The sequence below is a fragment of the Streptomyces sp. NPDC047072 genome, assembly GCF_040643855.1.
In the GTDB taxonomy this organism is placed as follows: Bacteria; Actinomycetota; Actinomycetes; order Streptomycetales; family Streptomycetaceae; genus Streptomyces.
In genome coordinates this window covers 1-57,671 of sequence record NZ_JBEYVC010000024.1, presented here as the reverse complement: position 1 = coordinate 57,671, position 57,671 = coordinate 1, and the positions used below count along the sequence as shown (strand labels likewise).

The window sequence follows — 57,671 nt, the reverse complement described above, 5'->3', positions numbered from 1 at the left end:
GCCAGCTCCTCGACCTTCTGCTGGCTGTCGCCGCGGTACTGGATCCCGTCGTACATACGGCCGAGCACGCGCGCGGTGTCCTTCACGGACTCCTTGTGCCCTATCTGCGAGCCCGACGGGTCGAGGTAGGTCGTCGAGGCGCCCTGGTCGGCGGCGGCGACCTCGAACGCGCACCGGGTGCGCGTCGAGGTCTTCTCGAAGATCAGCGCGATGTTCTTCCCGCTCAGGTACCGCGTCTCCGTCCCGGACTTCTTCGCGGCCTTGAGCTCGGCGGCCAGCTCGACGAGACCGAGGAACTCGGACCCGGTGAAGTCGAGCTCCTTGAGGAAGTGACGCCCGGCGAGGGCGGTCGGGACTGTCGCCATGGGGGCGCTCCAGGAGTGCGGGGACAACTACCCTTGGAAGTCTATACGAAGTTTTGCATTTCTATACGACATCACGTTCGACCGGACAGCTCATACAGCGCGGCCCTCCCCTCCCCCGCCCCAGCTCGCTGCCCGGGATCTCGATGACCTCGATGCCCCGCTTGCGCAGATGGGTGTTGGTGGTGGCGTTGCGCTCGTAGGCGACGACGACGCCCGGCTCGACGGCGAGGACGTTGCAGCCGTCGTCCCACTGCTCGCGCTCGGCCGCGTGCACGTCCTGGGTCGCGGTCAGCACCCGGATCGCGTCGAGGCCGAGGGCGGCGGCGATCGCGCGGTGCATGTGCTCCGGAGGGTGGTCGGTGACCTTCAGCTCCTTGTCGCCGACGCCCGGCTCGATGGTGTACGACCGCAGCATGCCGAGCCCGGCGTACTGGGTGAAGGTGTCGCCGTCGACCATCGTCATCACCGTGTCCAGGTGCATGAAGGCCCGCCGCTTCGGCATGTCCAGGGCCACGATGGTCTGCGCGGAACCCGCGGCGAACAGCTTGTGCGCGAGCATCTCGACGGCCTGGGGCGTGGTGCGCTCGCTCATGCCGATGAGGACGGCGCCGTTGCCGATGACCAGGACGTCCCCGCCCTCGATGGTCGAGGGGTAGTCGGCCTGCCCCTCGGACCAGACGCGGAACGTTTCGTCACGGAAGAGGGGGTGGTGCCGGTAGATCGCCTCGAAGTGGACCGTCTCGCGCTGCCGGGCCGGCCATCTCATCGCGTTGACGGCGACACCGTCGTAGATCCAGGCGGAGGTGTCGCGGGTGAAGAGGTGGTTGGGGAGCGGGGCGAGGAGGAAGTCGTCGAGGTCCATGACGTGGAAGCGCACGGAGGTCGGTTCCTCGTGCGCTTCGAGGAACTCGCGCTTGGTCATCCCGCCGACGAGGGCCTCGGCCAGCTCGGGGGCGGGCAGCGTCTCGAAGGCGGCCCTGAGGTGGTCGGTGGCGAGCGGGCCGTACTCCTTCTCGTCGAAGACGCGGTCCAGGACGAGGGAGCGGGCCGCCGGGATCGCCAGGGCCTCGGTGAGCAGGTCGCCGAAGAGGTGGACGGCGACCCCGCGGTCGCGCAGCACGTCGGCGAACCCGTCGTGCTCGGCGCGCGCCCGGCGCACCCAGAGCACGTCATCGAAGAGCAGCGCGTCCTTGTTGCTGGGGGTGAGCCTTTTGAGCTCGAGATCCGGCCGGTGCAGGATGACGCGGCGCAGCCGCCCGGCCTCGGAGTCGACATGGAATCCCATGCCTCCATCCTGACCATCGAAGGCCGTCTTGACCCGCCGGTCGCCGGTTTCTTTTTCTCGTCCTCTTGACGATAAGAAGACGCGCCGCTTATCGTCTCAGAGACGAAAAGAGGGGGTCTCGTGGCCGACATCAACCGGCGCCTGGGCTGGCGCCATCTGCGCGGCGCACCGACGGCGCACATCCGGCACCACCGGGGCGGCAGGCTGCTGCACGACGGGCCGGGGCTCAGCTTCTGGTACCGGGCGCTGACCGCCGCGCTCTCCGAAGTGCCGGTCGACGACCGGGAGTTGGCGATGACCTTCCATGCCCGTACGTCCGACTTCCAGGACGTGGCGGTGCAGGCGACGGTGACCTACCGGATCGGCGACCCGGCGCTCGCCGCGGCCCGACTCGACTTCTCCATCGACCCGGACACCGGCGTGTGGCGGGGCACCCCGCTGGAGCAGCTGGGGACCCTGCTGACGGAGACGGCCCAGCAGCACGCGCTCGACGTACTGGCCCGAACTCCGTTGTCCGCGGCGCTCGTCGACGGGGTGGCGGCGGTACGGGAACGGGTCGCGGCGGGCCTCACGGCGGAGCCGCGGCTCCCGGCGACCGGCATCGAGCTGGTGGCCATCCGGGTGATGGCGCTGCGTCCGGAGCCCGAGGTGGAGCGGGCGCTGCGCACTCCCGCGCGGGAGCAGATCCAGCAGGAGGCCGACCGGGCGACGTACGAGCGCCGGGCCGTCGCCGTCGAGCGGGAGCGCGCGATCGCCGAGAACGAACTCGCCAGCCAGATCGAACTCGCCCGCCGCGAGGAGCAGCTGGTCGAACAGCGCGGTACGAACACGCGGCGCGAGGCGGAGGAGCAGGCGGCGGCGGACGCGGTACGGGCGGACGCGGAGGCGGCGCGGACCGTCAAGGTGGCCGAGGCCGAGGCGACCCGCACGGTCAAGGCGGCCGAGGCGGAGGCCCAGCGGTCGGTCCGGCTCACGGAGGCGGAGGCGGCCCGGTCGGTGAAGCTCGCGGAGGCGGAGGCCGCGCGGGCGGTGCGGCTCGCCGACGCCGAGGCCCAGCGGACCGAGCGGCTCGCGGAGGCGGAGGCCGCGAAGGCCGTACGACTGGCCCGGGCGGAGGCCGAAGGGGCGCGCGAGCTGGGTGAGGCGCGGGCCGCGGCGCAGGCGGCCTGGCTGCGGGTGCACGGCGAGGTCGACGTGGCGACGCTGCACGCGCTCACCGGGACACGGCTCGCGGAGAACCTGCCGCAGATCGACAGCGTGACGATCTCGCCGGACGTCCTGACGGGTCTGCTCGCGAAGCTGGGCGCGCGGGAGCCGGAGTGAGCCTCGCGCCCCGGGTCGTCCTCGTCCACCGCACCACGGAGTACGAGGAGTTGGTGGCCCACCACGGCACGCACGGGCAGGCGGCGTACTTCCTGCGGTCGCGGGACCGGGACATCGAGGAGGTCGCCGAGCGGCACCACCGCGTACGCGGGGCGCTGGCCGAGGTGGCTGCGGCCATCCCCCTGACGTGGCGTCAGGCCCGGGTGGAGCGCGCCGACTTGGACCGCTTCCTGTTCGCGCCGGAGGACGTCGTGGTCGTTGTCGGCCAGGACGGGCTGGTGGCGAACGTCGCCAAGTACCTGTCCGGACAACCGGTGTTGGGCATCGACGCGGACCCCGGCCGCAACCCGGGCGTGCTGGTACGGCACCGGCCGCGGGACACCGCGAAGCTGCTGGCGGCGGCCGGTCGGGCGGCCGCGACCGGGGTCGACGAACTGACGATGGTCGAGGCGGTCGCCGACGACACGCAACGGCTGGTCGCGCTGAACGAGATCTACCTGGGCGCGGCCGGCCACCAGACCGCCCGATACCGCCTGGGCCTGGAGGACGACGGGGGTGTCGTCGAGGCCCAGGCTTCGTCCGGGGTGCTGGTGGGGACGGGCACGGGCGCCACGGGCTGGCTCCGCTCGGTCTGGCAGGAGCGAGGCGCCCAGCTGCCGCTGCCCGCCCCCACCGCCCCCCGCCTCCTCTGGTTCGTCCGCGAGGCCTGGCCCTCCCCCACCACCGGCACGACCCACGTCTCCGGCCTCCTCACGACCACGACCCGCCTCCGCCTCACGGTCGAGTGCGAACGGCTGATCGCGTTCGGGGACGGGATGGAGGGGGACGCGGTGGAGCTGACGTGGGGGCAGTCGGTGGAGGTGGGGGTTTGTGGGGAGCGGTTGCGGCTGGTGGGGTGACGACGCCACCCGACTCTGCCGCCACCGGCCCGACATCACAGCCTCGGGTCCACCGGCTCCGACTCCAGTGCCAGTACCCCGAACACCGCCTCGTGGACCCGCCACAGCGGCTCGCCCTCCGCCAGGCGGTCCAGGGCCTCCAGGCCGAGTGCGTACTCGCGGATGGCGAGGGAGCGCTTGTGGTTGAGGAACCTCCTGCGGAGGCGGTCGAGGTTCTCCGGGCGGGTGTACTCGGGGCCGTAGATGATCCGCAGGTACTCCCGGCCACGGCACTTGATGCCGGGCTGCACCAGACGGCCCTCCCCGCTCCGCGCCAGCGCGCCGAGCGGCTTGACGACCATGCCCTCGCCGCCGCGCCCGGTCATCTCCAGCCACCAGTCGACGCCCGCCCGCACCGACTCCGGGTCGCCGGTGTCGACGTACAGGCGCCGGGTGGTCTGCAGCAGTCCGGTGCCGTCGTGCTCCACCAGCCGGTCCAGCAGGGCCAGTTGCTCGTCGTGTCCGATCCCGGCGAGGCTGCGGCCCTGGACCGCGAGGATCTGGAACGGCGCCAGCCGGACGCCGTCGAGGCCGTCGGTGGTCCAGCAGTAGCGCCGGTACGCGGCGGTGAACGCCGTTGCCGCGTCGGCGCGTTCACGCTGGCGGGCCAGCAGGTCCGACACGTCCACGCCCCGGGCCGTCGCGCCCTCCAGCGCGGCCAGCGCACCCGGGAACACCGCCCCGGAGGCGGCGCCGACAGCGGCGTACTGCGAGCGCAGCAGCCCGCCCGCCTTCAGCGACCACGGCATCAGCTCGGCGTCCAACAGCAGCCAGTCTGTGTCCAGTTCGGTCCACAGCCCGGCCTCGCCGACCGCCGTGCGCAGGCGGTCGAGGATCGCCTCCGTCACCTGGGGGTCGTCGAAGAACGGCCGGCCGGTACGGGTGTAGAGCGAGCCCGTCGGTCCGTCCACGCCGAAGCGCCTGCGAGCCGTCTCCGCGTCCCGGCACACCAGGGCGACCGCCCGCGAGCCCATGTGCTTCTCCTCGCACACGACCCGCGCGACCCCGTCCTCGGCGTACTGCGCGAAGGCCTCCCGCGGGTGCTCCAGGTAGCCGTCCACCCGGCTGGTCGCCGTCGGTGCCATGGTCGGGGGCAGGTACGGCAGCAGCCTCGGGTCGACCGCGAAGCGGCTCATGACCTCCAGGGCCGCCGCCGCGTTCTCCTCGCGCACCGCGACCCGGCCCGCGTGCCGGGTCTCGACCGCGCGGCGGCCGTGCACGTCGGCGAGGTCGAGCGGCCGTCCGTCGTGCCCGCCGGGTGCCTCCGACCGCAGCGGCCGGGTCGGCTCGTACCAGACCTGCTGCGCCGGTACGTCGACCAGCTGCCGCTCCGGCCAGCGCAGCGCGGTCAGCTTGCCGCCGAAGACGGCGCCGGTGTCCAAGCAGATGGTGTTGTTGAGCCAGGTCGCCTCCGGGACGGGGGTGTGGCCGTAGACGACCGCGGCCCGGCCCCGGTAGTCCTCCGCCCACGGGTAGCGCACCGGCAGCCCGAACTCGTCGGTCTCACCGGTCGTTTCGCCGTAGAGGGCGTGCGAGCGGACCCGGCCGGAGGTGCGGCCGTGGTACTTCTCGGGCAGCCCGGCGTGACAGACGACCAGACGGCCGCCGTCGAGGACGTAGTGGCTGACGAGTCCGTCGATGAACTCCCTCACCTCGGCCCGGAACGCGTCGGAGACCTGCTCCATCTGCTCGATGGTCTCGGCGAGGCCGTGGGTGTGCTGGACCTTGCGGCCCTTGAGGTAACGGCCGTACTTGTTCTCGTGGTTGCCCGGCACGCACAGCGCGTTGCCCGACTTCACCATCGCCATCACCCGGCGCAGCACGCCCGGGCTGTCGGGCCCGCGGTCGACGAGGTCGCCGACGAAGACCGCGGTACGACCCTCGGGGTGCACGCCGTCGACATAGCCCAACTTGCCCAGCAGCGACTCCAGTTCGGCGGCGCAGCCGTGGATGTCGCCGACGATGTCGAAGGGCCCGGTGAGGTGGGTCAGGTCGTTGAACCGCTTCTCGGTGACGACACTCGCCCGGTCCACCTCCTCGGCCCCGCGCAGGATGTGCACCTTGCGGAAGCCCTCGCGCTCCAACTGCCTTATTGAACGGCGGAGTTCACGGATGTGCCGCTTGATGACACGGATCGGCATGTCGGCCCGGTCGGTGCGGCCCGCGTTGCGCTCGGCGCACACCTCCTCCGGGACGTCCAGGACGATGGCGATGGGCAGTACGTCGTACTGCTTGGCCAGGTCGATCAGTTGGCGCCGGGAGTCCGACTGGACGCTGGTCGCGTCGACGACCGTACGACGGCCGGCGGCGAGCCGCTTGCCCGCGATGTAGTGCAGGACGTCGAAGGCGTCCTTGGTCGCGCCCTGGTCGTTCTCGTCGTCCGAGACGAGCCCACGGCAGAAGTCGGAGGAGATGACCTCGGTCGGCTTGAAGTGCCGGTGCGCAAAGGTGGACTTGCCGGAGCCGGAAGCGCCGACGAGGACGACCAGGGAGAGGTCGGTGACGGGGAGGACCCGTCCCTGCTGCTGCGTCTCGGTCATGCTGCCTTCGCCTCCTTCTCGTTCAGGTTCCTCTGCTCGAACACGGCCATCTGCGTGGGCGGCCCCACCTCGGGGTCGTCGGGTCCGACGGCCACAAACTCCACGGCGTACCCGTGCCGTTCGGCCACGGCCCCGGCCCACGCCCTGAATTCCTCACGGGTCCACTCGAACCGGTGGTCGCCGTGCCGGACATGACCGGCGGGCAGCGACTCCCACCGGACGTTGTACTCCACATTGGGGGTCGTCACGAGCACGGTCCGCGGCCGCGCGGCACCGAACACGGCGTACTCCAGGGCGGGCAGCCGGGGCAGGTCGAGGTGCTCGATGACCTCGCTCAGCACGGCGGCGTCGTACCCCTTGAGCCGGTTGTCGGTGTAGGCCAGCGAGCCCTGGAAGAGCTTGACCCGGGAGGCCTGCCGCTCCCCCATGCGGTCCAGCTTGAGCCGCCGCGAGGCGATGGTGAGCGCCCGCACCGACACGTCGACCCCGACGATCTCGGTGAACCGGACGTCCTTCAGCAGCGCCTGCACCAACTGCCCCTGCCCGCACCCGAGATCGAGCACGCGGGCGGCCCCGGAGACCCGCAGCGCGTCCAGGATGGCGTCCCGGCGCTGCACGGCGAGCGGGGTGGGCCGCTCCTCGGTCTCGGTCTCCGCCTCGACGGCGTTGTCGATCTCCTCGACCTCACTGTCGTCGGCCTCGGCGAGCCGCACCAGCTCCAGCCGCTCCATCGCCTCGCGGGTCAGCGACCAACGACGGGACAGGTAACGGTTGGTGATCAGCTTCACCTCGGGGTGGTGGTACAGCCAGGCGCCACCGGCCCGCATCAGCTTGTCGACCTCGTCCGCGGAGACCCAGTAGTGCTTGGCGTCATCGAGGACGGGCAGCAGCACATACAGATGACGCAACGCGTCGGAGACGGTCAGCTGCGTGGACTCCAGTTCGAGCCGCACGTACCGCGAATCACCCCACTCGGGGAACTCCACGTCCAGCGGCACGGCCTCGACCCGTACCTCCCACCCGAGCGGCTCGAAAAGCCGCCGTACGAGATCGGGACCACCACGCGCCGGCAGCACAGGCACCTCGATGCGCAACGGCCGTGCCTGACCCGGCAGTTCGGGACGCGCCGTGCAGACCCCGCGCATGGCACTGGAGAACACGGCGCTCAACGCCACCGCCAGCAGCGAAGAGGCCGCGTACGGACGGTCGTTGACGTACTGCGCGAGCGCCGCGTCCGGCGCACCGCCACGCCCCTTCCCCTTCCCCCGCCGCACCAGCGCCACCGCGTCGACCTCCAGCAACAGCGCGGCCGTGCACCGCTGATCCTCCGCCTCGGGGTACAGGACATGAGCCTTCCCGTACGACGTGGAGAAGACCTGCGCCTTCCCGGGATGCTTGTGCAGCAGGTAGCCGAGGTCGGTGGCGGGGCGGTCGGGTGTGCCGGTGGTGGTGATGGTCAGGAACATGCGGAGGGCCTCTCCGGCCGGTGGAAGGGTCAGGGCGCCGTGCGTGCGAAAGCCCCCAGGAAGGGTGATCCTGGGGGCTCGGCAGGACGACGTCCTCAGCTTCGCACAGGGGCTCCGACCAGTGCCTTCGATTTACGACAGCTGCGACTGGACCCGTGCCGAGATCAGCTCCAGGTGGTCCAGGTCGGAGAGGTCGAGGACCTGGAGGTACAGGCGCCGGGAGCCGATCCCGGCGTAGCGGCCGATCTTCTCGACGACCTCGTCCGGAGTACCCGCGAGCCCGTTTGCCCTCAACTCGTCGACGTCACGCCCGATGGCGGCGGCACGGCGGGCCACCTCCTGGTCGTCCTTGCCGACGCACACGACGAGGGCGTTGGAGAAGGTGATCGCGTCGGCCCCGCGCCCGGCCTCCTCGGCGGCCGCCCGGACCCGCCCGAACTGCGCCTCGCTGTCCTCGACCGAGGCGAAGGGCATGTTGAACTCGTCGGCGTACCGGGCGGCGAGCCGCGGGGTGCGCTGGGCGCCGTGCCCGCCGATCAGCACCGGGATCTTCTCCTGCGCCGGCTTCGGCAGCGCGGGCGACTTGGTCAGGTCGTAGTACGTGCCGTGGAAGTCGAAGGTCCCGCCCGCCTCGGTGGCCCACAGCCCCGTGACGATCTCCAGCTGCTCCTCCAGCCGCGGGAACTTCTCCTTCGGGAACGGAATGCCGTACGCCGCGTGCTCCTCCTCGAACCAGCCCGCACCCAGGCCCAGTTCGACGCGCCCACCGGACATCTGGTCGACCTGCGCGACCTGAATGGCGAGCACACCGGGCAGCCGGAACGTCCCGGCGGTCATCAACGTGCCCAGCCGTATCCGCTTCGTCTCACGGGCCAGCCCCGCGAGGGTTATCCAGGCGTCGGTGGGACCGGGGAGCCCGTCGCCGTCCCCCATTTTCAGATAGTGGTCGGACCGGAAAAAGGCATCAAAGCCAAGATCCTCAGTGGCCTTGGCGACGGTGAGAAGGGTGTCGTACGTGGCCCCCTGCTGGGGCTCGGTGAAGATACGGAGATCCATACCTCCATCCTGCTGTGCCCGGTCGAGTGAAAAATCACCGGCCCCACGGCTACGGGGTGACCATCCCAGTGACCAGCCCCTTCGGTGATCGTTGGCTCGGGCGGAACGGGTCCCTGCCGGGGGCCCTGGGCTGAGGAGGCCGTCGTGAGCGAAGAGACCGTACCGCCGCTTGTTGGGCAGCCGAAGGGGTTGCTGCAGCAGATGGAGGAGTTGATGGCGGCGCTCAATGCGGACCTGTCGGCGTTGGACGCGGATCTGCAGTCCTCGGGCCGAGCCACGGAGGACCGCCGGGAGGACTGACGCGGATGGGGGGGATGCCGGGTCAGGTCGTAGGGCGGGTGCGGGTAAGTGGGGGCTGGTCGCGCAGTTCCCCGCGCCCCTAAAAAAGCTCACCTGGACGCCCTTGTTTTGTGTGGCCGCGTACGGCGGTGAGGGGACGGGGGCGGGGGGTGTCCGCCCGCAGCGGCCGGCGTCCATTACCCAGCACATCTCAATCAACAGCACCGCCGGACCGAGGACGGATACCCCCCGCCCCCGGCCCCGACCCACCACCGAACCGTAGGCGCATCTTTCAGGGGCGCGGGGAACTGCGCAAAACGCCCGCCCCCACCAAGCCGCACACAACTACCCGGCCTCCCGCTCCGGCACCCCTTCCCCCCGATCCGCCAGTCTTCGCAACATCTGCACCACCCGATCCCGAGACTCATCCGCCGCATCGATCGCCTCCATACACTGCCAGTACGTCGTCTCGTCATCCGCCGCACAGGCAAGCCCGACCAACGCGATCCCCACCTCCCCCAGTAACCCACCCAGACACAGCAACGCCTGACGCGCATCCCCCAACTCCGTCAACTGCGCCGCCCGCAACTGCTCCACGGAGATGTCCGGACGCGACAGCACCCCACACCCCCGCCCCGCCAGCTCCGTCAACCCCAGCGCCTCCCCCCGCAGTTCCGGCGGCCCGGCCACCGCGAGCCGGCTCCCTATCGCCTGCGCCAGCGCCTGCGCCTGCCACACCTCGGCCATGACCTGAGGCGCCCCACCGCTCCCCGCCAGGGCCCGCCTGCTCGTCACGATGAGCCGCACCGCGTCCATCGGCTGCCCCCGTCCGTAACCAACTCCCTTGTCCACTACCCAGAGTGAGTTCACTCGGAACGAAAAGCCAGAGGTAGACGGAAATCTGTGGACAACGAATCGGTTTCAGACCAGATTTTCGTCACAGAGAGTAAAGGCGGATCGAACGGCTCCTTACGGCGCCGGAAACCGGAGCTCGTTCCGGTCGATCTTCGCGTCCAGCGCCGCCAACGGATCGACCCCGAGCACCGCACACAGCTGCAGCAGATACGCGAGCACATCCGCGATCTCGTCCGTGACGCGGTGCGCGGTGTCGGGGTCGTCCATCACCCGCGCGGACTCCTCGGGCGTCAACCACTGGAAGATCTCGACCAGTTCGGACGCCTCGACGCTGAGCGCGGCGACGAGGTTCTTGGGCGTGTGGTACGGCTGCCAGTTGCGGGCCGCGGCGAACTCCACCAGCCGCCGCTGGAGTTTCACCACGTCGAGAGGTTCAGTCACGGCTCAAGGTGTACCACCGTAACTCCGCCGCCCCCGGCATCACCGTCACCCCCACCCACCGCACCGACGACCCACGACACGTCACGCACCGTCCCCACCAGCCGAATATGCCCACGCTCACACATCCGCCCGGCCAGCCGCAGCAACTCCCCCCGCTGCCGTACGTCAAGGCACCGGTCGAGATCGTCGGCCAGCACGGTCAGCGTCTGCATCGCCGCCGGCACCTCCCCCACGGGATCGACGGCCAGCACCCCGGGCCCGGTGAGCAGCACAAGGGCGAGCGCCAGATACCTCAACTCCCCGTCGCCCAGCCGCCCCAGCTCCGTACGGAACCCGTCCCCCCGGTCGAGCAGCGCCCGCACCGCGCCACCCGCGACCGGCTCGGCGAGCAGGTCGGCGACCGGCCCGGCGCATCCCGCACGCACCGCCTCGACGAGCAGCCCGTGCCGTCGCCCGCACTCCGCACGCGTACGGAACAGGACGTCGGCGAGGTTGTCGCAGCCGCCGAGGAGCCGTCCGGAGCCGGTCGGGACGGGCAGCCGCATCCGGCCGGGCCGCGGGTCGCAGGCGAAGACGGAGCGCAGGGCCACCACCATCTGCTCGGCGGCGGCGAGGACCCGCCGCTGTCCGTCGGTCTTGCCGGCGACACGGAGCGGCAGCAGCGCGGTGCCGAGCCGGTCGTCGGGGAGCGGGGCGCGGGTGACCGGGGTGGCTCCGGCGGTGTGCCAGGCGGCCTGTACGGCACGGCGGGAGGGGTCGCGCAGGGCGGTCTCCAGCAGCACGAGTCCGTCGACGGTCAACCGCTCGCCCACGATGCGCAGTTCGGGTTCGGCCTGGACGGCGACGTCGAGCCGGACCGCGCCTTCGGGTCCGTCGGCCGTACAGCCGATGCGGAAGCCACGGCGGTGCTGGGCGTCGGGCCGGGCCCGGTCGGGGACGCAGGCGACGGGGTCGGGGAACACCTCGGCGAGGTCCGCGCCGCCACCGAGCCGCGCGAGCGCCTCGTAGGCCCGAAGCGCACTGGTCTTGCCGCTGCCGCTGGGCCCGGCGAGGAGGGTGAGCGGCCCGAGCGGGAACCGGGCGCGCCGGTGGGAGGCGTAGGCGGAGAGCCGTAACTCGGTGAGACAGGGCTTCTCCAGGCGCCGCTCGCCGTCCGGCGGAGGGGCCTGCGGAGGAACCAACGGCTCGGCGGACGCGGAAGCTTCAAGAGGCGTGGTGGAGACACGGAACGTGGGGGGAGCGGCCATATCCGGACCGTAGGACTCCGCCGACAGAAGAACCGTTCCGCCCTCAGCACCTTCCTACGTTCGGGCGAACGCCCCGCCTCACGAACCGGCGCCCGCGGCCCCCGCCGCCCCCTCCATCAACCCCGTCACCTCGGTCCCCGCCGGCGTCAGCAGAAAGACATTCCGGTCCACCCGGTGCATCGAGCTCGCCAGGCCGAAAACCACCCCCGTGCTGAAGTCGAGGACCCGTTTCGCGACCTCCGTCTCCGCCCCGGTGAGGTCGAGCAGTACGGGTATCCCGGCCATCAGCGTCTCCGCGACCTCGCGCGCGTCCGCGAAGACGTTGACCCGAAGGACGACGAAGCGCCGCCGGGTCTCGGTGACCGCGTCCGGCAGGGCCCGATGGCCCACCGCGGACGGCCAGGCGTCCCGGCCGCGCAACGGAACGACCTGGGCGAGTCCCTCCCACTGTTCGTCGGTGACGTCGTACCTGCTCACCGGTTCCCCCCGTTTCGACTCGCCTTCAATGCCTGCACCAGCCAATTCTTACGCCAAGTCACCTGTTCGGCCCAACAGCGACACGGTGCGCGACCGCCCCGGCGCACGCTTCCCGCCACACCGCACCCCGACGAAAGGGTCTTACTGCCCTCACACCGGACTCTTGGCCTCCGTCGCCTCGCCGCTCACCGCGTCCGTTTAGCGTCCGATGTCGTGCTCCTGGCAGATACCCAGCTGTCGGCTCCCGTCCGGCGGACCCAGCCGGCGGTGTCCGCCGCTCCCGAACCGCCCGCGCAGTGGCACCGTGTGCTCACCGTGCTCGCGGACGTCAGTCTCCTCATCGGCACGAGAAACGTGTGGACCCAGGCGGCCACGCACCGGATCTCGCTCGCCCTGGTCATCTCCGTCTGCTACGCGTCGGTCCTGGGCTGCGGGGTGCTCGCGCTGACGGTGCGCTCGCGCCGATCACTCGCGCGCGTCGACCTGTGCGTGCTGGTGACCGGGCTGATCCTCGCCGCGTGCACCGCCGTCCTGTTCCACCGCGGCTCCGACGAGGCCGCCCTCACCACCCAGGCGGCCCGCGAACTGGTCGCCGGGCACGGGATCTACGGCCATGCCTGGCCCTGGCTGTTCGGCCGCGACGGCGTCGCGGTGACGCCGACCGTGACGGGCGGCTACGACTACACGTACGGCTATCCCCCGCTCGCCCCGCTGCTCACCGCGCCCCTGCTGTGGCTCGGGCACGGCGCCGTGCCGGCGATCGCGGTGAGTATGGGCGCTCTGCTGGCCGGCACGGTCGTCCTGTGGTGGTTGCTGCCCACGCCGTGGCGGTCGGCGGCGACGATGGTGTGCCTCGGCTTCTCGTTCCTGCCGATGTACGGCAGGCTCGGCTACCCTGCGGTCCTCGCGCTGGCCCTGCTGGTGCCGGTGGTGGTGCGCTGGCCCCGGATCGGCCGGGGCGGGCGGCTCGGTCCGGCCGGTCTGGCGCAGGGGGCCTGTCTGGGCGCGGCCTGCGCGGCACAGCAACTGCCGTGGTTCGTAGCGCCGTTCCTGCTCGCGGGCCTGTACTCGCTGCGGCGCGGGGAGCTGGGCGCGCGGGCGGCGGCGGGGCTGCTGCTGCGGTTCGCCGGCGCGGCGGCCGTCGTATGGCTGCTGATCAACACGTACTTCCTGGTGAGCCGGCCCGGCGCCTGGCTGGAGGGGATCGCGCTGCCGATCATCCAGGGCGCGGTGCTGCACGGCCAGGGGCTGGTGGACGTGTCGCTGTACCTCACGAACGGCAGCGACCGGATCGACTGGTACTCGCACGCGAGCATCCTGCTGCTCGCCGGGCTGCTGGGGCTGTTCGTGCTGTTCATCCGGCGGCTCGGCCCGGCGGCGACCGTCCTGCCGTGGTGCGCCTTCTGGCTGGCGACCCGTTCGCAGGACGGTTACTACCTGATGATGACCCCGCTGTGGCTGGCGGGGGCGGTGACCGCGCCGCACTCGGAGTTCGTCCGGGCCTGGCAGCCGCGGCCGCGCCTCCTGTCCGGCCCGCGCCGGCGCCCGGCGCGGGCCGCGGCGGCCGGTCTGCTGCTGGTCCCGGCGCTGGCGAGCGCGGTGCTGGCGGCGACCGGATCGCCGCCGCTGGACCTCAGGGTCACCGCGCTGAAGGCCGGGGAGCGCACCCTGACGCGGCTGACCCTGCGGGTCACCAACCACGACGACGAGGCGCTGACCCCGCACTTCACCCTCACCAAGGGCCAGGGCATGTACCCGTACTTCTCGGTGCTGCGGGGCCCGGCGACGCTGCCCGCGCACACCACGGCCGTCTACGAACTACGGCCGCCCGGCGGGTCGTACGCCCTGCCGCACCGGCATCAGCGGGTCCGGCTGCGGGTGTTCACGGCCTCGCCGCAGACACTGTCGAGCGCCTACGTCACGCTGCCGACCGCTTGAAGCGCAGGGCGGCGGTGACCGTGGTGAGGCCGCGGATCATGCCCATCTGGTTCCAGCCCAGGCCGAACTGCGCACGGTCCACGGAGAATTCGGCGTTCACGGTGAGCGCGTCGGCGCTCGCGTCGGTGAGCTGCGCGGTGAAGGACTGGGGGCGGCTGATCCCGCGTACGGTCAGCTGACCGATCACGTGCACCTGGTCACCGTCGCGCAGCTCCGCGCTGCGCACCGCGAAGGTGATCTCGGGGTGGTTGGCGACATCGAAGAAGTCGGCTCCGCGCAGGTGCTCGTCGCGCTTGGCGTTCTTGGTGTCGAGGGAGGCGGCGTCGAGGGTGATCGTGCCGACCGCGGAGCCGTCGGCGCGCACCTCGCCCTGGCCGTCGACGGTGGCGAAGGCGCCCTTCACGGTGACCAGGCCCCACATCGTCTTGTGCTTCAGGGCGACGGTGGTGGCGGTCCGGTCGAGCTGCCAGGTTCCGGTTTCGACGGCGACGGTCATGGTTCCTCACTCACATAGTCCAAATTTGGATGACGCCACGCTAGCCGATACTCCAAATTTGAACAACAGCTACACTGGAATCCATGGCCGACCAGTCCGAATGTCCCTCCCTGTCCGACGGGATCCTGCCGCCGGAGCTGCACGCCTGGATGCTGCTGCTGGCCGCCACCGGCGCCGTCGAGCAGGAGCTGCGCTCCGTCGTCAAGGAGCGGCTGGACGTCTCGCACGACGAGTTCCTGGTCCTGTGCCTGCTGGGCACCCGGCCCATGGACGGTCTGCGCATGACGAAGATCGCCGAGCACCTCGGCCGCCCCAAGACCCGCCTCACCTACCAGATCGCCTGCCTCCAGCACGCGAACCTCGTCACCCGCAAGTCCGTCTGCGGCGACAAGCGGGGCGTGGAGGTGGCGCTCACGGAGAAGGGCCGGCGGCTGCTGTCGGAGGCCTCCGACAGCCTCGCCCACACGGTCCGGGAGGCCCTCGCCCGCTTCATGGGCCCGGACCAGCGCGGGGCGCTGTGCGCGCTGCTGCCCGATCTCGCCGAGGAGGCGAAACAGGAGTAGTCACCGGTGCCGTCGCGGGTACCCGGCCGGTGCCCGCGCCGACATCGAAGGAGGGGTTCATGACGACCTCCGACCTGCCCGTTCCTGTCGTACGACGGCCAGCCGCACCCTCGCCCGACACGGCCGCCCTGGAGAGGGCGCTGCGCGAGCGGGTCGACGGCGAGGTCCGCTTCGACGGCGGGAGCCGCGCCGCCTACTCGACGGACGCCTCGAACTTCCGCCAGACCCCGATCGGCGTGGTGGTGCCCCGGACCCCCGAGGCGGCCGCGGAGGCCGTCGCCGTGGCCCGGGAGCACGACGTGCCGGTGCTGTCCCGGGGCGGCGGGACCAGCCTGGCCGGGCAGTGCACCAACACGGCCGTGGTGATCGACTGGTCCAAGTACTGCACCCGCCTGGAGTCCGTCGACGAGGACGCCCGCACCTGCGTCGTCCAGCCCGGCATCGTCCTCGACGACCTCAACCGCCAACTGGCCTCCACAGGGCTGCGGTTCGGCCCCGAACCGGCCACCCACGCCAACTGCACGATCGGCGGCATGATCGGCAACAACTCCTGCGGGGCCACCGCCCAGGCGCACGGCAAGGTCGTCGACAACATCGCCCGTCTGGAAGTGCAGTTGTACGACGGCACCCGGTTCTGGTGCGGGACGACCGACGACGAGGAGTACGCCGAGATCGAACGGCACGGCGATCTCCGGGCCACGGTCTACCGGCGGTTGCGCACCCTGCGCGACACCTACGCCGACGAGATCCGCCGCCGCTTCCCCGACATCCCGCGCCGGGTCTCCGGCTACAACCTCGACTCCCTGCTCCCGGAACACGGCTTCGACGTCGCCGGGCTGCTGGTCGGCAGCGAGTCGACCCTGGTGACCGTCCTGCGCGCGGAACTCGAACTGGTGCCGGTCGTCAAGGAACGGTCCCTGGTCGTCCTCGGGTTCCCGGACATCGAGACGGCCGCCGACTCGGTGCCCGCGATCCTGCCGTACGAGCCGATCGCCCTGGAGGGCGTGGACGCGCGGCTCGTCAAGGACGAGCGGATCAAGTCGCTCAACCCGAAGGCCCGCGCCCAACTCCCCGAGGGCAACGCCTTCTTGATGGTGCAGTTCGGCGGGGACACCGTGGAGGAGGCCGACGAGCACGCGCACCGCATGCTGGACGGGCTGCACGAGTCCGAGCACGACCCCGAGTGCGCCTTCCTCGACGACCCGGTCCACGAACAGGAGTTGTGGCAGGTCCGCGAGTCCGGCCTCGGCGCCACCGCGCACATCCCGGGCAGGCCCGACACCTTCGAGGGCTGGGAGGACTCAGCGGTCCCACCCGACCGACTCGGCGACTATCTGCGCCGACTGCGGGGCCTGTACGAGGAGTTCGGGTATCTGAGCGACACCGGGCCCAGTCTCTACGGCCACTTCGGCCAGGGCTGTGTGCACACCCGGATCCCCTTCGACCTGTACTCCGCCGACGGGGTGGCCGCCTACCGGCGGTTCATGGAGCGGGCGGCCGACCTGGTCGCCGAGTTCGGCGGCTCCTTCTCCGGCGAGCACGGCGACGGACAGAGCCGGGGCGAGCTGCTGCCACGTATGTTCGGCGAACAACTCGTCACGGCATTCGGCGAGTTGAAGGCCGTCTTCGACCCGCTGGACCGGATGAACCCCGGCAAGGTGGTGGCGCCGTACAAGCTCGACGAGAACCTGCGCCTCGGCGGCGACTGGGCGCCCTACGACCCGAGGGACCTGCACTTCCGCTTCCCGCACGACGGAGGGTCCTTCGCGGAGGCCGCCAACCGCTGTGTGGGCGTGGGGAAATGCCGGCAGCACACCAGCGAGGGCACCGTGATGTGCCCCTCCTACCAGGTCACCCGCGACGAGGAGCACTCCACGCGCGGGCGGGCCCGGCTGCTGTTCGAGATGCTCGACGGGCACGGCGACAGCGCGATCGGGGACGGCTGGCGGTCCGAGGCGGTCCGGGACGCGCTCGATCTCTGTCTGGCCTGCAAGGGCTGCAAGCAGGACTGCCCGGCCGACGTCGACATGGCCACGTACAAGGCGGAGTTCCTCTCCCACCACTACGAGGGCCGCTGGTGGCGCAGGCCCCGGGCGCACCTCTCGATGGGCTGGCTGCCCGCCGTCGCACAGGCGGTCGGCCGCAGCCGGCTCGGCCCGCTGGTCAACACGCTCACGCACACCCCGCTGCTCTCGAAGGCGGCCGTCGCGGCGGCGGGCGTCGAGGACCGCGAGATCCCGCTGTTCGCCGGGGAGACCCTCCAGCAGTGGTTCAAGCACCACGAGCCGTACGGCGACGGCGTGCGCGGCACCGTACTGCTCTGGCCGGACACCTTCACCAACCACTTCCACCCGCACATCGGCCAGGCGGCCGTGGCCCTCATGGAGCACGCGGGCTGGCGGGTCGAGCTGCCGGAAGAGCCGCTGTGCTGCGGACTGACCTGGATCTCCACGGGTCAACTGTCCACGGCGGAGCGGGTGTTGTCCCGCACGGTCCGCCGGCTCGCCGACCACGTGCGCGTCGGCGGCCTGGTGGTCGGCCTGGAGCCCAGCTGCACGGCCGTCTTCCGCTCGGACGCGCCCGAGCTGTTCCCCGGCGACCACGACGTCCGACGCCTGCGCGACCAGACGGTCACCCTCGCCGAACTCCTCACCGAGCACTCCCCCGGCTACGAGCCCCCGCAGGTCCCGGACCGCTCCGCGAAGGCCCTCGCCCAGGTCCACTGCCACCAGCACGCGGTGCTGGACTGGAACGCCGACCAGGAACTCCTCAAGCGCGCCGGAGTGGACGCGGAACGTCTGGACTCCGGCTGCTGCGGTCTGGCCGGCAACTTCGGCTTCGAACCGGGGCACTTGGAGGTCAGCGAGGCCTGCGCGGAACGGGTCCTGCTCCCTAGGCTCCGCGAGGAGCCGGAGGAGACCGTGGTCCTGGCGGACGGCTTCAGCTGCCGCACCCAGATCCACGAGCTGGACAGCGGCGGCCACGAGGCGGTGCACGTGGCGGAGCTGCTGGCGTCGGCCCTCCCGGGAGCACCGGGCAGCGCGTACGGGGTGGCCCCGGGCGCGAGGACGGTGCCACCAGGCCGGAGGGCCAAAGCGTTGGCCTTGGCCGGCACCGGCCTGACGGCCCTGGCAGCGGCAGGAACGGCGGCCAGGCTCACTCGAAACAGGCGGTGACTGGTCCGACTCTAGGGGCGCGGGGAACTGCGCGGCCAGCCCCCACCGGCCGGCAGCCTCACGCGGCGAGATCCACCGCTTTCACCATCTCGACGAGTGTGGCTCGGGCTCGCGCGACCCGAGACCGAACCGTCCCCACCGGACATCCGCACATCGAAGCCACCTCCTCATACGGCAGCCCCCACATCTGCGTGAGGACAAACGCCTCGCGCCGCTCGACCGGCAGCGCTTCCAGCAGGTCGAGCAGCGCGACGCCGTCGTCGAACCCCGGCACCCCCCGAGGCTGGGCCCGCTCCACCGCGAGCTCCCAGTCCCCGGCGTCATACGCCCGCGGCCGTGCCGCCGCATGGCGAAACCCGTCGATCACCGCTCGCCGGGCGATGGACAGCAGCCAGGTCCGCGCGGAGGACCGCCCCTCGAACCTGTGCACGCTGCCGAACGCCCGCAGGAACGTGTCCTGGGCGAGATCGTCCGCGGCCTGCGGATCGGCGCAGAGGTGGGAGACGTACCGCAGCACGTCACGGTGCAGCGCACGCACCAAGTGCTCGAACGCCTCCGTGTCCCCCGCACGAGCGGCGAGGGCCCAGGCCGTGGTCGAGGCGTCGGAGGGCAGGGCAGAAGTGATCACCTGAATGTCCTTCTCGGGTGGGAATTCGGCCGTACGTACGACCGCGACCCGAGGCGCGCTGAGGGCGGCTCGGGGATACCGGCTGTCGTCAGGCGACAGCGGTCCCCAGAGGCGGACCCCGATGGGTGATCGCGTGACCGAGAAGGAGAGAGCGCGGCCCCCGCTGCGAGCGGGGACGGCGGGCCCGCAGCCGCGGACGGTGCGGGGTGGCGGGAACGGCCGCGAGCAGCAGCCGCAGCGGGGCCGCCAGCCATCCGGCGACGGCCCGCAGGATCCGGAACGCGGCCCGCTCGCCGTACGCGAGCCAGAGCCCGGTGAGCAGCGCGGCGAGCAGGTGGGGGGCGACCATGCCGAACGACCAGGTGCCGGTCGCGGAGGACATGTGGCCCATGTCCATGGAGTCCATGCCGCTCATATGCATCGACCCCATGTGCATGGAGTCCGTCTCGCTCGGCATGTGCGCGGGCCCCATGTGCGTCCCACCCATGTCGTCCGCCCCGCTCATGGGCTGGGCGAACGAGAACCCCGTGTGGAGCGCCGTCTGCGCGCCGACCACGACCGCGACGACCAGGGGGAGGCCGCGTTCACGGCCGGCCAGGCAGAAGCCCACGACGGCGGTGGCCGCGAGGCCGAGGGCCACCGCCCCGGCGGGCACGTGGTGGCCGGACATGAGGACGTGGCCCAGGGCGGCGAGCAGCACACAGACGGCCGCGAACACCGCGGCCCGTACCGTGCGCGCACACCACCCTGCTGTCATGGCGCCTCATCCTCCCATCCGGCCCTCGCACGTCACATGGCGGTGCGGACCTCTACAGGCTTCCCCACGGGGGATACGGAAATCCGCGTCGTCCGGCTCACCGCTCGGTGCGACCGCGGACGACTCCGAAGACGCCGGCCGCGAGGCCCAGCACGCCCACGACCAGCCCGGCGACGCCGAGCCCGCGCGCGGTGGAGTCGCTCGCGGAGGCCTTCGCCGTGCCGGCCGAGGACTTCGCCGAGCCGGTGCCGGACGAGCCGGTGTCCGACGCGGTGCTCGCGGCCGCGGCCTTCGTGAGCTTGAGCACCGGCGCCGGGTTCTCCGGGTCGTCGTCGCCGGAGGTCGTCTCCTCGATCCAGCGGACGACCTTGCCGTCGGAGTAGGTCTGGAGGGTCTTGAAGGTGAGCTGGGTGGCGGACTCGGGCAGCTGGCCGAAGGCGACGTCGAAGTCCTCGTACTGGCCGGGGGCGATCTTCCCGCCGGTCCAGGTGATCTCGGAGACGGCGTCGGTGATGGTGCCGTCGTCCGTCTTGACCGGCGTCTTGAGCTTGGTGTCGGTCACCTTGGCGGTCCAGCCGTCGTGCGGGGAGACAAGCACGCCGAGGACGGGGGTGTCGGTGGGCAGGAAGACCTGCACCTTCGTGGTGGACGCGGTGTCCTCCTCGTTGGGGACCCGGAAGGTCAGGGCACCGTCGGTGGCGCCCTGGGCGTAGCTGTCGGGGTGGACGGTCACATGGGCGGAGGCCACACCGGCGGCGGTGAGGACTCCTGCCGCGGCGAGTGCGGTGACCACACCGGTACGGCGCAGGACTGTGTGTGCTGAGGACATGGGTGAGGGATCTCCGTACTGAGCAAAAGGTGTGTAGGGGTCAGATCGCGTACGGGATCCGGGCGGGCGGTCCGCGTCGGTGGACCGTGTGCCGCAGGAGGAGGCGGCGGAAGGCGCGCGGGGCGTCGGCGGCCGGACGGACCGGGTCCACGGCGCGCGGAACGCCGTGCCCCTGCCACCAGGCCGCGAGGCCGGGGACGAGCGTGGCCGCGCGGCGCAGCAGCGACCACACGGCGGCCTCGCCGCGCCGGAGCCACCAGGTCAGCAGGACGGCGGCCGAGACATGGGCCGCCGTGGCGTGCGGGGTGAGGGCGTGGGCCGCGGGTGCGTGGGTCATGCGCATGCCGTGCATGACCATCGCGGTGTGCGGCCGTACGGCGTCGAAGACGAGGTGGAGCCCGCCCTGCGAGGTGAGGGTCGCGCCGCCGATGGCCGCCAGGGAGCGCTCGCGGCCGCCGAGCAGCCAGCCGGCCGCGAAGACCGGCAGGAAGCCGGCCGTCTGCGCCCAGACCGGCGGGGCCATGCCGGTCGCCAGGGTGTGTCCCCCCGCGGCCAGCAGGACGCACAGCGCGGCGAACACCGCCGCGCGCACGCTCCTCACCGCAGGGGACGCTCTCATGGCGACCGATACTCCCACGCACCTGCCGGGGCCTGTCCCCGGGACCGGTCAATACACATCGCGTACATAGCGTTTGTCGGTGGCGAGTTGCTTCACATAGGCGGCCGCGCCCGCCTCGTCCATACCGCCGTGGAGCTTCGCGATGTCCCTGAGGGCCTCGTCGACGTCCTTGGCCATGCGGGAGGCGTCGCCGCAGACGTAGAAGTGGGCGCCGTCGCGGAGCCAGGACCACAGCAGGGGGCCGTGCTCGCGCATCCGGTCCTGGACATAGACCTTGGCGCGCTGGTCGCGGGAGAAGGCGGTGTCCAGGCGGTCGAGGGTGCCGTCGGCGAGGAAGGCGGTCAGCTCCTGTTCGTAGTAGAAGTCGGTGGCGCGGTGCTGTTCACCGAAGAACAGCCAGTTGGGGCCCCGGTGACCGAGGGCGCGGCGCTGTTCCAGGAAGCCGACGAAGGGGGCGACGCCGGTGCCGGGGCCGACCATCACCATCGGGGTGGCGGGGTCGGCGGGCGGGCGGAAGTGCGGGGAGCGCTGGACGTGGACCGGTACGGGGGTGTCCTGGGCGGCGTCCGCGAGGAACGGTGAGCAGACGCCGCCGCGGGGGCGGCCGTGCAGGTTGTCGTAGCGGACGACGGAGACGGTGAGCGAGACGAGGTGCGGGTCGGTCAGGGGGCTGGACGAGATGGAGTACAGGCGCGGCTGGAGGCGGCCGAGGGTCTGCGCCCACTCCTGCGGGTCGGCGCGGACGCCGTACTCCGTGATCACGTCCACGGCTTGGCGGCCCCAGCCCCACTTGGCGAGTTCGTCCTTGTTGTCGGGGCGTAGGAGTTTCTTCAACTCCCTTGGGTCACGGGTGCGTTCGGCGACGAAGCGGAGGAGGCCGGGGGTGATCCTCGTGATGTCCAGGTGCCGCAGGAACGCCTCGCGGAGAGGGGTCGCCCCCACGCCGTTCACCTCCACCTCGGCCTCCGCGTCCAGTCCGGTGACCGCGAGCCACTCCCGGACGAGGTCGGCGGAGTTGAGCGGCCGGATCCCGAGGGCGTCTCCGGCGTCGTACAGCAGCGGGCTCTCGCTGTCCCGCGTGTCGAAGGTGAACCGCCGGACCTCCTTGCCCGCGCCGGGGAGGCTGAGGAGACGGTTGCCGGTGAGGCGGGCGAGGACGGGGGCGGGTTTGCGGGGGCCGCGGGCGGGGGCGAGGGGGGTGGCCGACACCCCTTGGACGGGGCCGACGAGGCTGCCGGCAGCGCCGAGGAGAGCCGGGGCGCCGGACCGGCCCCCGGAGGGCAGGCCGCCGGGAGTACCGACGGGCGCCGGGCCTCCGGCGGTGCCCGCGAAGCCGACCGGGCCGACGGAGGGCCCTCCGGGTGCCCCCGGGGAGGCGCTTCCCGGCGTCGCCGAGGGGGCATCCGGCGCCCCGGCGAAGCCCTCCGTGCCGCCGGGGGTCTCCGTGAGGGCCGTCAACACCCCGTCCAGCCAGCCGTGGGCCGCGTCCTCGAAGTCCGGTTCGCAGTCCGTGCGGGGGGCCAGGCGCAGTGCGCCGAGTTCGTCGAGGCGCTGGTCGAGGCGGCGGCCGTGCCCGCAGAAGTCGTCGTACGACGAGTCGCCGAAGGCGAGGACCGCGTACCGGCGGCCCTCCAGGCGGGGGGTGTCGGGGCCGGCCAGGGTGTCCCAGAAGCCGCTGCCGTTGTCGGGGGCGTCGCCGTCGCCGAAGGTGCTGGTGATCAGCAGCAGGTCGGCCTCGGCGGGCAGGCTCGCGAGGTCGACCTCGTCCATGCCGAGCAGGGAGGCGGGGTGGCCGACCGTCTTGAGCCGTTCCAGCGCGGCCGCCGCGAACTCCTCCGCGTTGCCGGTCTGCGAGGCCCACAGCACGACCACCTCACGGCGGAGTACGGCGACCTCGGGCTGCGCGAGGGGTGCCGTACGGGAGTACATCCCGGCGAGCGTGCCGTTCACCCACAGCGCGTGCTCGGGGCTGAAGGGCGCGTCGGGAGGCAGCACCGGAACACCGGGGGCACCGGCGGGGATCCCCGCGAGGAAGCCGACGAGGTACTGGCGTTCCCGGTCGGTGAGGACGGGGGGCGGGGTGGGCGCGAGCCCGAACGCGGAGGCGAGGGAACCTTGTTGACCGGAGGACGGAACGACGACCGGACCTGTTGCCGGAGCGCCCCTACCGACGGGCACACTCACGTCCGCCGAACTCGCCCCACCCGTCACCGGCGTTCGTACCGTCACCGGTGTGGGCACCTTCGTCAGCGACACCGCGCACACCTTGAACTCCGGCTGGAACGACAGCGGATCCACCGCGTCGCTCGTCACCGCGTTGACGCTGAGGTACTCACCGAAGAGGTCGTTCCAGTGGAAGGGCGCGAAGCAACACCCGGGCCGTACGCGGTCGGTGACGACGGCGGGAAGTACCGCCCGTCCGCGTCGCGAGGCCACCTCGACCGAATCGCCTTCCACCACACCCAGTTCAGCGGCGTCCGACGGGTGCAGCTCCACGAACGGCCCGGGGTTCAGCTTGTTCAGCTTCGGGACCTTCGCCGTCTTGGTCAGCGTGTGCCACTGGTGCTGGAGCCGCCCGGTGTTCAGCGTGAACGGGTAGTCGTCGTCCGGCATTTCGGCCGGCGGGATATGCGGCCGGGCGTAGAACGCGGCGCGTCCGCTCGCCGTGGGGAAACTCAGAGAGCCGTCCGCCGCCACATACCTGATCGGGTTCCGGTCCGGCCCGTCCTCCCGCGCCGCCGGCCACTGCACCGGCGTCTCCCGCAGCCGCTCGTAGGACACCCCGCGCAGGTCCCACCCGGTCTTCGGGTTCCAGGCCCGCCTGATCTCCTCGAAGACGTCCTCGGCGCTGTCGTACGAGAACCCCTCCTCGTACCCCATCTCCCGCGCGACGGCGGCGATGAGACGCCAGTCCGCCATCGCCTCGCCGGGCGGATCCGCGGCCGCCTGCGCGAGCGTGAGGTTGCGCTCGCTGTTGATGAGGACGCCCTCGGTCTCGGTCCACATCGCACCGGGGAGCACGACGTCGGCGTACGCGTTGGTCTCGGTGTCGGCGAAGACGTCCTGCGTGACGACGAACTCGGCTGCCTCCAGGCCCTCGATGACGGTACGGCGGTTGGCGACCGAGGCGACCGGGTTGGTGCAGATGATCCAGCAGGCCCTGATCTCGCCGTCGGCCATCTTCTGGAACATCTCGACCGTGCCCTTGCCGACGCCGTCCGCACGCAACGACCCCGCGGGAAGCTCCCACAGCTCCTCGACGAACGCACGCTCCTCGTCGACCAGGACGGACCGCTGGCCGGGCAGCCCCGGGCCCATGTAGCCCATCTCACGGCCGCCCATGGCGTTCGGCTGGCCGGTGAGGGAGAAGGGGCCGCTGCCCGGGCGGCAGATCGCGCCGGTGGCGAGGTGCAGGTTGACCAGGGCGTTGGTGTTCCAGGTGCCGTGCGTGGACTGGTTCAGGCCCATCGTCCAGCAGCTGGTCCACTCCCCCGCCTCGCCGATCAGCCGGGCGGCCTCACGGATGTCGTCCTCGGCGAGCCCGGTGATCCCGGCCACGGTCGCGGGGTCGTAGTCGGCGAGGAACTCCGGAAGCGCCTCCCAGCCCTCGGTGTGGGCGGCGATGAAGTCGGGGTCGGTGTGGCCGTTGGCGTGCAGGAGGTGCAGGAGGCCGTTGAGGAGGGCGAGGTCGGTACCCGGCTTGATCTGGAGGAACAGGTCGGCCTTCGCGGCCGTCGCCGTGCGGCGCGGGTCGACGACGATCAGCTTGGCGCCCGCCTTGAGCCGCTCGGCCATGCGCAGGAAGAGGATCGGGTGGCAGTCGGCCATGTTGGAGCCGATGACGAAGAAGAGGTCCGCCTTGTCGAAGTCCTGGTAGGAACCGGGCGGGCCGTCGGCGCCGAGCGAGAGCTTGTAGCCGGTGCCCGCGCTGGCCATGCAGAGCCGGGAGTTCGACTCGATCTGGTTGGTGCGCACGAAGCCCTTGGCAAGCTTGTTCGCCAGGTACTGCGCCTCCAGGCTCATCTGCCCGGAGACGTAGAGGGCGACCGCGTCCGGCCCGTGCTCGTCGATGATCGCGCGCAGCCGCCGGGCGGTCTCGGTGATCGCCGCGTCGACGGCGGCCGCCTCGGGCTCCGCGCCGCGCTCGGGTCGTACGAGGGCCGTCGAGAGGCGTCCGGGCGCGGAGAGCATGTCGGCCGTCGTCGCGCCCTTGGTGCAGAGCCGGCCGAAGTTCGCCGGGTGCTGCTTGTCGCCGGACGCCTTGAGGACCGTACGCCGTCCGTCCGGGCCCCTGCCGATGTCGAGGACCATGCCGCAGCCCACACCGCAGTACGAGCAGACCGTCCGCACCACGGGCACGCCTCCTGAGCTGGTCCGACAAGATCTCCTACGACGGTACGAAGCGCCCATTACACGGAGGTCTCGCAAGCCGTTCATCAGGAGTTACGCCGACCGCACAGGCGATCGTCCAGTGTTGTGAGCCTTCTCTCCTGCCGGTCTCACGCCACTCTCCCGCCGCTCTCCGCCCGCTCTCCCGTCGCTCTCCCGCTTCCGCTGACCCGACACAGACTTGGATTCGTTCCATTTCTTGAACCATTCGTGTTTGTGGGGGTAGGTTGGGTCCCATGACCGCCCCCCAGCCTCCGCACACCGCCGACGAGCTGCGCGGTGCCGGCCTGCGGGTGACGGCCGCGCGCGTCGCACTCCTCGAGACCGTCCGGGCCGGTGACCACCTCGGCGCCGACGCGCTCGCCACCGGCGTGCGCGACCGGCTCGGCCACATATCGCTCCAGGCCGTGTACGAAGCCCTGCACTCGCTCACCGCGGCCGGTCTCGTCCGCCGCATCGAGTTGCCGGGCAGCCCGGCCCGGTTCGAGGGGCGGGTGGGTGACAACCACCACCACCTCGTCTGCCGGACCTGCGGCGCGGTCGTCGACGTGGACTGCGCCGTCGGCCACGCGCCCTGTCTGACCGCCTCCGACGACCGCGGCTACTCGATCGACGAGGCCGAGGTCGTCTACTGGGGCCTGTGCCCCGCCTGTTCCCCCCAAACCGGTACGTCAGCACCGTGAAACACCCCGTTCGGAAGGATTCCCATGTCTGAGAACACCCCCGCAGAGGCGAAGTGCCCGGTCGCCCACGACCGCGCCCTGCACCCGACCCAGGGCGGCGGAAACCGCCAGTGGTGGCCGGAGAAACTCAACCTGAAGATCCTTGCGAAGAACCCCGCCGTCGCGAACCCGCTCGGTGAGGACTTCGACTACGCCGCCGCCTTCCAGAGCCTGGACCTCCCGGCCGTGAAGCAGGACATCGCCGCGGTGCTGACGGACTCCAAGGACTGGTGGCCGGCGGACTTCGGCCACTACGGCCCGTTCATGATCCGGATGGCCTGGCACAGCGCGGGCACCTACCGCATCTCCGACGGCCGCGGTGGCGCCGGCGCCGGTCAGCAGCGCTTCGCCCCGCTGAACAGCTGGCCGGACAACGGCAACCTGGACAAGGCCCGCCGTCTGCTGTGGCCGGTGAAGAAGAAGTACGGCCAGAGCCTGTCCTGGGCCGACCTGATGATCCTCGCCGGCAACGTCGCCCTGGAGTCCATGGGCTTCGAGACCTTCGGCTTCGCCGGCGGCCGTGAGGACGTCTGGGAGTCCGAGGAGGACGTGTACTGGGGTCCCGAGAAGGTGTGGCTGGACGACCAGCGCTACACCGGCGACCGTGACCTGGAGAGCCCGCTCGGCGCCGTCCAGATGGGTCTCATCTACGTCAACCCGGAGGGCCCCAACGGCAACCCGGACCCGATCGCCGCGGCCCGCGACATCCGCGAGACCTTCCGCCGGATGGCGATGAACGACGAGGAGACCGTCGCCCTCATCGCCGGTGGCCACACCTTCGGCAAGACCCACGGCGCGGGCCCGGCGGACAACGTCGGCGCCGAGCCCGAGGCCGCCCCGATCGAGCAGCAGGGCTTCGGCTGGAAGAGCACCTACGGCACCGGCAAGGGCGGCGACGCGATCACGTCCGGCCTGGAGGTCACCTGGACCGCCACGCCGACCCAGTGGAGCAACGGCTTCTTCAAGAACCTCTTCGAGTACGAGTGGGAGCTCACCCAGAGCCCCACCGGCGCGAACCAGTGGGTCGCGAAGAACGCCGAGGCGATCATCCCCGACGCCCACGACGCGTCGAAGACGAAGCTCCCGACGATGCTCACCACCGACCTGTCGCTGCGCTTCGACCCGGTCTACGCCGAGATCTCGCGCCGCTTCTACGAGAACCCCGACCAGTTCGCGGACGCCTTCGCCCGCGCCTGGTACAAGCTGACCCACCGTGACCTGGGCCCGAAGTCCCTGTACCTCGGCCCGGAGGTCCCGGCGGAGACGCTGCTGTGGCAGGACCCGCTGCCGGCGGCCGAGGGCGAGCCGATCGACGCGGCCGACGTCACGGCGCTCAAGGCGAAGCTGCTGGAGTCGGGCCTGACCGTCTCGCAGCTGGTGTCGACCGCGTGGGCGTCCGCGTCCACCTTCCGCTCCAGCGACAAGCGCGGCGGTGCCAACGGCGCCCGTATCCGCCTCCAGCCGCAGGCCGGCTGGGAGGTCAACGAGCCCGACGAGCTCGCCCAGGTGCTGCGCGTCCTGGAGGGCGTCCAGGCCGGCTTCAACACCGGTGCCAAGAAGGTCTCCCTGGCCGACCTGATCGTCCTCGGCGGTGCCGCCGCGGTGGAGAAGGCCGCCAAGGACGCCGGGTACGACATCGAGGTGCCCTTCACCCCGGGTCGCGTGGACGCCACGGAGGAGCACACCGACGCGGAGTCCTTCGCCGCGCTGGAGCCCCCGGCCGACGGCTTCCGCAACTACGTCGGCAAGGGCAACCGCCTGCCGGCCGAGTTCCTGCTGCTCGACAAGGCCAACCTGCTCGGCCTGAGCGCCCCCGAGCTGACCGTCCTCGTCGGCGGCCTGCGCGTCCTCGGCGCGAACTACCAGAACACCGCGCACGGCGTCTTCACGGACACCCCGGGGCAGCTGACGAACGACTTCTTCGTCAACCTGCTCGACCTCGGCCACACCTGGTCGCCGGTCTCCGAGGACCAGACGGTCTTCGAGTGCCGCGACGACGCCACGGGCGAGGTCAAGTGGACCGGCACCCGTGCCGACCTGGTCTTCGGCTCCAACTCCGAGCTGCGCGCCCTCGCGGAGGTCTACGCGAGCGACGACGCCAAGGAGAAGTTCGTGAAGGAGTTCGTGGCCGCGTGGGTCAAGGTCTCCAACGCGGACCGCTTCGACCTGGTCTGATGCGCACTGCGTGACACCGGGCCGGCCCTTCGGGGTCGGCCCGGTGGTCTTTTCAGCGCAGGTTCGCCACGAACTTCCCCAGCCGTACGATCCCCTCGCGCAGCTCCTTGGCCGACGCCGCGTAGGACAGCCGTACGTGCGTCTCCGCGGTGTGGACTCCGAAGTCGCGCCCCGGGGTGAGCGCCACGTGCGCCTCGCTGAGCGCCCGCTCGCAGAACTCCCACGAGGTGAGCCCGGTGCCGGAGACGTCGAAGTAGACGTAGAAGGCGCCGTCGGGCGGGACAGGAACGGGCAGGCCGATCGCCGCCAGGCCCTCCAGGACGAGCGCGCGCCGCCGCCCGAACTCCGCCCGCCGCTCCTCGCAGACCGCGAGGGACTCGGGGGTGAAGCAGGCGAGCGCCGCGTACTGGGCGGGGGTGGAGGCGCACAGGAAGTAGTTCTGGGCCAGCCGCTCAAGGACCGGTACGAGCACCTCGGGCACCACGCACCAGCCGAGCCGCCAGCCGGTCATCCCGAAGTACTTCGAGAAGCTGTTGACGACGAAGGCGTCCGGGTCGTGCGCGAGCGCGCTGCGGGGCGGCCGTCCCTGCTCGTCGTGGTCGGCGAGGTCGAGGTAGATCTCGTCGACGAGCCGCCAGGCGTCCCGCTCCCGGGCCAGGTCGCACAGCGCGGCCAGCTCTGTGGGCGGGACAGAGGTGCCGGTCGGGTTGGAGGGCGTGGCGACCATGATCCCGCGGGTGTTCCGCGTCCAGTACGACCGCACGGAGGCGGCGTCGAGCTGGAAACGGGAGGCGGCACCGGCGGGCACGAGAGTGACCTCGGCGCCGAAGCTCTCCATGATCTGCCGGTTGCAGGGGTAGGAGGGGTCGCCGATGAGCACCTCGTCCCCGGCGTCGACGAGGGCTGCCGCGGCCAGCACCAGCGCGGCGGAGGCCCCGGCGGTCACGACGACCCGGGCGGGGTCGAGGTCGACGCCGTGCCGGTCGCCGTAGAACCCGGCGATGGCCCGGCGCAGCTCCGGCAGGCCGAGCGCGGCCGCGTAGCTCATCGGCCTGCTGCCGACGACCTCGCGCATGGCCCGGGTGACCGCCGGTGGTGCCCCGAAGTCCGGTTCTCCCAGGCTGAGTTTGACGACGTGGTGCCCCTCGGCCTCCAGTGCCGCGGCGTGCTTGCCGAACTCCATCGCGTAGAACGGCGCGACGGACTGCGCGCGCCGAGAGATCCTCATGCCGCCGGCCTCCCGGGGGTCGTCGTCGAAGACTGGTCAGCCTATTCTGCGTCGCCGCCCGGCCCGTACGCGTCCTCGATCCACCGGGCGTCCGTCCGGTACCGCCGGTCGTGGCCTGCGGCGACATGCCCCTGAAAAGCCTGATGCCCGGCCGCCGCCTGTGCGTACATCCACTCCACCAACGCCCGCAGCCGCTCCCCCGCCACGGCCGGAAGCGCGGCCCGCTCGTCCTCGGTCAGCCCGTACGCGTCGGCGAAGAGGTCCAGCCTGCGCCGACCCTCCGGAACCGGTAGCGAGGGTTCGGCCGCGTCCGGCGCGTAGAGGGGCACGAAGCGGTAGGCGGTGTAGGCCACGTCCCACAGCCGCGGACCGGGGTGCGCGGTGTCGAAGTCGATGAAGGCGACGGGGAGTTGGTCCCGGAAGGCCGTGTTGTACGTGGCCGCGTCACCGTGGCAGATCACCTCGGCGGGTTCGCGCGGCGCGAACTGCCATACGTCGTCCGGCTGTTGGGGGAATCCCGCCGAGGCGTCGTGGAGGCCCCGCAGCAGCCGCGCCACGGCGATCAGCGAGGCGTCGCTGCGCACCTGCGGGGCGTCGAAGTCGTGCCCGATCTCTCCGGGGAGGAACTCGACGATCTCCTCCGTGCCGTTCTCGGTCAAGCCGTACGGTCGTGGGGCCCCGGTGAACCCTTTTTCAGCAAGGTGGGCGAGCAGCCGCTGCACGGTCGCACTCCATGGACCCGCGGGACGTCTGACGCGGTCGCCTTCACGGACGACCTGGTTGATTCCGCCGGTGAGCACTTCGCGATCTTCCACCGGGGCACCCTAGACGAGGGAGTTCGTCCCCTGCCTGACAATATCCCCGACGCGGACGGGTCCGGGCCGGAGCACCTGGGCGTAGACGCCCGCGCACGGTTCCGGGTTCCGGCCGGGCAGCCCCGGGATGCGGTTGTGCTCGGCGAGTGTCCGCAACGCGGCTGTGTCCTGCGGCAGTTCGCCGTGCGGGAGGGTCGGCACGGCACAGCGGGGCGTGGAGGCGACGACCAGTAGGACGAGTTGGTCGCCGATCTTCAACTCCCTTTCCACCCAGGCGTGTTCGACGAACCCGGCGTCCTCGGTGTCGATGACGATGTTGGGTCGGTAGCGCTCCGCGTCGGCGGTGCCCCGGGGGCTGAGCGCGGCGACCTCGCGCAGGGTGGCGGTGCTCAGCAGGTGCAAGGGGGCGAAGTCGAAGAAGGTCCCGGCGGGGGCGGCCGAGCCGAACTGCACGATGTCGGCCGGGACTTCGGCATCGAGACCGTGCCGGAGGACCTGTTCCGGCACGGAGCGGTCGAGTGTGCCCCGCTCGGGCGGGGTGTCCGTGAGCGTGACCGCTCGACCGAGGAGCGCGGACAGCACGTCGTCGACGTCGGCGTCCGTCTGCCGGACCGGTTTGCCTTTGCCGTGCGGCAGGGAGATGGTCACCTCCCCCTCGCCCAGGACCGCGCCGCAGGTGAGCAGCGCTTTCCAGAGCCGTGGGTTCTTCGCGCTGGCCACCTTGCCAGTCTCGCGGTCGATCACGGCGAGGCCCCGGTCGCCGGTCAGCCCCCGCGCCGTCACCTCCGCGGCCGCCACCGGTTCGCCCAGCATCGACTTGACCGGATAGCGCCACAGGCTCCCGACCCGGCCCACCACGTGCTCCACCCTCATCCCCCGTCCCCGTGCCATCCCCGATCCACCGCCAGGCGCAGGCTCTCGTCGACCGCGTGCGGGATGTCCACGACCGGGAACAGCGTATGCCGTACGGTCCGTTCGGGGTCGACGACCAGGATCAGCCGCTTGTACGCCAACCGTCCCGCGCCACGGAAGGTGGGCAGCCGCAGGGCCGCGGCCAGCCGGTGGTCGGCGTCGGAGAGGAGCGGGTACGGGATCTCCTCATCACGCATGAACTCCCGCTGCTCGTGCGGGAGTTGGGTGCTGATGCCGCGCACGGCCACGCCCGCGCGCCGAAAGTACGGCCAGGCGTCCCGGAAGAGCCGGTTCATCCGGGTGCTGCCCGCCGCCCCCGGAATGGCGCCCCAAGCGATACCGGTGCCGGGGTAGGTGAACAGCACAGTCACGGCGGAGTCGGTCGCGATGAGGGGCTCGGTTCGCGACGTGCCGGGCAGGTCGAGGCCCTCGGGGAGGCGGCTGCCGACGAGGGCGTGCACGCGGGCGTGTTCGGCGCCGTCCTCCGCCGCGGTCGCGGTGAGGCCGCCGTCGCCCAGCACCCAGCGGTCGCCCCAGTCCTGCATGGCCACGAGCAGGGGCACCAGCGCGAGGCCGGCGTCGGTGAGCAGGTACTCGTAGCGCACCGGGCGCCGCTGGTAGAGGCTGCGCCGCAGGACGCCGTGGGCGACGAGCCGCCCGAGCCGCTCGGTGAGCACCTTGCGGGAGAGGCCGATCTCGGCGGCCAGCGCGTCGAAGCGGACGTGTCCGCGGGCGACCTCGCGCAGCACCAGGACGTTCCACCAGTCGCCCAGGACCAGGGCGGCCTGCGCGATGCCGCAGTTCTCGTCGGCGTTGTGCATCCTCATGGACCCATAGTAAGTTCCCTTCCGGAACTCACTTTGTTTCTATCGGGAACTTACTTCTATAGGGAACTGACTGCCCGCCGCCGCGCGGGCCCAGCGTGAGGAGATGCGCCGTGACCGCCATCAGCCGGGTCGCCGCACGGGAGATCATCGACAGCCGGGGCAACCCCACCGTCGAGGTGGACGTGGAACTCCGGGACGGTTCGCTCGGCCGCGCCGCCGTCCCCTCGGGCGCCTCCACCGGCGCCCGGGAAGCGGTGGAACTGCGCGACGGGGACCCAACCCGCTACCACGGCAAGGGAGTTCGGCGGGCGGTCGACGCGGTGAACGAGAGCATCGCGGACGCCGTGACCGGTCTCGACGCCGAGGACCAGGCGCGGGTCGACCACACGATGATCGAGCTGGACGGCACGGCGACGAAGTCGCGCCTGGGCGCCAACGCCCTGCTCGGTGTCTCGCTGGCCACCGCCAAGGCCGCGGCCGCCGCGCACCGGCTGCCGCTGTACCGCTACGTCGGCGGTGTCGACGCCCGGCTGCTTCCGGTGCCGATGATGAACATCGTCAACGGCGGCGCCCACGCCGACAACCCGCTGGACTTCCAGGAGTTCATGATCGCCCCGATCGGCGCGGCGACCTTCGCCGAGGCCGTCCGCATGGGCTCGGAGGTCTTCCACACCCTGCGCGGCACGCTCCTCGCCGCCGGGCACAACGTCAACGTCGGCGACGAGGGCGGCTTCGCGCCCGAACTGCGCACCGCCGAGGAGGCGTTGGACTTCGTCGTGCGCGCGATCGAGCAGAGCGGCTACAAGCCGGGCACCGACATCACGGTCGTGATGGACCCGGCCACCTCGGAGTTCTTCCACGACGGCGGCTACGACTACCGGGGCGAGGGCGTCCGCCGCACCCCGGCCGAACACGCCGACTACCTCGCCTCGTTGGTGGACCGCTACCCCGTCGCCTCCATCGAGGACCCGATGGCCGAGGACGACCACGACGGCTGGCGTTCGCTGACGGCGCGCCTCGGCGACCGCTGCCAGCTCACCGGCGACGACGTCTTCTGCACCAACGAGACCCTGCTGCGCGCCGGGATCCGCGACGGCATCGCCAACTCGATCCTGGTCAAGGTCAACCAGATCGGCACCCTGACGGAGACGCTGGCCACGGTCGCCACCGCCCACCGCGCCGGCTACACCGTCGTCATGTCCCACCGCTCGGGCGAGACCGAGGACACCACCATCGCCGACCTCGCCGTCGCCACCGGCTGCGGCCAGATCAAGACCGGCTCCCTCTCCCGCGCCGACCGCACCGCGAAGTACAACCAACTGGTCCGGATCGAGGAGGAGTTGGGGACGCAGGCGCGGTATGCGGGAGCGGAGGTACTGGGGTTGCGGGCGCGGTAGGGGGCGGGCGTCCGGTCATCTCGTCCAGTACCGGATGTTGCGGAACCGGGCCTCCGCACGTCCCGAGCCGTGGTTGTAGACGCCGTTCTTGAAGTAGCGGGTGGCCGGCCCCCGGTCGGCGACGGTCAGAACGAGCGAGTCGTCGAGATAGACCTTGATCGTGCCGGTTCCGCTGCTCGCCTGGTGGGCGATCTTCACGTTGAACCAGGTGTCGTAGGCCCCGGTCTTCAGAACCGTCCCGTCGTAGCGCCGCACGGTGCCCCCGCCGGTGTCGTAGACGTTGAGCATGATGTCGGTGGCCGGGGTGCCGGACGGATGGACGCCACGCAGGATCTGCACGAAGGAGGCGCCGTCCGTCCCCGAGGGCAGATAGACATCGGCGTCCCACATCCGGTCCCCCGTCGCGTAGTCCACCTTCCAGCGCATCTCGGTCCGCGGATCGGTCGAACTCCCCTCCTCGAAGGGCTCGTCGGTGTCATACACCCACATCCGATGCACCCCTCCGCTGTAACTGTGCCGCTCACTCAGCTCCAGGTCCCAGGGCTTCTGCCAGCTGTAGGTGAACGAGGTACTGCTCCACCCATCGGTGGGATCAGCAGCCGCGAACGCCGTACGCGGGAGCACGAGCGCCGCCCCACCCGCCAACAGTCCCGTCCCGGCTCGTAACAGTGCTCTCCGGTTCATGACATGCCCTTCCGATGAGTACAGGTCGACGCCGCAGGCAACCTCAACACATCGGAGGAGTCAATGACTTCGACGGGACTCGGACGCCAGAACAGCGACTATTTGGCCATGCTCTAACGATCGGGCTCCCGAATACACCCGATGTATCAGCCGCGCGGCGATCCCGCGTCGTCGTAGCGCTGTCGTGCCCGTTCGACCTGTTCCAGATGGCTGGTGGACCACTCGGTGAGGTGGGCGAAGAGGGGGGCGAGGGTGTTGCCGAGGGCGCTGATCTCGTATTCGACGCGGGGCGGTACTTCGGGGTGGTAGGTGCGGATCACCAGGCCGTCGCGCTCCAGTTGGCGCAGGCGTTGGGTGAGCACCTTGGGGGTGATGCTCTTGATGCGTCGCTGCAGTTCGACGAACCGCTGGCGGCCGAAGGTGTGGAGCGACCAGAGGATCGGCGTGGTCCACCGGCTGAACACCATGTCCACGACCGGGGAGATCGGACAGGCCAGCTCGGGATCGCCGAGGGCGTCCGTCGTCGGCCGGATCGCTTCGGTCGCCATGAGATACCGCCCTCTGAGGTAGTCACTTTCCTCTAGGTACCTACTATACGGAGCTTGCTAGCGTCGCCGACATCGCACAAACCACCTGGAAAACACGGGAGTTGAGCATGTTCGTAGTGACGGGTGCGACCGGGAACGTGGGGCGGCCGCTGGTGCGGGCCCTGGCGGAGGCCGGCGAGCGGGTGACGGCGGTGTCGAGGGGACCGGCCCCGGCGGACCTGCCCCAGGGAACCGGACACGCACGGGCCGACCTCGCCGTACCGCAGACCCTGCGGCCCGCCCTGGACGGCGCCGAGACCCTGTTCCTGCACGACGGCGGCGCCGGCGGCCACGGCCTCGACCTGCGAGCCGTGCTGGACGTGGCGAGGACCGCCGGGGTCCGGCGCGTGGTGCTGCTGTCCTCGCAGGGCGTGGCGACCAGGCCCGAGTCGCCCTCGCACGGAGTCGTCATGCGGGCGACCGAGGACGCGGTGCGCGAGTCGGGCCTGGCCTGGACGATCCTGCGGCCCGGCGGCTTCGCGTCCAACGCCTACGCCTGGGCCGACTCCGTGCGCGCCGAACGCACCGTGGCCGCGCCGTTCGGTGACGTCGGGCTGCCGGTGATCGATCCGGCGGACATCGCGGAGGTCGCGGCCGTGGCCCTGCGCAAGGACGAACACACCGGCCGGGTCTACGAGTTGAACGGGCCGGAGGTCGTCACGCCACGGCAGCAGGCCGAGGCGATCGGTGCGGCCCTCGGTGAGCCGGTGCGGTTCGTGGAGCTGACCCGGGAACAGGCGTACGCACGCATGACCACCTTCATGCCGGAGCCGGTCGTGGAGGCCACGCTGGCGGTACTCGGCGAGCCCACCCCCGCCGAGCTGCGGCTCAGCCCGGACGTCGAACGGGTGCTCGGCCGCGCGCCCCGCCCCTTCACCGAGTGGGCCGACCGCAACATCGCAGCCTTCCGGTAAGGAACGCCGAGTCGATCTCCCGGTCGAAGACATCCCCGTTGGATACCCCCCTGGGTATCTTGTACGCTGCATCCCATCAGGTACCCCCTGGGGTATGCAGAACAGGAGATGACCATGGCCACTGCTCCGCCGGCGCTCAGAGCCGAGGACACCCCCGCCGCCCCGACCCCACCCGGCCGGCTCGGCCGCCTCGGCGTCTGGGCCACCACCCGACTGCGGCTGATGCTGCTGTTGTGGCTGGCCGTCGTCGTGGGACTCGGGGCGTTCGCGCCGCAGGTCACCTCGGCGCTGGCCGGTGCCGGCTGGCAGGCCGACGGCTCGGAGTCGGTGAAGGTGCGCGAACTCGCCCGGGAGCACTTCGCGGGCAACGCCTCCTCGGCGATTCAGGTCGTCGTCACCTCGGACGCCCAGGTCACGGACCCGTCGGTCCAGAAGGTGATCGCCGAGGCGACCGCCCTGCTCAAGGACGACCCGCGGATCTCCACCGTCGTACCGCCCCAGCAGGGCGCGACCATCAGCGGTGACGGGAGGACCGCGGTCCTGCTGGCGGGCGCGAACGCCGACACCAACGACATGGTCCGGGCCGCCGACGACCTGAAGGGCCCGCTCGCCGCGCTGTCCGGTCACGGCGTCGAGGTCAGCGCGACCGGCTCCTCCGTCATGTGGAGCGACTTCAACACCGCCAACCACGACGCGATGATGCACTCCGAGATGGTGTCGTGGCCGGTCACGATGGCCATCCTGCTGCTGGCCTTCGGCTCCCTCGTGGCGGCCGGCCTGCCCCTGCTGCTGACCGTCGCCGGGCTCGCCGCCTCCGCCGGCGCCCTCGTCCTGCTCAACCACCTGACGCCGACGTCGATCTGGGCGATGAACTTCGCCATGATGTTCGCCCTCGCCCTGGGCATCGACTACGCGCTCTTCCTCGTCGTCCGCTTCCGCGCGGCCCTGGCCCGGCACGGCAACCCCGTCCGAGCCGTCGCCGAGACCATGGACACGGCGGGCAAGGCCGTCGCCCTGTCCGGCCTGACGGTCCTGGTCAGTCTCTCGGCCGTGATGCTGGTCCCCGCCCCGGCGTTCCGCTCCATGGCACTGGGCATCATGCTGGCCGTCGTCTTCGTACTGGCCGCGACCCTCACCCTGCTGCCCGCCGTCCTGGGCCGCCTCGGCGACCGGGTCAACGCGGTGTCCCTGCCGTTCGCGCGTTCCACGGCCGATGGCTCATCGCCGCGCTTCACCGCCTGGGGCGAACGGCTGTGGCGGCACCCCCTCCGCTACGGCGTCCCCGCCCTGGTCGTCCTCGTCGCCTGCGCCGCTCCGGTGCTCGGCCTGCGTACCGCCATGCCCTCCATCACGGTGGTGCCGGAGCACGACTCCTCACGCGTGGGCTACGAAGCCGTACAGAAGTCGTTCGGCGAGGGCGCGCCCGGCACCCTGCAGATCGTCACGAAGGCGGCCGACGCCGACCGGACCGCGAAGGAGATCGCGGCGGACAGCGGCATCGCGGGCACCATGCCGGCCGTACCGGCCGCCGACGGCAGCGGACTGGCCATGATCCAGGCCGTACCCTCGGTCGACCCCTCCGACCCCGCCCTGGCCGCCACCGTCGACCGGCTCCGCCACGAACTGCCCGCGACCTCCCTGGTGGGCGGCGCCGCGGTCGAGAACCTCGACCTCCAGAAGACCCTGGACGCGAAGACACCCCTCGTCATGGGCGTCATCCTCGCCCTCGGTTTCCTGCTGCTGCTCGTCGCGCTCCGGGCCCCGCTGGTCGCGCTGATCGGGACGGTCACCAACCTGCTGGCCACCGCCGGTGCCTTCGGTGCCGCCCGGCTGATCTTCCAGGACGGGCACGGCGCGGACCTGTTCGGCTTCACCGCGCAGGGCTTCCTCGACGGATGGGCGCCGGTGTTCTTCTTCGCCATGATCTTCGCGATCGCCATGGACTACACCGTCTTCCTGCTGTCCACGGCCAAGGAGCACTACGAGCGGACGGGCGACCCCCGCGCCGCCGCAGTCGCCGCCCTCGGCCACTCCGGGCGCGTCATCTTCGCCGCCGCCGCGGTGATGGTCGCGGTGTTCTTCACCTTCGCCTTGTCCGGGCCGCTGCCGCCGAAGGAGATGGGCATCGTCCTGGGCATCGCCGTCCTGCTCGACGCGGCCCTGGTCCGCCTGGTCCTCGTGCCGGTCCTGCTGCGCCTCACCGGCCGGGCCGCCTGGCACACCCCCGCGTGGCTCGAGCGGGTCCTGCCGGACATCCACTTCAGCCACAGCTGAACGAACCGACGTAAGGAAACAGAAACCATGTGCCAGCGCACCACCTGCAGGAAGTGCCAGAAGTTCACGTACCGCGGCTGCGGCATGCACGTCGAGCAAGTCCTCGCCGGTGTCCCGAAGTCGCAGCGATGCAGTTGCGCCGCGGACGCGACGACAGGGGGCGGCTTCTGGAAGCGTCTCCTCGGGCGGGGCTGAGAGAGCGGCCGCTCCGGGGCCACGCGACCGGCGGCGAACAGGGCTGTTCGCCGCCGCGCCGGACCACGGCGTATAGTACCCCTAGGGGTATCTGTGAGGAGTGAGCGTGGAACTGGAGCTTGAGGGCGCGGCCTTGAAGTCCGTCCTGAACCGACTGCGGCGCGCGCAGGGCCAGATCTCCGGTGTGATCCGGATGATCGAGGAGGGCCGCGACTGCGAGGACGTCGTCACCCAACTCGCCGCCGCCTCACGGGCCCTCGACCGCGCCGGATTCGCGATCGTCGCCACGGCCCTCCAGAACTGCGTGGCCGACATCGAATCCGGCCGCAAGAACGGCGAGAACCCGGAAGCCATGCGCGCCCGCCTGGAGAAACTCTTCCTGTCGCTGGCGTAAGCCCCGGCGGCCCACACAGAACCACACGCCCCCTTCCGCTTCAACGAAGGGGGCGTTCCCCGTATGCGCTCCAGGCCCCCGTCGCGGCTCGAACCCGGCCTTTCATATACCCCCCTGGGTATAGTGCTACAGTGGAATTAATACCCCGGGGGGTAATCAACCGCGAAGGAGACATCCCCGTGTTCTTCATCGACACCTTCGACCTCAAGGGCCTCGGCAACCGCAGCTACCTCACCGGCGGCCGGGAGACGGCCGTGGCCGTCGACCCGCCCCGCGACATCGACCAGGTTCTGACGGCGGCCGCCCGCCGCGGGGTGCGGATATCGCACGTCGTGGAGACCCACGTCCACAACGACTACGTCACCGGCGGCCTGGAACTCGCCCGCGTGACCGGAGCCGCCTACCTGGTCCCGGCCGAGGCGCGCGTGTCGTTCGCGCGGGTCCCCGTGGCCGACGGCGACACCATCACCGTCGACGCCGGGCTGGAACTGCGTGCCGTGGCCACCCCCGGCCACACCCCCCACCACACCTCCTACGTCCTCCAGGAGCACGGGCAGCCGGTCGCGGCGTTCACCGGCGGATCCCTGCTGATCGGCACCGTGGGCCGCCCCGACCTGGTCGAGCCGCGGCTGACCGAGCGGCTCGCCCGCGCCCAGCACGCCTCGGCACACCGCCTGGCTGCGGAGCTGCCGGACGAGACATCGGTGCTGCCCACTCACGGCTTCGGCAGCTTCTGCTCGTCGGCACAGGCGGCGTCGGCACAGGCTGCGCCGGCACAGGCGGAAGGGGACGCCACCACCATCGGCAAGGAGAAGTCCGCCAACGCGGCACTGACCACGGACGCCGACACCTTCGTCGTACGACTGCTCGCCGGACTCGACGACATCCCCGCCTACTACACCCACATGGGCCCGGCCAACGCCGCCGGACCGGCACCGATCGACCTGACCCCTCCGGCCGTCGCGGACGCCGAGGAGATCACCGCCCGGCTCGCGGCCGGCGAGTGGGTCGTGGATCTGCGCAGCCGGGTCGCGTTCGCCGAGGGCCATGTCGCGGGGTCCTTCAACTTCGAGGCCGACGGCAAGCTCGCCACGTATCTGCCCTGGCTGATCCCGTGGGGCAGGCCCGTGACGCTGCTGGCCGAGTCCCCCGGCCAACTGGCCGCCGCCCAGCGCGAACTCGCCCGCGTCGGCATCGACCGACCCGCCGCCGCGGCCACCGGGACCCCGCGGGACTGGCTGCCCGAGAGCGACGGCCCCGTCTCCTTCCCCCGCGCGACGTTCGCCGACCTGGCCGCACACGGCACCGACGACATGGTCGTCCTGGACGTTCGTCGCGACTCGGAGCGCGCCACGGGCCACATCGAGGGCTCCGTCCACATCCCGGTCCACCACCTGCCGAAGAGGCTCGACGACGTGCCGTCCGGCACCGTCTGGGTGCACTGCGCCGGAGGGATGCGGGCCGGTATCGCCGCCTCGCTGCTGGACGCCGCGGGCCGTGACGTGGTGGCGGTGGACGACGGTTTCGACGCGGCCGAGGCCGCCGGTCTAACCGTCGTCACCGGCTGATCCGAGCTGATCCGCCCATCCCCTCAGAACTGTCGAGGTCGAGTGATGTCACTTCCCCGTCGCGGCGCGAGCCGTATCACCGTGGCCGAGGCCCACCGGCGCACCCGGACCGCCGAGGCGGTCCTGCTGGACGTACGCGAGCGGGCCGAGTGGAACGCCGGGCACGCGCCCGGCGCCGTCCACCTCCCGCTGACCCGGCTGACGGCCGGTGCGGCACTGCCGGAGGCGGCCCAGGCACGCCCCCTGGTGGTGATCTGCCGCAGCGGCCACCGCTCCCGACAGGCCGCCGAGCTGCTGGCCGCACGCGGCGCCGACGCCGCGGACGTGGAGGGCGGCATGCAGGCCTGGGCCGACGCGGGCCACCCGATCATCGCCGCACAGGCCTGGGCCGACGTGAACCACCCGGTCATCGCCGCACAGGCATGGGCCGACGTGAACCACCCGGTCATCGCCGCACAGGCATGGGCCGACGCGAGCCACCCGGTCATCGCCGCACAGGCATGGGCCGACGTGAACCACCCGGTCATCGCCGCACAGGCATGGGCCGACGCGGGCCACCCGGTCGTCGCCGACCACGAACCCGACCACGGACCCGACGGCTCCCCGGCATGAGCACCATGCTCCTCGCGCTCGTCGCCGGTGCCGTCGTCGGCCTGGCCCTGGGCGGCCTCGGCGGAAGCGGCAGCATGCTCGCCGTACCTGCCCTGACCTACCTGCTCCGCTTCACCCCGGCCGAGGCGACGACGGCCGCCCTGGTCATCGTCACCCTCACCTCGGCCACCGCCCTGACCGCCCACGCCCGCGACGGCAACGTCGCCTGGCGCACCGGGCTGCTCTTCGCCGCAGCGGGCATCGCGCCCGCGGTGGCCACAGGAACAGTCTCCGCGCATCTCCCGGGAACCCTGCTGACCACGGCCTTCGCCGTCATAGCGGCACTCGCGGCGCTACGTATGCTGCGGCCCGCGCCCACCGAGACGTCCGGCCGGACACACCCCACGAGGGCCGGGGCGGCCGGAGCCGGCCTCGGCGCAGTCACGGGTTTCCTCGGAGTCGGCGGCGGCTTCCTGGCCGTACCCGCGCTGGTGAACGTTCTCGGACTCCCCATGCGTCGGGCGATCGGCACCAGCCTGCTGGTCATCACGCTCAACTCACTGGCCGCGCTCACAGCCCGAGCCGGCACCGGCATGAAACTGGACTGGGCGACCATCGCCCCCTTCACCGCGGCAGCGATCCTGGCGGCCCACGACGCCAAACACCTGGCCCACCGCCTCAAGGCCACCACACTCCAGCGAACCTTCGCCTACACACTCCTCGCCGTAGCGGCCTTGATGCTCGCGGACACCCTCATCTGACCAGCGCTCCCCCACATCCACAGCGCACAGCGAACACGGCAGAACCCAGATCAGGAGCCCTTGGCCACCGGCTCACGAACCGCCACGCACTCCACGTGATGCGTCATCGGAAAGGTGCCGGCCTGAGCCGGTCAGGGAAAAGACCAGGTCAGAGCCGCTTTCTCGGCTCATCGCGAGGCGTGCGGACGCCCAGAGCGTCACGGCCGATTGCCCGTCCTGCCTACTCGGGCAGACCGAGCTGCTACAAGCAGCTCCCCAGCAGGCCCCGTCCCTCTCACGTCAGACACCGACTCGCTCATCATGACCCGCCCGCGCCACTCCTCCGGCCGCCATAATGGACTCATGCCCTCCAGCTCACAGCACCCCGCACCCGCGCCGAGGGACCTCCCAGGCGCGGACGCCGACGACCTGGCGCTGTACCGGGAGAAGTTCCGGCGTCGTCTGCCGGAATCGCTGGACGAGTTGCACGGTCCGGCCATGGGAGTCGTGGACCTACCGCTGCACCTGGCCTGGTCCGGGATGACCTCATACGACCTGGCCAAGCCACGCCAGCGAATGGGCCTGTACCGCACCATCCTGCACGAGGGCCTGCGCGACGACCTGCCCCGCTACCTCAACCACGATCTGCTTCTCCAGCTGTGGCCGGTACTGCGCACCCTCGTCGGCCGTACCGTGCGCACCGTATGGGAAGACGCCTTCCCTCAGCTCGCCTCCCGCACCCGGGCAGCCGCGTGACGGACATGCCGGAGCTGCACACACGGCTCCTGGCGGATGTGATCGCGCTCGGTTCCCCGTATCCCCTGGTCCTCACGGGCGGATATGCCGTACGGGCGCACCGCCTCGTGAACCGTCCCAGCCAGGACCTCGATGTCGCCACCGAGAACCCGGCGCCCATGGCCGACATCGCGGCCACGCTCCGCGCTGGCCTGGAAGTCCGCGGCTGGAAGGTGCACGCACTGGAGACCGCCCCGCTGTCAGCCCGCTTCACCGTGACCGACCCGGCCACCGGGCAGGAGTGCGAAGTCGACATCCTCAAGGAGATCTTCTGGCGGCCGGTCATCCAGAGCACGTACGGGCCCGTCCTTGCGGAGGAGGACGTGATCGGGACCAAGGTCCGCGCTCTCGCCGACCGCGGAGCGCCCCGCGACCTGATCGACGTGTTCGCAGCCTCCCGGCGGTGGACCAACACCGAACTCGAAGAGTTCGGCCGCCGCCACGCCCGGGGCCGTTTCGAGCGCGAAGACCTCCAGTCGAACCTCACGGGCGCCGAGTGGACCGACGACGAAGCCTTCGGCGCCTACGGGCTCGATGACACCACCATCACCGCCCTCCGCGCTTGGGCCGTGGAGTGGGCCGACGACCTCGCGACCCGCCTCCTCGAAGAGACCAGTGATCCGGATATCGACTGATACATCTGGATGAGATCACATCTGCAAGCGACCCGAGTAAGAGCCAAGAAATGAGTAGTTAGTAAGGCAGTCGGTCGCGGGCTTGGCTTGTCCCACGTCAAGCACGCAGGGCAGGTCCTGGGAGACTCAGCCGACGCACAGACTGCGCCCCGTTGGAAGATGATCATCTGAGGCCAGCTCTCGTACATCTCCACACACCTCGCCTCCAGACTACGAACTGCTCTGTTGCCACCTCGCCCCGCGGCCTCCCTCACGAGGGCGTCGCCGTATCCGGTCAGCGGCAAAAGGCAGTGAAACGAGACCGGCCGCTCGAGCATGCGAGCGGCCGGCAGTTTGTCCCCAGTGGTCACTCTCGGAGTGCCACGCACCGGCGGAGCAGCAGTTCCAGGCGCACGTGGTTGTCCTCGCGGTCGAACACTTGGAGGGCGTCAAGACACGCGACGATCCATTGAGCCTCGTGCTCGTCCTCGATCTGGACCGCCACGGCGGTCACCGCACTGTCGATGTCGAACGAACTGTCCTTGAACTCTGCGTCGAGTGCCTGATATCCAGTCGCGAGCAGCGGATCCGCGAACACACCGGTCGCCTCGGCGAACTCGCGGGCTTCCGCACCATCCGTGAGCAGGCCCGCCATGCGGCGCAACGCCTCGTCGGGATCGCCGAGTTCACGGTGCAGACGGTGTGCCCGGTCGACCAACAGAGGCCAGCCACTGGTCAGCCCATACAGACGATCCAAGCGGTCGTCTGTATGGAACATGTCGACGCGCTGGGCCCAGCCTCGCAGGCTGCGGCGATCGTGGCGGCGCAGCACCACGGGGGCGGCCGAGGTGGACTCGATGCCGGTCAGCAGTGGCCGCCACAGGCCCAGCTGGCTGGGGTCGGTGACGATGACCACAGCGCGGGTCACCCCTGGGGTGGTGGGCAGCAGCATCTCGGCCCAGTCAACAGCCTGCCGGCATGCCTCGGGCCTCGCATCCGGGTAGCGAGCGAAGTCGCTGATGACGACCCGCCGTTCACGCGGAAGTCCCCCAGTGAGTTCCTGCTTGTAGACGCTGGGCCTGCCGATGGGTGGCAGCTTCCAGTCGGCGATGCGCCCGGCGACGGTGCGGAGGGTGTCGCCGACATTGGAGACTCCTGTGGCGCGGCTACCGAGAACCACCCTCGTCTGATTGGAGCGCTCACCGAGAAGATCGTCGAGCTGGGTGATGGTGAGTGGTGCCGGCCTGCCGTCGGGCAGCTCGGGACGGCCCTCCTGCACGATGCTCTCCTGCAGTTCGCAGTCGTGTTCAGCCCTCAGCAGGCGGGCGTCCACCTCGTGGGAGGTGCCGATCATGCGCAGGGCGTTCGGGCCGCGCAGATGCCAGCCCTGGCCGTCATGGTTGGGGGCGAGGATGCCGAGGCCCACCATCTCGGAGAGATAGGCACGGAAGCCCTCGGTGTCGAGCTGTTCGAAGCCCCTACGCCAGAACGTCTCGCATTCCTCGCGCAGTTCGGCGTCGCTTAGCCGTACCTCAAGGCCTTGGTGGCGGGCATGGTACGCCAGGACATTGGCGATCACGTCGTAGCGGTGATCCAGGCTGAGCGTGTCCTTGAAGGCTGCCGAGATGCCGTCCCGGAGACCCGTGTCCGACTCCACGACCTCGATGTCGGTGGCATCCACCGCGTACGGGGGTTCGCCGGCCCCTCGCCGGGCCCGCTTGCGATGCATCACCTCGACCAGCCGGTGACCGAACATCTGGAGCAGGAACGGCTGATAGGAGCAGTAGCCGAGCACGCGGTTGACGAGATCCACGTCACGGAACTCGAAGCCGAGGGCGCGCATCGGCTCTACGAGCAGATCGGCCGCGGACTGGGGAGCAAGCGGGCCGATGACCTTCGGGGTCTGCGCGAGGTGACCGAACGGCCCGTTGCTCGCAAGCTTGGAGAACCGCTGTACGGAGTGCAGACCGGCGAAGACGACCTTGGCACGGTCCTTGGTGTCGGACCCGAGTCCCTTGAGTTTCTTGGTCTGGTCGAAGCGAGGAGCGTCAGCCTCGAAGAACTGGTCGCACTCGTCGAGCAGAATCAGCAAGCGGCGGCGTGACTCCCCGTCCAGCCATGCCCGGATACCAGAGCGCACCCTGTCGGAGATCCCCTGCTGCGACTTCCGTCCTTGCGGCCGACCCAGTACCTGAGCCTCGGTCAGCTCCCGAGCCAGGACGCTCCACAGCGCCTCCGGCCCCAGTGAGCTGCCCTTGCCGATGTTCTCCTGGTCGAGGTTCACGTACACCGCCTGGTAGTAGCTGGGGCGTTGCTCCGTGAACCGTTCTTCGGCGTCGCTGAGCAGGGCCGACTTGCCCAGGCCCCGGCCGCCGAAGATGACCTGGGTGCCGCGAGGGTCGAGGATGCTCACGCGTTCGGCGTCACGGCCGTAGAACATCTCGCCGCCGATCCGGCCGCGCTTCTCCCTGATGTACGGATTGACACCGGAGAACGGCAGCAGTGTCTGTGTGGCTGTGCTGATCTGTCGATTGCCCCGGGCCGCGAGGTAGGCGAGAGCGGCGTCGTCCACTACCAGCAGCGGCTGCAAGCGGTCAGAGCCGACGGCGAGTTCGACGCGGGCCTGGCGGCTCATCGTGCCGAAGTAGACGACAAGGAGACTCGCTCCGCTGGTGTCGCGCGACGCCCAACTCATGACGAGCTCGGCGGACGGGCGGCCCCAGACCAGCAGCACGCGGAGGGTACCGCCATGCTCCCTCATCTGCGAACCGAACGCCGGTGCCTTCGCCCTTCCGTTGATCTCCACCTCGGTCGCCTCGAAGAGACGGTACTCGCGCCGATGTGCGGGCGCGGACCTCTCGTCGAGCGGCCTAGCGCTCTTGGCGTCGTAGCCGAGGAGTTTGAGGAGCGGCGGCACCTGCCGACTCGCGGCCACGCCGAGCCGGTCCTTCGGCTCGGTGGCACCCAGCTCCCGCCACGCATCGAGGACGTCGGCCGCCTGTGCCGCCTCGTCGCTGGAGAGGGTTCCGTAGTCCAGGACAGGCAGGGTCGGGTGTTTGCCTCGGCTGCGGACGAGGTCGACTAGATCACGATCGATGCCCCCCGGCAGGCCGTCGGGCACGACCGGGAAGAACTCGGTCAGGTGGGACTCACCAGCCTCGATCTCCGGGACGGGTTCGCCGATCTCCAGGAAGTAGACGAGATCGGCGGCGGTGGCCAGGTCATTGGTGTCCAGGCGCCGCAGCACCTGGTCCCGCCCGTCTGCGGTGACGTCCAGGACGTCGAGCCTGGCCCGGATCCGGGCGGCGGCCTGCTGCCGGAAGTCGGGCAGGTCGTTCCGTACGGTGTCGAGCGCCCGCCGTACGTCCATCAGGTCGTGCCTGGCGGTGTCATCGAGCCGACGGCGTGCGTCGGCCAGCAACTCCTGAAGGCGCAGGTCCTGGTCGTCGGTCACGGCGCTGTCGGCTTGTGCGCGGTGCAGCTCGGCAACGAGTTCGTCGTGTGCCGTCCGCAGCGCCCTGCGCCTGGCGGACTCCTGCTCGGCGATCTCGGTGACTGCGGGCGAGTTGAACTCCCCTGCCCGCGCGGCGGGCAGCACCCCGCGGCCGGCCAGCTCGACGATGGTGCGGGCTGCCCCGAAGGCGTCGTGGGCGAGCCTTTCCGCGAAGGCCTCGTCCCAACCCCGGTCGACCGCCTTAAGGAGTCGGCTGAGCGGCGGCTGCTCGTCGCGCGTGTCGCACACCTTCAGCAGCTCCACGTCCAGCACACGTTCAGTGGCGATGACAGCGCCGGAGCGGGTGGGTGCCGTGTCGCCGGCCAGCAGGGCAAACAGCTCTTCCATCGAGGCGCGGGCCGCCCACGCCGCAGCGGCAGAAACAGCACCCGCACGACGAGCCAACTCGTCCAATTCCGCCAGCATGGCTTCCTTGCCGTCAAGCAGAGACTGGCGCAGGGCGGAAATCTCCTTGACCGCCCGATTCGCGTCGGACCGCTCTCCGCGCCGGGTGCCGTCGATCGCCAGACACCATTCCTTGGCCAGGCCGGCGGCGCGCTCCACGAGATGCACCAGGTCCTGCCGCCCGGAGCCCTGGAGCGGCTTGCCACTGGGCGAACGGTGCTTGCGGTCCATGCGGTCGATCTCGTTGTTGATCTCGGCGAGCTTCGACAGGCGCTCGGCCTGCTCCCGGACCTCAGTCACCGCGTCCCAATCGTCGTCCACCACAGTGGTGAGCAGCGTCCCCAGTAGACCGTCGCGGGGTGCCAGCCATCGCTTGGCAATCTCCGTCGCCCGAGCGAACCGCAGTCTCTGCGGCACTAGCAGCGAACGGCACTGCTCTTGCAACTCCCGCAGTCGGGCCTCCGTCTCGGAGGCGTCGGCGATGACGACCGGAGAAGCAATCCTCAGGGCACCGCTGAGGGCACGGTCGGCGACGGCGGTCGCCACGTCCCCTAGCCGGTCCGGCAGCCTGGGTACCAGGGCCTTGAGCTGAGCGCCCGCCGTATGGTCGCCGGTGATCAGCGCCGTCCGCAACAGGGCGGGCAGCAGGACAAGTTCGCTGCCCTCCGCGTCACGGCCCTCATACCCGCCGTACTGCTGGAGCAAGTCCGCGGTGAGCCGGGCGCCCTGGCTGTCACCGAAGGTGAGGAGATCCGCGGCACCGGCCAGCCGGAGCGCCGCCACCTGTGGTTCGGGGTGGCCGGCCGCGCGCGCCACATGGTGGGCGAGCCCGAAACGCCGATCCATGACCAGCTGCGCAAGCGCCTGCTCGGCCTCCGCCTCTGTGGTGTTCCGATGCACCGGCGCGGTCGTCTCCACGGCTGATGCGGCGGGGATGAGCTCGGGTGCAGGTACTGCGACCTGGGCGGTCGGGGAGTCTGCTTCCGCGTTGGCGGGTGCCACCGGGGCACTGTCGGCGGGTAGCGCGGCGCGGGTGTTGTCGGTGCGGCATCGGCCACGGAGGGGGGTCGAGGTGGGTCCGGCGAAATCGGGTTCCGGGGCGCGTTCCGGATCCGGGGTGGAGTTGGGCGCGGTCGCCTCATCGGGGTGGTCGGCAGTCTCCCCAACGGGGCTGCCGTCCCTCTGCTCGACGGTGTCCGTCTCCAAACCGTCGGCACCGACTGCCTCGGCCCCGGCGGGGGCGCCGCACTCGGAGCCGTGCACGGCTTCTTCCTGCGTTGGCAACGACAGTTCGTGCGCCATGACAACCGCAGTGGCGCACGCGGGCAGCACTCGGACCACCTGCTGCTGAAGCGACAGGATTTCCGTCGCGGCGTCCGCCTGATGCCCCAGCCGGATGATCCGTGCCAGGGCGGCGAGCGCCGCGCTCTCCTGCCGTTGCGTCTCATCCCACGCCGCTGCGTCCAGCAGGCCACGGGCCGCGCCACGCACCGCCTCGGCGGCGAAGGCGGCTGGGCTGCCCGGCGAACATGCGACGTCCAGCAGCCCTCGCAGTAATTGCCGAGCCTGGAGGTCCTGTTCATGCGCCGCCCGGTGCGCGCTGGCGGCGTCTGCCATGTCCTCCAGGCGGTGGGGCACCCCCTCGATACCCGCCGTGTGGAAGACCGCGTCGACTCTGTCGAAGGCGGCGCCCAGCGCGGCCAACGAAGCCAGGTCGTTGTCATGCGGAGGACGGCCGTCCTCGATCGCACCAGCCGTCCGCTCCACGGCTTGCCGGGCTTCCGCGAGCGCGGACTCCAGCTGGCGGCATGCCGTCTCCAGGTCCGTCACCGGCTCCGGGGCGGGGGGCTCCTGCGTGGTGGCGTCGGGCACAGAGGCATCCTTGTCCTCCGCCGCGGCCGGGGCGAATCGCGGGTGCTCAGCCACGATGGATCGGGCCACGTCGGCGACGGCGTCGAAGTGTGCGCTCTCCTCCTCGTCAGCGGTCGCGCCGAACCAGTGCTGGTCCGCCGCCCAGGCGAGGATGTGGGCGTCGGCGACGGAGGCATTGCACGAAGCGAACAACGCTGCGCGGACCAGCATCGCGCCCCAGCGAGAGACGGGGTCGGAAACCGTGCCACCGTCCTGTGCGAAGACGAACCTGTCCACCTGGTTCATCACGGTCTGTGTAAGTTTCCTGACCGCGCACGTGCACGCATGCTGTCGTATCTCGCGCCGCAACCTGCCGAGAATGTCCCGGCACAGGGCGTTGCCCGCGCGTCGAGGAGCTGCCATGCGGATTCCCAGGCTTCCGAGCAATTCCTGCCGCTGCTTGGGCGGCAGGGAGTTGAAGGCCAGTTCCACCATTCCGTCTGTGAGGTCGTCCACGGCGGCGGCAACCGGGTTCTCCAGGGCATTCAGGGCTGCGGCCAGGCGTCCGAGGTCTTCGGCCGACACGCTTGACGGGGACAACGGTGGCCCCGTCACGACGCGATAGCTGTCCTGCATGTGTGCGTGCTCCGTTTCTGCGGTTGCGAGATGAGAGGGGAGACGGACGAGAGATGTAGGCCGAGAAGCTCGCGAGAGCCGTGGACGGCTCAGCCGCCGCGTGTGTGAGCGGTGACGAACGTGTATCCCTCGGGCAGGTCCCAGCCGTCAGCCTTGCCGAGCCTGCGGCAGTACTCCCGGAAGGCCGCTCGCTGAGCTTCGCTGGGCGAGTAGCCCGGTAGCAGACGGCGCAGGTGGCCAGGGACGAACTGGATGGCGTGCAATCCCTCGCCGCCGGGTTCCGTGCCTCCCCAAGGGCGAATCACCCGCCGTCGAGCGGGGCGGTAGCCGATGAGAGGGATCGCCCGCTCCCCGTCTCGCGCGGGGAAATGCGGCTGACCCCAGACGTCGCGGCTGCCGAGGGCCGGTTCCAGGAGCCGTTCGGCGAGTAGTTCGGCAACAGCCGATTCCAGGGCGACGGTCTGCGCCCGCGCGGGAAGGCGACCGTAGGCCGCGTACGGCAGGCCCGAACGGTCCAGCAAGGCATGGCCGTCCAGGGTGAGCAGCCCGCATCGGCGGACGGTGCGCATCACAAGTTTCCGGGGGCCCAATCCCACCGCGGTGTCGCCGTTGCGGTCACTGCCCGGAACGTCCTCCCGGGTGAGAACACAAGGGTCAAAACAGTGCCCGATCACACGGTCACCGACCTGCACGTGCTCATCGAGCCGCGTCGTGGTCATGCGGATCACCGTGCCGCCGCGAGGCAGGCACAGCTCAAGCATCAGCCCGGGAAACAGGTCGCCGGGCCACACGACTCCGGTCAACCAACCTTCCTCGTCGCCGAGTTCGGCGGTGACGTCCTGGACCGCCTCAGGCGCCTCCAACGTCCCGCCCGGGTGGTCGAGTTCGAGGCGGATCATGGGGCGTCGGCCGTGAGCATCTCGCAGTTCCCGCACAGCCTGCGGGTGCAGGGGGAGTCGGCCGTCGATGAGATGGGCCAGCCGCAGCGGCAGCTGCCAGACGATGTCGTTGCCGTCCAAGCGCAGCAGCTCACTGGGGCCGAGGGTGGCATCATCGGCGAGTGGCAGGTCGACCGGCTCCACCTCTGCTTCCGGCTCCGGGTCCGGTACGGGAGGCGCAGTTGTCGTGGACATCCATCCGCATCCGGCCGAAGCCAGAGGATCTCCAGGAGGCTCCGCGTCACCGGGATGGTGAGAGCGCCATACGCCGCCTCCCTCGAAGGCGTCGTCGAGCGAGACTCGAGTACCGTTCTCGAACAGGCCCTGATCACTGTCCCGTTGGACGACGTCGGCGAGCGTCACGTTGGCCCGGCACACCGCCGCGGCATAACCCACGCCCTTGAGCAGTTCCGCTGCACCGGGGAATCCGCGCAGTCGAGGTCCGACCGCCGTGTACACCGTGACCGGAGCGGTCAGGCCGTAGCGCCGCTTCGCCGGCGTGGCCGCGTGTTCCACTGCTGCCACCAGGGACCTGAGGTCGTCGCCGCCCAACGGCCCGGTATCATTCCAGCAGTCCGCAAGGGAGGCCCGGGTCATCGCGTAGTGGCCCCAAGTGCGCAGCATGTCGCAGGAGTTGAGGACTCCCCTTACCGCGTCGAGGAGACCGAGCAGGCCCGCCCGCAGATAGTCTGCGTCCGTGCTGTCCACCAGTTCGGCAAGGGAGACAGGAACGTACGGGCTGAGCAGCTGTGCCCGTGCGGTCGTCAGCAGATGGTCTGCGTAGGCGGTCAGGTCGTCGCACCGGGACGCCTCCCGGGACGGGTAGCAGACGTCGACGACGACATGGCCGTCCCCGTTGATCCACCGCCGGCGTGTGCGCATGCGGTGAAGCTGGGCCGGTGACAGGCTCAGGGCCGGGCCGAAGGCGTGAGGGTCCGGGACCAGAAGTTCCCTGCGCAGCGGTGCCGGGTCGCTGCCCGGACTGTTCGGCCCCTCGGCACCTGCGGGTGCCCCCGACACCCAAGGCGGTACGTCACCAAGAGCACCGACCTCCGGGTGGGCGCCCTCCTTGTACACGATCTCGGCGTAGAGCGGGTCCGAACCGGTTGCGACACACACCATGGAACCGACCGGGAGCGCAGGAGCGGACTCGCCGAAGGTGATTACGGGGAAGTCGTCGAGGCGCAGCGGGCTGGCGCCGTAGCCATCGCCGCCGAGGTCGTAGCCGAAGTACACGGCGTTGAAAGCGACGACGGTGTGCACGGGCGCTGGTCTAGCGGCGACCACCGCTTCGAGATAGCGCAGCAGCAGTTCGCGATCCTCGTCGGGCACGGCGTCGTAGCCGCTTGTCATGGCAGAGGTCAATAGGGCCCGTTCGCCGTACGGGTCGGGCACCTCTCCACGCTCCTGGCGCACCGATAACGCCACCGGCCCTGATGCACGCGAGTCCCCACCCATGACACCTCCGCCGCGATACGGGCCGCCCCAGCCCGACTTGCGGTAATTCCTGCAGGCTATGCCTGCCCGCTGCTCTCCGGCGGCACTTTCGTCACTTTCCGTTGGTTCTCGGTACCTCGTGCCGAACCCACCTGCACACCGACGTCAGACCGCGCTCAAGCCGCACGATTGGAGCAGGCCAAGGTCGCCCTGCCATGGATCACCATCGAGGGGACGACTGATCGCGTGGACCGAATGCGCCGAGAGCCACGGTGAGAGGGGCGACCGGACGATGGCGAGCGATCCTTCGGAGCCATCGCACCTGACGCTCCGCCAAAAACAGCGTCGAACGAGCGTCACGAGTCACCGGTTACTCGCGCAACGTCGAGACATCAGACGCGCACTCCACGCTATTCCTCGACAAAGCCGCAGGTCAGCAACGTCGCGCGCCGGGCGCAGGAGCATTGTGCGCTCCACTCCATAGCGATCCGGAAACAGGTCGAACGAAGTGTTATATCGGAAGTAACTGCAGGTCAGGCCCCCTTGCCCACCGGCTCCAAAATCGCCACGCACTCCACATGATGAGTCATCGGAAACAGATCGAACACCCTCAACGTCCGCACCCGATACCCCCCATCCCGGAAGTACCCCAGATCCCGAGCCAGCGCCGCCGGATCGCAAGCGACATACGCGATCCGCCGCGCCCCCAACGGCGACAGGTGTTCTACCGTCTTCCGGCCCGCCCCCGCCCGCGGCGGGTCGAGGACGATCAGGTCGACCTCCGTGATGCCCGTGCGCGGCAACACCGACTCCACCTTGCCCTGTTCGATCCGTACCCGGTCGAAGGAGGCGAGGTTGTGGCGTGCGTCCTCGACCGCCCGCTTGCCGGACTCGATGCCGAGCACCGCTCCCTGCTCGCCGAGACGGTCCGCGAGGGCGCCCGCGAACAGGCCCACCCCGCAGTACAGGTCGAGCGCCATCTCCCCCTTGCGCGGCAGCAGCCCCTGCATGACCGCCTTGACCAGCGTGTCCGCCGCCTGCGGGTGGACCTGCCAGAAGCCGCCGCTGCCCACCCGGTGCGTACGGCCGTCCGCCCGCTCGCGCACGAAGGCGCGGCCGTGGACACGGTGGATGCCGCCGTCCTTCTCCTCCACGCGCATGACGGACACCGGCTTGTCCAGCTCCACGAGGGGCAGGCGAGCGCCCGGCCGGGGCTCCAGGATGACCATCCGGTCCTGCGAACCCGTCGCCGCGATCGCCTCCACCGACGCCATCCCGGACCAGTCGCGCTCCTCGATGCCCAGCTCCGAAACACCCGGCGCCGCGATCATGCAGTGCTCGATCGGCTCGACCTCGTGAGAGCGGTGCCGCCGCAGACCCGCCCGCCCGTCGTCGGAGACCGCGTACTGCACGCGCGTCCGCCACGCCGGCACCTCGCCCGCCGGCAGCTTGTCCCCCTCGGCCGGCATCACCGTGCCGTCCCAGCCCGCCTCCTCCGGCGTGAGCCCCGCGAGCCGCTTCAGCTGCTCGGCGACGACCTCGCCCTTGAGCCGCCGCTGCGCCCCCGGCTTCGCGTGCTGCCAGTCGCAGCCGCCGCAGCGGCCGGGACCGGCGTAGGGGCAGGGCGCCTCGATACGGTCCTTGGACGCCTCCAGGACCGACACCGCGTCCGCGCGCAGGAAACGCGCGCCCTCCTCGCCCTCCGTGACCTGGGCCACCACCCGCTCACCGGGCAGCGTGTGCCGGACGAACAGCACCTGGCCGTCGGACGTACGGGCGATGCAGTGCCCGCCGTGCGCGACGGGCCCGACCTCGACCTCGAACTCCAGCCCCACCAGCGATTTCTTCGGTTCTGCCTGCATGGCGGGGTGACTCCAAAAAAAGTGAGGGACACACGTCGGGAAAAAGCGGGGGACACAGTCGGGACAACAGCCGACCAGTCTACTTCGGCGCCGAAGACTCCTTCGCCCGATCCACAGCGGCCGGCCCCCGCCGCACCGACCCCGGCGCGTTCCACTCCTGCCGCCTGCGGGCCCGCAGCTTCGCCGCCTCGGAGGACTGCAGCTGGTACGGCACCGACGTCACCATGACCCCCGGCGTGAACAGCAGCCGCCCCTTGAGCCGCAGCGCGCTCTGGTTGTGCAGCAGATGCTCGTACCAATGCCCGACCACGTACTCGGGGATGATCACGGACACCGCGTCCCGCGGCGACTCCTTCCGCAGCCCCTTGACGTAGTCGATGATCGGCCGCGTGATCTCACGGTACGGCGAGTCCAGCACCTTCAGCGGTACGTCGATCCCCCGCCGTTCCCACTCCGCGCGCAGCGCCTTCGTCTCGGCCGGGTCCACGTTGACGCTCAGCGCCTCCAGGGAGTCCGAGCGCATCAGCTTGGCGTAGGCCAGCGCGCGCAGCGCCGGGCGGTGGATCTTGGAGATCAGGACGACGGAGTGGACGCGGGAGGGCCTCAGGCTGTCGTCGCTCGGGCCCTCGGGCGCGGCGATCTCCTCGGCGACCCGGTCGTAGTGCTTACGGATCGCCGTCATCGTCGCGTAGAAGATGCACATGCCGAGCAGCGCGACCCAGGCGCCGTGCGTGAACTTGGTGACCAGCACGACCACCAGGACGAGCCCGGTGAAGAAGGCGCCGAAGGCGTTGATCGCGCGGGAGCGGATCATGTGGCTGCGCTTCGCGGGGTCCTTCTCCACGGCCAGATGGCGGTTCCAGTGCCGGACCATGCCGGTCTGGCTGAGCGTGAAGGACACGAACACGCCGACGATGTACAGCTGGATGAGCCGCGTCGAGTCGGCGCCGTAGATCCACACCAGCAGCCCGGCCGCACCGGCCAGCAGCACGATGCCGTTGGAGAAGGCGAGCCGGTCGCCGCGGGTGTGCAGCTGGCGCGGGAGGTAACGGTCCTGCGCGAGGATCGAGCCGAGCAGCGGGAAGCCGTTGTACGCCGTGTTCGCGGCGAGGAACAGCACCAGCGCGGTGGCCGCGGCGAGCACCACGAACAGGAAGCTGCCCTTGCCGAAGACCGCCTCGGCGACCTGCGAGATCACCGGGTTCTGGACGTAGTCGGAGCCGATGGCGACGCCGTTCTTCAGCAGGTCCACGCCGGGGTTCTCGGCCATGCGGACCTTGGTCACCATGGCCAGCGCGATGATCCCGCAGAACATGGTCACGGCCAGCAGGCCCATCATCGCGAGCGTGGTCGCCGCGTTCTTCGACTTGGGCTTGCGGAAGGCGGGCACGCCGTTGGAGATCGCCTCGACACCGGTCAAGGCGGCACAACCAGAGGAAAACGCCCTCAACATCAGGAAGACCAGAGCGAAGCCCGCGAGCCCCTGGTGCTCGGCCTTGATCTCATAGCCCGCGGTCGGCGCCCGCATGGTGTCGCCTAGGACCAGTCCGCGGAACGCACCCCACGCGATCATGACGAAGACGCCGGTGACGAAGACGTACGTCGGGATCGCGAAGAGCGAGCCGGACTCCTTCACCCCGCGCAGGTTCATCAGCGTGAGCAGCACGATCACGGCGATCGCGCAGAGCACCTTGTGCTCGACGACGAAGGGGACCGCGGAGCCGAGGTTCTCGATGCCGGAGGCGATGGAGACGGCGACGGTCAGGACGTAGTCGACGAGCAGGGCGCTGGCGACGGTGAGGCCGGCCTTGGGGCCGAGGTTGGTGTTGGCCACCTCGTAGTCGCCGCCGCCGCTCGGGTAGGCGTGGACGTTCTGCCGGTAGGAGGCGACCACCGTGAACATCAGCACGACGACCGCGACGGCGATCCAGGGGCTGAAGTGGTACGCCGACACGCCCGCGATGGACAGGACCAGCAGCACCTCGCCGGGCGCGTACGCCACGGAGGACAGCGGGTCGGAGGCGAACACCGGGAGGGCGATGCGCTTGGGCAGGAGCGTTTCCCCGAGCCGGTCACTGCGCAGTGCGCGCCCGATCAGGATGCGTTTGGGCACGTCGGTCAGTTTGGACACAACAGTGCATCGTAGGCGTTCGAACGCATGCCCAACCACCCGGCACCCCGCATCTGCCCACCGGGTGAAATGCACGGCGCTCCCGGCAGCGATATCCACAGGTGGCCGGAGCGGCATGTCTATATGACAAGACCCCCCTGAAAAGACCGTCCGCAGCAGGACCGTCACCGCCCCCGGAGGTCACATGCACACCACCGCGCAACTCATCGGCGCCGCGGCCGCCCTCGTCGGCCTCGGAATCCTCACCCTGGCGAGCGTCCGCAGCATCAGCCGCCGCTGATCGGGACCGGACGACGCGAACACACGGGCAACCGTGCACGGGGGTGCCCTCGTCCTACCGCGCGTGTGTAGCTTGGGCGTCGGTCTGAGACCCTGATGTGGCTGAGCAGTAACTATGGACACCGGAAGGACGGTCGTGCACATCGTCATCATGGGCTGCGGGAGAGTGGGCTCCGCTCTCGCCCAGACCCTGGAGCAACAGGGGCACACGGTCGCCGTGATCGACCAGGACCCCACCGCCTTCCGACGACTGGGCTCCGGTTTCGGCGGCCGTCGCGTCACCGGCGTCGGCTTCGACCAGGACACCCTGCGCGAGGCGGGCATCGAGGAGGCCGGCGCCTTCGCCGCGGTCTCCAGCGGCGACAACTCCAACATCATCGCCGCGCGGGTGGCCCGCGAGATGTTCGGCATCGAGAACGTCGCGGCCCGCATCTACGACCCCCGGCGCGCCGAGGTCTACCAGCGCCTGGGCATCCCGACGGTGGCCACGGTCCGCTGGACGGCCGACCAGATGCTGCGCAGGCTGCTGCCGTCCGGCGCGGAGCCGCTGTGGCGCGATCCCACCGGTGGCGTCCAGCTGGCCGAGGTGCACGCCTCGACCGCCTGGGTCGGCCACAAGATCAGCAGGATGCAGGAGGAGACGGGCGTCCGCGTGGCGTTCCTCACCCGTCTGGGCGAGGCGATCCTGCCCACCTCGCAGACCGTCCTCCAGGAGGGCGACCTGGTCCACGTGATGATGCGCACGGACGACATCGAGAAGGTCGAGGCGTCCTTCGCCGAGGGCCCCGAAGAGGAGGGCGGTCACTGATGAGGGTCGCCATTGCCGGTGCCGGCGCGGTCGGCCGCTCGATCGCGGGCGAGCTGCTGGAGAACGGCCACGAGGTCCTTCTCGTCGACAAGGCGCCGACCGCCATCTCGGTCGAGCGCGTCCCGCAGGCGGAGTGGCTGCTCGCCGACGCCTGCGAGATCACCTCCCTGGACGAGGCCGCGCTCCAGCGCTGCAACGTCGTGATCGCCGCGACCGGCGACGACAAGGTCAACCTCGTCGTCTCCCTGCTCGCGAAGACGGAGTACGGCGTTCCGCGCGTCGTCGCGCGCGTGAACAACCCGAAGAACGAGTGGCTGTTCAACGAGTCCTGGGGCGTGGACGTCGCCGTCTCGACGCCCCGTCTGATGTCCGCCCTGGTCGAGGAGGCGGTGAGCGTCGGCGACCTGGTCCGCCTGCTCCGCTTCAGCCACGGCGACGCGAACCTCGTCGAGCTGACCCTCCCCGAGGAGTCGGCCCTGGCCGGCACGCAGGTCGGCGACGTGGAGTGGCCCGAGGACACCTCCCTGGTCACCATCATCCGCGGCACCCGCGTCCTCACCCCGACCCAGGACGACTCCCTGGAGGCCGGCGACGAACTCCTGTTCGTAGCAGCCCAGGCCCGTGAGGAACAACTGGAGGACCTCCTGTTCGGCCAGGAGCAGCCTTGTCAGCTGGTCATGCCCCGGGCGGCCGCGTACAGGTCGAGGACCGCGAGGCAGAGCGGGACCAGGG

44 protein-coding genes and 2 pseudogenes (1 of these 46 running past the window's edge) are annotated in these 57,671 nt (G+C 70.7%); 20 read left to right on the top strand and 26 right to left on the bottom strand.

The annotated features are described in order from the left end of the window. A protein-coding gene (gene argF / locus ABZ896_RS13770) for an ornithine carbamoyltransferase (protein ID WP_360926889.1) crosses the window boundary here: on the bottom strand, positions 1-365 show its 5' portion. 643 nt of this gene lie to the left of the window's left edge; the window shows 365 of its 1,008 coding nt (coding positions 1-365); the start codon lies at positions 363-365; the stop codon falls past the left edge of the window. Positions 366-426: 61 nt separating this feature from the next. Next, positions 427-1,650 (bottom strand): arginine deiminase, encoded by a 1,224-nt coding sequence (locus tag ABZ896_RS13765; protein ID WP_360926887.1) that lies wholly within the window; start codon positions 1,648-1,650, stop codon positions 427-429. Between the two features lie 120 nt (positions 1,651-1,770). On the opposite strand from ABZ896_RS13765, the gene ABZ896_RS13760 reads away from it, so the two are divergent. Beyond that, positions 1,771-2,973, top strand: a complete 1,203-nt coding sequence (locus ABZ896_RS13760; protein ID WP_360926884.1) for an SPFH domain-containing protein — start codon at positions 1,771-1,773, stop codon at positions 2,971-2,973. Then, on the top strand, positions 2,970-3,872 hold the full coding sequence (locus ABZ896_RS13755) for a hypothetical protein (protein ID WP_360926881.1): 903 nt from the start codon (positions 2,970-2,972) through the stop codon (positions 3,870-3,872). Before ABZ896_RS13760 ends, ABZ896_RS13755 begins: the two co-directional genes overlap by 4 nt. 35 nt (positions 3,873-3,907) lie before the next feature. Here ABZ896_RS13755 and ABZ896_RS13750 read toward each other — a convergent pair whose 3' ends face one another. The 3 genes from ABZ896_RS13750 to ABZ896_RS13740 form a co-directional block, all read right to left on the bottom strand. Continuing rightward, complete coding sequence (locus ABZ896_RS13750; protein WP_360926878.1) at positions 3,908-6,451, bottom strand: polynucleotide kinase-phosphatase; 2,544 nt, start codon at positions 6,449-6,451, stop codon at positions 3,908-3,910. Further along, positions 6,448-7,917, bottom strand: a complete 1,470-nt coding sequence (locus tag ABZ896_RS13745) for a 3' terminal RNA ribose 2'-O-methyltransferase Hen1 (protein ID WP_360926875.1) — start codon at positions 7,915-7,917, stop codon at positions 6,448-6,450. The genes ABZ896_RS13750 and ABZ896_RS13745 overlap by 4 nt, the downstream gene beginning before the upstream one ends. Positions 7,918-8,049: 132 nt before the next feature. After that, the gene (locus tag ABZ896_RS13740) at positions 8,050-8,973 is read right to left on the bottom strand and encodes an LLM class F420-dependent oxidoreductase (protein WP_360926872.1); all 924 of its coding nucleotides are present in this window, start codon (positions 8,971-8,973) and stop codon (positions 8,050-8,052) included. 144 nt (positions 8,974-9,117) lie between these two features. Here ABZ896_RS13740 and ABZ896_RS13735 point away from each other — a divergent pair, with 144 nt between their 5' ends. Beyond that, positions 9,118-9,273 carry a hypothetical protein gene (locus tag ABZ896_RS13735; protein ID WP_360926869.1) on the top strand — a complete coding sequence of 52 codons (156 nt, stop codon included), beginning with the start codon at positions 9,118-9,120 and terminating at the stop codon, positions 9,271-9,273. A gap of 324 nt (positions 9,274-9,597) precedes the next feature. Here ABZ896_RS13735 and ABZ896_RS13730 read toward each other — a convergent pair whose 3' ends face one another. From ABZ896_RS13730 to ABZ896_RS13715, 4 genes are all read right to left on the bottom strand, one after another. Beyond that, complete coding sequence (locus ABZ896_RS13730; RefSeq protein WP_360926866.1) at positions 9,598-10,068, bottom strand: DUF6099 family protein; 471 nt, start codon at positions 10,066-10,068, stop codon at positions 9,598-9,600. Positions 10,069-10,221: 153 nt separating this feature from the next. Then, positions 10,222-10,548: a nucleotide pyrophosphohydrolase gene (locus ABZ896_RS13725; protein ID WP_360926863.1), complete on the bottom strand. Its 327-nt coding sequence runs from the start codon at positions 10,546-10,548 to the stop codon at positions 10,222-10,224. Beyond that, the gene (locus ABZ896_RS13720; protein WP_360926860.1) at positions 10,545-11,795 is read right to left on the bottom strand and encodes an ATP-binding protein; all 1,251 of its coding nucleotides are present in this window, start codon (positions 11,793-11,795) and stop codon (positions 10,545-10,547) included. The genes ABZ896_RS13725 and ABZ896_RS13720 overlap by 4 nt, the downstream gene beginning before the upstream one ends. Before the next feature lie 78 nt (positions 11,796-11,873). Beyond that, on the bottom strand, positions 11,874-12,272 hold the full coding sequence (locus ABZ896_RS13715; protein ID WP_360926857.1) for a cell division protein SepF: 399 nt from the start codon (positions 12,270-12,272) through the stop codon (positions 11,874-11,876). Positions 12,273-12,485: 213 nt separating this feature from the next. Here ABZ896_RS13715 and ABZ896_RS13710 point away from each other — a divergent pair, with 213 nt between their 5' ends. Next, entirely contained in the window at positions 12,486-14,210 is a 1,725-nt protein-coding gene (locus tag ABZ896_RS13710) for a hypothetical protein (RefSeq protein WP_360926854.1), read from the top strand. On the opposite strand, the gene ABZ896_RS13705 is transcribed toward ABZ896_RS13710, so the two are convergent. After that, a complete protein-coding gene (locus tag ABZ896_RS13705) occupies positions 14,191-14,706 on the bottom strand; it encodes a YceI family protein (protein WP_360926851.1) in 516 nt (171 codons plus the stop codon). The two genes, ABZ896_RS13710 and ABZ896_RS13705, sit on opposite strands and share 20 nt — an antisense overlap. 83 nt (positions 14,707-14,789) lie before the next feature. On the opposite strand from ABZ896_RS13705, the gene ABZ896_RS13700 reads away from it, so the two are divergent. Then, on the top strand, positions 14,790-15,269 hold the full coding sequence (locus tag ABZ896_RS13700) for a MarR family transcriptional regulator (RefSeq protein WP_360926848.1): 480 nt from the start codon (positions 14,790-14,792) through the stop codon (positions 15,267-15,269). A 59-nt stretch (positions 15,270-15,328) separates the two neighbouring features. Beyond that, complete coding sequence (locus tag ABZ896_RS13695; RefSeq protein ID WP_360926845.1) at positions 15,329-18,445, top strand: FAD-binding and (Fe-S)-binding domain-containing protein; 3,117 nt, start codon at positions 15,329-15,331, stop codon at positions 18,443-18,445. A 58-nt stretch (positions 18,446-18,503) separates the two neighbouring features. Here the strand turns inward: ABZ896_RS13695 and ABZ896_RS13690 are convergent, their stop codons facing one another. From ABZ896_RS13690 to ABZ896_RS13670, 5 genes are all read right to left on the bottom strand, one after another. Continuing rightward, positions 18,504-19,073 carry a sigma-70 family RNA polymerase sigma factor gene (locus tag ABZ896_RS13690; RefSeq protein ID WP_360926842.1) on the bottom strand — a complete coding sequence of 190 codons (570 nt, stop codon included), beginning with the start codon at positions 19,071-19,073 and terminating at the stop codon, positions 18,504-18,506. Between the two features lie 88 nt (positions 19,074-19,161). After that, positions 19,162-19,830: a hypothetical protein gene (locus ABZ896_RS13685; RefSeq protein ID WP_360926839.1), complete on the bottom strand. Its 669-nt coding sequence runs from the start codon at positions 19,828-19,830 to the stop codon at positions 19,162-19,164. Positions 19,831-19,927: 97 nt separating this feature from the next. Continuing rightward, the gene (locus ABZ896_RS13680) at positions 19,928-20,659 is read right to left on the bottom strand and encodes a YcnI family protein (protein ID WP_360926837.1); all 732 of its coding nucleotides are present in this window, start codon (positions 20,657-20,659) and stop codon (positions 19,928-19,930) included. Between the two features lie 40 nt (positions 20,660-20,699). Then, on the bottom strand, positions 20,700-21,278 hold the full coding sequence (locus ABZ896_RS13675) for a hypothetical protein (RefSeq protein ID WP_360926834.1): 579 nt from the start codon (positions 21,276-21,278) through the stop codon (positions 20,700-20,702). Positions 21,279-21,326: 48 nt separating this feature from the next. Then, entirely contained in the window at positions 21,327-25,688 is a 4,362-nt protein-coding gene (locus ABZ896_RS13670) for a molybdopterin-dependent oxidoreductase (RefSeq protein WP_360926832.1), read from the bottom strand. Between the two features lie 215 nt (positions 25,689-25,903). Here ABZ896_RS13670 and ABZ896_RS13665 point away from each other — a divergent pair, with 215 nt between their 5' ends. Both ABZ896_RS13665 and katG read left to right on the top strand, forming a co-directional pair. Beyond that, positions 25,904-26,350, top strand: a complete 447-nt coding sequence (locus tag ABZ896_RS13665) for a Fur family transcriptional regulator (protein WP_360926829.1) — start codon at positions 25,904-25,906, stop codon at positions 26,348-26,350. A 24-nt stretch (positions 26,351-26,374) separates the two neighbouring features. Beyond that, entirely contained in the window at positions 26,375-28,564 is a 2,190-nt protein-coding gene (gene katG, locus ABZ896_RS13660) for a catalase/peroxidase HPI (RefSeq protein WP_360926826.1), read from the top strand. A gap of 52 nt (positions 28,565-28,616) precedes the next feature. Here the strand turns inward: katG and ABZ896_RS13655 are convergent, their stop codons facing one another. Genes ABZ896_RS13655 through ABZ896_RS13640 form a run of 4 tightly spaced genes read right to left on the bottom strand, consistent with a single transcriptional unit; the run spans position 28,617 to position 32,346 of the window. Continuing rightward, positions 28,617-29,792, bottom strand: a complete 1,176-nt coding sequence (locus tag ABZ896_RS13655; RefSeq protein ID WP_360926823.1) for a pyridoxal phosphate-dependent aminotransferase — start codon at positions 29,790-29,792, stop codon at positions 28,617-28,619. Positions 29,793-29,833: 41 nt separating this feature from the next. Continuing rightward, complete coding sequence (locus ABZ896_RS13650; protein ID WP_360926820.1) at positions 29,834-30,607, bottom strand: phosphotransferase; 774 nt, start codon at positions 30,605-30,607, stop codon at positions 29,834-29,836. Positions 30,608-30,616: 9 nt separating this feature from the next. Further along, positions 30,617-31,480, bottom strand: coding sequence for an MOSC domain-containing protein (locus ABZ896_RS13645; protein WP_360926818.1), 864 nt, complete (start codon positions 31,478-31,480; stop codon positions 30,617-30,619). Continuing rightward, complete coding sequence (locus ABZ896_RS13640) at positions 31,477-32,346, bottom strand: winged helix-turn-helix transcriptional regulator (protein ID WP_360926815.1); 870 nt, start codon at positions 32,344-32,346, stop codon at positions 31,477-31,479. The genes ABZ896_RS13645 and ABZ896_RS13640 overlap by 4 nt, the downstream gene beginning before the upstream one ends. A 110-nt stretch (positions 32,347-32,456) precedes the next feature. Here ABZ896_RS13640 and eno point away from each other — a divergent pair, with 110 nt between their 5' ends. Then, entirely contained in the window at positions 32,457-33,743 is a 1,287-nt protein-coding gene (gene eno, locus ABZ896_RS13635) for a phosphopyruvate hydratase (RefSeq protein WP_360926812.1), read from the top strand. Between the two features lie 15 nt (positions 33,744-33,758). Here the strand turns inward: eno and ABZ896_RS13630 are convergent, their stop codons facing one another. Continuing rightward, complete coding sequence (locus ABZ896_RS13630) at positions 33,759-34,427, bottom strand: polysaccharide lyase family 7 protein (protein ID WP_360926809.1); 669 nt, start codon at positions 34,425-34,427, stop codon at positions 33,759-33,761. Positions 34,428-34,573: 146 nt separating this feature from the next. Then, on the bottom strand, positions 34,574-34,975 hold the full coding sequence (locus ABZ896_RS13625) for a helix-turn-helix domain-containing protein (protein ID WP_360926806.1): 402 nt from the start codon (positions 34,973-34,975) through the stop codon (positions 34,574-34,576). 107 nt (positions 34,976-35,082) lie between these two features. Between ABZ896_RS13625 and ABZ896_RS13620 the strand changes: the two genes are divergently transcribed. The 9 genes and pseudogenes from ABZ896_RS13620 (at position 35,083) to ABZ896_RS13580 (ending at position 43,120) form a co-directional block, all read left to right on the top strand. Then, positions 35,083-35,928, top strand: coding sequence for an NAD(P)H-binding protein (locus ABZ896_RS13620; protein ID WP_360926803.1), 846 nt, complete (start codon positions 35,083-35,085; stop codon positions 35,926-35,928). Positions 35,929-36,042: 114 nt separating this feature from the next. Beyond that, the gene (locus ABZ896_RS13615; protein ID WP_360926800.1) at positions 36,043-38,202 is read left to right on the top strand and encodes an MMPL family transporter; all 2,160 of its coding nucleotides are present in this window, start codon (positions 36,043-36,045) and stop codon (positions 38,200-38,202) included. Between the two features lie 27 nt (positions 38,203-38,229). Next, a complete protein-coding gene (locus ABZ896_RS13610) occupies positions 38,230-38,397 on the top strand; it encodes a hypothetical protein (RefSeq protein ID WP_360926797.1) in 168 nt (55 codons plus the stop codon). Between the two features lie 106 nt (positions 38,398-38,503). After that, the gene (locus ABZ896_RS13605; protein WP_360926794.1) at positions 38,504-38,791 is read left to right on the top strand and encodes a metal-sensitive transcriptional regulator; all 288 of its coding nucleotides are present in this window, start codon (positions 38,504-38,506) and stop codon (positions 38,789-38,791) included. Between the two features lie 179 nt (positions 38,792-38,970). Next, positions 38,971-40,359 (top strand): MBL fold metallo-hydrolase, encoded by a 1,389-nt coding sequence (locus ABZ896_RS13600; protein ID WP_360926791.1) that lies wholly within the window; start codon positions 38,971-38,973, stop codon positions 40,357-40,359. A gap of 45 nt (positions 40,360-40,404) precedes the next feature. Then, positions 40,405-40,731, top strand: a pseudogene (locus ABZ896_RS13595) (rhodanese-like domain-containing protein); the annotation flags it as partial. Between the two features lie 236 nt (positions 40,732-40,967). After that, entirely contained in the window at positions 40,968-41,711 is a 744-nt protein-coding gene (locus ABZ896_RS13590; protein WP_360926788.1) for a sulfite exporter TauE/SafE family protein, read from the top strand. Positions 41,712-42,053: 342 nt separating this feature from the next. Next, positions 42,054-42,446, top strand: a complete 393-nt coding sequence (locus ABZ896_RS13585) for a hypothetical protein (protein ID WP_360926786.1) — start codon at positions 42,054-42,056, stop codon at positions 42,444-42,446. A gap of 5 nt (positions 42,447-42,451) precedes the next feature. Further along, positions 42,452-43,120: a nucleotidyl transferase AbiEii/AbiGii toxin family protein gene (locus tag ABZ896_RS13580; RefSeq protein ID WP_360926783.1), complete on the top strand. Its 669-nt coding sequence runs from the start codon at positions 42,452-42,454 to the stop codon at positions 43,118-43,120. 346 nt (positions 43,121-43,466) lie between these two features. On the opposite strand, the gene ABZ896_RS13575 is transcribed toward ABZ896_RS13580, so the two are convergent. From ABZ896_RS13575 to ABZ896_RS13560, 4 genes are all read right to left on the bottom strand, one after another. Further along, positions 43,467-49,154, bottom strand: coding sequence for a hypothetical protein (locus ABZ896_RS13575; RefSeq protein WP_360926780.1), 5,688 nt, complete (start codon positions 49,152-49,154; stop codon positions 43,467-43,469). Between the two features lie 419 nt (positions 49,155-49,573). Then, a complete protein-coding gene (locus tag ABZ896_RS13570) occupies positions 49,574-51,775 on the bottom strand; it encodes a hypothetical protein (RefSeq protein ID WP_360926777.1) in 2,202 nt (733 codons plus the stop codon). 617 nt (positions 51,776-52,392) lie between these two features. After that, positions 52,393-53,721 (bottom strand): class I SAM-dependent RNA methyltransferase, encoded by a 1,329-nt coding sequence (locus ABZ896_RS13565; RefSeq protein WP_360926775.1) that lies wholly within the window; start codon positions 53,719-53,721, stop codon positions 52,393-52,395. 79 nt (positions 53,722-53,800) lie between these two features. After that, positions 53,801-55,852, bottom strand: a complete 2,052-nt coding sequence (locus ABZ896_RS13560; RefSeq protein WP_360926772.1) for an APC family permease — start codon at positions 55,850-55,852, stop codon at positions 53,801-53,803. 415 nt (positions 55,853-56,267) lie between these two features. Here ABZ896_RS13560 and ABZ896_RS13555 point away from each other — a divergent pair, with 415 nt between their 5' ends. After that, a complete protein-coding gene (locus tag ABZ896_RS13555) occupies positions 56,268-56,939 on the top strand; it encodes a TrkA family potassium uptake protein (protein ID WP_359037182.1) in 672 nt (223 codons plus the stop codon). After that, positions 56,939-57,586: pseudogene (locus ABZ896_RS13550) on the top strand (TrkA family potassium uptake protein); the annotation flags it as partial. The gene ABZ896_RS13555 and the pseudogene ABZ896_RS13550, both read left to right, overlap by 1 nt. Positions 57,587-57,606: 20 nt before the next feature. On the opposite strand, the gene ABZ896_RS13545 reads toward ABZ896_RS13550, so the two are convergent. After that, complete coding sequence (locus ABZ896_RS13545; protein ID WP_360926966.1) at positions 57,607-57,669, bottom strand: hypothetical protein; 63 nt, start codon at positions 57,667-57,669, stop codon at positions 57,607-57,609. Positions 57,670-57,671 lie beyond the last annotated feature (2 nt).

Excerpts from the sequence above, each read along its gene's own strand:
- ABZ896_RS13765 (WP_360926887.1), bottom strand. The coding sequence starts at position 1,650 with ATGGGATTCCATGTCGACTCCGAGGCCGGGCGGCTGCGCCGCGTCATC.
- ABZ896_RS13750 (WP_360926878.1), bottom strand. The coding sequence starts at position 6,451 with ATGACCGAGACGCAGCAGCAGGGACGGGTCCTCCCCGTCACCGACCTC.
- ABZ896_RS13745 (WP_360926875.1), bottom strand. The coding sequence starts at position 7,917 with ATGTTCCTGACCATCACCACCACCGGCACACCCGACCGCCCCGCCACC.
- ABZ896_RS13740 (WP_360926872.1), bottom strand. The coding sequence starts at position 8,973 with ATGGATCTCCGTATCTTCACCGAGCCCCAGCAGGGGGCCACGTACGAC.
- ABZ896_RS13730 (WP_360926866.1), bottom strand. The coding sequence starts at position 10,068 with ATGGACGCGGTGCGGCTCATCGTGACGAGCAGGCGGGCCCTGGCGGGG.
- ABZ896_RS13720 (WP_360926860.1), bottom strand. The coding sequence starts at position 11,795 with ATGGCCGCTCCCCCCACGTTCCGTGTCTCCACCACGCCTCTTGAAGCT.
- ABZ896_RS13705 (WP_360926851.1), bottom strand. The coding sequence starts at position 14,706 with ATGACCGTCGCCGTCGAAACCGGAACCTGGCAGCTCGACCGGACCGCC.
- ABZ896_RS13700 (WP_360926848.1), top strand. The coding sequence starts at position 14,790 with ATGGCCGACCAGTCCGAATGTCCCTCCCTGTCCGACGGGATCCTGCCG.
- ABZ896_RS13695 (WP_360926845.1), top strand. The coding sequence starts at position 15,329 with ATGACGACCTCCGACCTGCCCGTTCCTGTCGTACGACGGCCAGCCGCA.
- ABZ896_RS13685 (WP_360926839.1), bottom strand. The coding sequence starts at position 19,830 with ATGACAGCAGGGTGGTGTGCGCGCACGGTACGGGCCGCGGTGTTCGCG.
- ABZ896_RS13680 (WP_360926837.1), bottom strand. The coding sequence starts at position 20,659 with ATGTCCTCAGCACACACAGTCCTGCGCCGTACCGGTGTGGTCACCGCA.
- ABZ896_RS13675 (WP_360926834.1), bottom strand. The coding sequence starts at position 21,278 with ATGAGAGCGTCCCCTGCGGTGAGGAGCGTGCGCGCGGCGGTGTTCGCC.
- ABZ896_RS13670 (WP_360926832.1), bottom strand. The coding sequence starts at position 25,688 with ATGGGCGCTTCGTACCGTCGTAGGAGATCTTGTCGGACCAGCTCAGGA.
- ABZ896_RS13665 (WP_360926829.1), top strand. The coding sequence starts at position 25,904 with ATGACCGCCCCCCAGCCTCCGCACACCGCCGACGAGCTGCGCGGTGCC.
- katG (WP_360926826.1), top strand. The coding sequence starts at position 26,375 with ATGTCTGAGAACACCCCCGCAGAGGCGAAGTGCCCGGTCGCCCACGAC.
- ABZ896_RS13655 (WP_360926823.1), bottom strand. The coding sequence starts at position 29,792 with ATGAGGATCTCTCGGCGCGCGCAGTCCGTCGCGCCGTTCTACGCGATG.
- ABZ896_RS13645 (WP_360926818.1), bottom strand. The coding sequence starts at position 31,480 with ATGAGGGTGGAGCACGTGGTGGGCCGGGTCGGGAGCCTGTGGCGCTAT.
- ABZ896_RS13640 (WP_360926815.1), bottom strand. The coding sequence starts at position 32,346 with ATGAGGATGCACAACGCCGACGAGAACTGCGGCATCGCGCAGGCCGCC.
- ABZ896_RS13630 (WP_360926809.1), bottom strand. The coding sequence starts at position 34,427 with ATGAACCGGAGAGCACTGTTACGAGCCGGGACGGGACTGTTGGCGGGT.
- ABZ896_RS13625 (WP_360926806.1), bottom strand. The coding sequence starts at position 34,975 with ATGGCGACCGAAGCGATCCGGCCGACGACGGACGCCCTCGGCGATCCC.
- ABZ896_RS13620 (WP_360926803.1), top strand. The coding sequence starts at position 35,083 with ATGTTCGTAGTGACGGGTGCGACCGGGAACGTGGGGCGGCCGCTGGTG.
- ABZ896_RS13615 (WP_360926800.1), top strand. The coding sequence starts at position 36,043 with ATGGCCACTGCTCCGCCGGCGCTCAGAGCCGAGGACACCCCCGCCGCC.
- ABZ896_RS13610 (WP_360926797.1), top strand. The coding sequence starts at position 38,230 with ATGTGCCAGCGCACCACCTGCAGGAAGTGCCAGAAGTTCACGTACCGC.
- ABZ896_RS13590 (WP_360926788.1), top strand. The coding sequence starts at position 40,968 with ATGAGCACCATGCTCCTCGCGCTCGTCGCCGGTGCCGTCGTCGGCCTG.
- ABZ896_RS13585 (WP_360926786.1), top strand. The coding sequence starts at position 42,054 with ATGCCCTCCAGCTCACAGCACCCCGCACCCGCGCCGAGGGACCTCCCA.
- ABZ896_RS13580 (WP_360926783.1), top strand. The coding sequence starts at position 42,452 with ATGCCGGAGCTGCACACACGGCTCCTGGCGGATGTGATCGCGCTCGGT.
- ABZ896_RS13575 (WP_360926780.1), bottom strand. The coding sequence starts at position 49,154 with ATGAACCAGGTGGACAGGTTCGTCTTCGCACAGGACGGTGGCACGGTT.
- ABZ896_RS13570 (WP_360926777.1), bottom strand. The coding sequence starts at position 51,775 with ATGACAAGCGGCTACGACGCCGTGCCCGACGAGGATCGCGAACTGCTG.
- ABZ896_RS13565 (WP_360926775.1), bottom strand. The coding sequence starts at position 53,721 with ATGCAGGCAGAACCGAAGAAATCGCTGGTGGGGCTGGAGTTCGAGGTC.